The organism is Bremerella cremea, from assembly GCF_039541315.1.
GTDB classification, from domain to species: domain Bacteria; phylum Planctomycetota; class Planctomycetia; order Pirellulales; family Pirellulaceae; genus Bremerella; species Bremerella cremea.
Genome location: NZ_BAABFZ010000003.1, coordinates 863,326 through 920,996 on the forward strand (window position 1 = coordinate 863,326; position 57,671 = coordinate 920,996).

46 protein-coding genes (2 of these 46 only partly in view) are annotated in these 57,671 nt (G+C 56.4%); 22 read left to right on the forward strand and 24 right to left on the reverse strand.

Features of this window, described 5'->3' with window-relative positions:
* Together ABD890_RS05770 and ABD890_RS05775 are read left to right on the forward strand one after the other, a co-directional pair.
* Positions 1-627: the 3' portion of a hypothetical protein gene (locus ABD890_RS05770; RefSeq protein WP_345086773.1), read on the forward strand. 138 nt of this gene lie to the left of the window's left edge; the window shows 627 of its 765 coding nt (coding positions 139-765); the start codon falls outside the window, past its left edge; its stop codon occupies positions 625-627.
* A 21-nt stretch (positions 628-648) separates the two neighbouring features.
* A complete protein-coding gene (locus ABD890_RS05775) occupies positions 649-1,674 on the forward strand; it encodes a DUF4272 domain-containing protein (RefSeq protein ID WP_345086775.1) in 1,026 nt (341 codons plus the stop codon).
* 19 nt (positions 1,675-1,693) lie between these two features.
* Here ABD890_RS05775 and recG read toward each other — a convergent pair whose 3' ends face one another.
* The 4 genes from recG to priA all read right to left on the reverse strand — a co-directional run bounded on the left by recG (position 1,694) and on the right by priA (position 8,617).
* The gene (gene recG, locus ABD890_RS05780) at positions 1,694-3,790 is read right to left on the reverse strand and encodes an ATP-dependent DNA helicase RecG (RefSeq protein ID WP_345086777.1); all 2,097 of its coding nucleotides are present in this window, start codon (positions 3,788-3,790) and stop codon (positions 1,694-1,696) included.
* A 30-nt stretch (positions 3,791-3,820) separates the two neighbouring features.
* Entirely contained in the window at positions 3,821-4,288 is a 468-nt protein-coding gene (gene rnhA / locus ABD890_RS05785; protein ID WP_345086780.1) for a ribonuclease HI, read from the reverse strand.
* Between the two features lie 150 nt (positions 4,289-4,438).
* Positions 4,439-6,331, reverse strand: coding sequence for a sensor histidine kinase (locus tag ABD890_RS05790; protein ID WP_345086782.1), 1,893 nt, complete (start codon positions 6,329-6,331; stop codon positions 4,439-4,441).
* 87 nt (positions 6,332-6,418) lie between these two features.
* The gene (gene priA / locus ABD890_RS05795) at positions 6,419-8,617 is read right to left on the reverse strand and encodes a replication restart helicase PriA (RefSeq protein WP_345086784.1); all 2,199 of its coding nucleotides are present in this window, start codon (positions 8,615-8,617) and stop codon (positions 6,419-6,421) included.
* Between the two features lie 214 nt (positions 8,618-8,831).
* Between priA and nadD the strand changes: the two genes are divergently transcribed.
* The gene (nadD, locus tag ABD890_RS05800; protein WP_345086786.1) at positions 8,832-9,455 is read left to right on the forward strand and encodes a nicotinate-nucleotide adenylyltransferase; all 624 of its coding nucleotides are present in this window, start codon (positions 8,832-8,834) and stop codon (positions 9,453-9,455) included.
* A gap of 25 nt (positions 9,456-9,480) precedes the next feature.
* Here the strand turns inward: nadD and ABD890_RS05805 are convergent, their stop codons facing one another.
* A complete protein-coding gene (locus tag ABD890_RS05805) occupies positions 9,481-9,741 on the reverse strand; it encodes a hypothetical protein (RefSeq protein WP_345086789.1) in 261 nt (86 codons plus the stop codon).
* Between the two features lie 224 nt (positions 9,742-9,965).
* Here ABD890_RS05805 and ABD890_RS05810 point away from each other — a divergent pair, with 224 nt between their 5' ends.
* Both ABD890_RS05810 and aroF read left to right on the forward strand, forming a co-directional pair.
* Positions 9,966-10,820, forward strand: a complete 855-nt coding sequence (locus ABD890_RS05810) for a sensor histidine kinase (protein WP_345086791.1) — start codon at positions 9,966-9,968, stop codon at positions 10,818-10,820.
* Between the two features lie 281 nt (positions 10,821-11,101).
* Positions 11,102-12,127 (forward strand): 3-deoxy-7-phosphoheptulonate synthase, encoded by a 1,026-nt coding sequence (gene aroF, locus ABD890_RS05815; RefSeq protein ID WP_345086793.1) that lies wholly within the window; start codon positions 11,102-11,104, stop codon positions 12,125-12,127.
* Positions 12,128-12,227: 100 nt separating this feature from the next.
* On the opposite strand, the gene ABD890_RS05820 is transcribed toward aroF, so the two are convergent.
* The 4 genes from ABD890_RS05820 to ABD890_RS05835 all read right to left on the reverse strand — a co-directional run bounded on the left by ABD890_RS05820 (position 12,228) and on the right by ABD890_RS05835 (position 20,552).
* Positions 12,228-14,360, reverse strand: a complete 2,133-nt coding sequence (locus ABD890_RS05820; protein ID WP_345086795.1) for a hypothetical protein — start codon at positions 14,358-14,360, stop codon at positions 12,228-12,230.
* A gap of 25 nt (positions 14,361-14,385) precedes the next feature.
* Entirely contained in the window at positions 14,386-17,394 is a 3,009-nt protein-coding gene (locus ABD890_RS05825) for a protein kinase domain-containing protein (RefSeq protein ID WP_345086797.1), read from the reverse strand.
* Between the two features lie 275 nt (positions 17,395-17,669).
* Positions 17,670-18,716 carry a threonine aldolase family protein gene (locus ABD890_RS05830; RefSeq protein ID WP_345086799.1) on the reverse strand — a complete coding sequence of 349 codons (1,047 nt, stop codon included), beginning with the start codon at positions 18,714-18,716 and terminating at the stop codon, positions 17,670-17,672.
* A 108-nt stretch (positions 18,717-18,824) separates the two neighbouring features.
* Positions 18,825-20,552: a DUF1559 domain-containing protein gene (locus tag ABD890_RS05835; protein ID WP_345086801.1), complete on the reverse strand. Its 1,728-nt coding sequence runs from the start codon at positions 20,550-20,552 to the stop codon at positions 18,825-18,827.
* Positions 20,553-20,787: 235 nt separating this feature from the next.
* Between ABD890_RS05835 and rlmKL the strand changes: the two genes are divergently transcribed.
* The 6 genes from rlmKL (at position 20,788) to hisB (ending at position 28,135) form a co-directional block, all read left to right on the forward strand.
* Positions 20,788-22,965 carry a bifunctional 23S rRNA (guanine(2069)-N(7))-methyltransferase RlmK/23S rRNA (guanine(2445)-N(2))-methyltransferase RlmL gene (gene rlmKL / locus ABD890_RS05840; protein WP_345086803.1) on the forward strand — a complete coding sequence of 726 codons (2,178 nt, stop codon included), beginning with the start codon at positions 20,788-20,790 and terminating at the stop codon, positions 22,963-22,965.
* Between the two features lie 171 nt (positions 22,966-23,136).
* Complete coding sequence (locus ABD890_RS05845; RefSeq protein WP_345086805.1) at positions 23,137-23,601, forward strand: carboxypeptidase-like regulatory domain-containing protein; 465 nt, start codon at positions 23,137-23,139, stop codon at positions 23,599-23,601.
* A 152-nt stretch (positions 23,602-23,753) separates the two neighbouring features.
* Entirely contained in the window at positions 23,754-24,824 is a 1,071-nt protein-coding gene (locus ABD890_RS05850) for a DUF1559 domain-containing protein (protein WP_345086807.1), read from the forward strand.
* A gap of 257 nt (positions 24,825-25,081) precedes the next feature.
* Complete coding sequence (gene hisD / locus ABD890_RS05855) at positions 25,082-26,446, forward strand: histidinol dehydrogenase (protein WP_345086810.1); 1,365 nt, start codon at positions 25,082-25,084, stop codon at positions 26,444-26,446.
* 16 nt (positions 26,447-26,462) lie between these two features.
* Positions 26,463-27,521, forward strand: coding sequence for a histidinol-phosphate transaminase (gene hisC, locus ABD890_RS05860; protein ID WP_345086812.1), 1,059 nt, complete (start codon positions 26,463-26,465; stop codon positions 27,519-27,521).
* Positions 27,522-27,541: 20 nt separating this feature from the next.
* On the forward strand, positions 27,542-28,135 hold the full coding sequence (gene hisB / locus ABD890_RS05865) for an imidazoleglycerol-phosphate dehydratase HisB (protein WP_345086814.1): 594 nt from the start codon (positions 27,542-27,544) through the stop codon (positions 28,133-28,135).
* Positions 28,136-28,162: 27 nt separating this feature from the next.
* On the opposite strand, the gene ABD890_RS05870 is transcribed toward hisB, so the two are convergent.
* Positions 28,163-29,797: a M60 family metallopeptidase gene (locus tag ABD890_RS05870; protein ID WP_345086816.1), complete on the reverse strand. Its 1,635-nt coding sequence runs from the start codon at positions 29,795-29,797 to the stop codon at positions 28,163-28,165.
* Positions 29,798-30,108: 311 nt separating this feature from the next.
* Here ABD890_RS05870 and ABD890_RS05875 point away from each other — a divergent pair, with 311 nt between their 5' ends.
* Together ABD890_RS05875 and ABD890_RS05880 are read left to right on the forward strand one after the other, a co-directional pair.
* Positions 30,109-31,791 carry a hypothetical protein gene (locus tag ABD890_RS05875; protein ID WP_345086817.1) on the forward strand — a complete coding sequence of 561 codons (1,683 nt, stop codon included), beginning with the start codon at positions 30,109-30,111 and terminating at the stop codon, positions 31,789-31,791.
* 57 nt (positions 31,792-31,848) lie between these two features.
* Positions 31,849-33,513, forward strand: a complete 1,665-nt coding sequence (locus ABD890_RS05880) for a hypothetical protein (RefSeq protein WP_345086818.1) — start codon at positions 31,849-31,851, stop codon at positions 33,511-33,513.
* A 46-nt stretch (positions 33,514-33,559) separates the two neighbouring features.
* Here ABD890_RS05880 and ABD890_RS05885 read toward each other — a convergent pair whose 3' ends face one another.
* Positions 33,560-34,870 (reverse strand): hypothetical protein, encoded by a 1,311-nt coding sequence (locus ABD890_RS05885; RefSeq protein ID WP_345086820.1) that lies wholly within the window; start codon positions 34,868-34,870, stop codon positions 33,560-33,562.
* A gap of 792 nt (positions 34,871-35,662) precedes the next feature.
* Between ABD890_RS05885 and ABD890_RS05890 the strand changes: the two genes are divergently transcribed.
* Both ABD890_RS05890 and ABD890_RS05895 read left to right on the forward strand, forming a co-directional pair.
* Positions 35,663-36,673, forward strand: coding sequence for a DUF1559 domain-containing protein (locus ABD890_RS05890; RefSeq protein ID WP_345086822.1), 1,011 nt, complete (start codon positions 35,663-35,665; stop codon positions 36,671-36,673).
* 99 nt (positions 36,674-36,772) lie between these two features.
* Complete coding sequence (locus tag ABD890_RS05895; protein ID WP_345086824.1) at positions 36,773-36,940, forward strand: hypothetical protein; 168 nt, start codon at positions 36,773-36,775, stop codon at positions 36,938-36,940.
* A gap of 74 nt (positions 36,941-37,014) precedes the next feature.
* On the opposite strand, the gene ABD890_RS05900 is transcribed toward ABD890_RS05895, so the two are convergent.
* Entirely contained in the window at positions 37,015-37,461 is a 447-nt protein-coding gene (locus ABD890_RS05900; protein WP_345086825.1) for an RrF2 family transcriptional regulator, read from the reverse strand.
* A 150-nt stretch (positions 37,462-37,611) separates the two neighbouring features.
* On the opposite strand from ABD890_RS05900, the gene ABD890_RS05905 reads away from it, so the two are divergent.
* Positions 37,612-38,202: a protoglobin family protein gene (locus tag ABD890_RS05905; protein ID WP_345086827.1), complete on the forward strand. Its 591-nt coding sequence runs from the start codon at positions 37,612-37,614 to the stop codon at positions 38,200-38,202.
* Between the two features lie 114 nt (positions 38,203-38,316).
* Here ABD890_RS05905 and ABD890_RS05910 read toward each other — a convergent pair whose 3' ends face one another.
* Positions 38,317-39,210, reverse strand: coding sequence for a mechanosensitive ion channel family protein (locus ABD890_RS05910; protein ID WP_345086828.1), 894 nt, complete (start codon positions 39,208-39,210; stop codon positions 38,317-38,319).
* 163 nt (positions 39,211-39,373) lie between these two features.
* The gene (locus tag ABD890_RS05915) at positions 39,374-40,945 is read right to left on the reverse strand and encodes a sialate O-acetylesterase (RefSeq protein WP_345086830.1); all 1,572 of its coding nucleotides are present in this window, start codon (positions 40,943-40,945) and stop codon (positions 39,374-39,376) included.
* A gap of 165 nt (positions 40,946-41,110) precedes the next feature.
* Here ABD890_RS05915 and nhaA point away from each other — a divergent pair, with 165 nt between their 5' ends.
* From nhaA to ABD890_RS05940, 5 genes are all read left to right on the forward strand, one after another.
* Positions 41,111-42,535 (forward strand): Na+/H+ antiporter NhaA, encoded by a 1,425-nt coding sequence (nhaA, locus tag ABD890_RS05920; RefSeq protein WP_345086832.1) that lies wholly within the window; start codon positions 41,111-41,113, stop codon positions 42,533-42,535.
* A 100-nt stretch (positions 42,536-42,635) separates the two neighbouring features.
* On the forward strand, positions 42,636-43,331 hold the full coding sequence (locus tag ABD890_RS05925) for a 3-keto-disaccharide hydrolase (protein WP_345086834.1): 696 nt from the start codon (positions 42,636-42,638) through the stop codon (positions 43,329-43,331).
* A 258-nt stretch (positions 43,332-43,589) separates the two neighbouring features.
* Positions 43,590-44,381: a site-2 protease family protein gene (locus tag ABD890_RS05930; protein WP_345086836.1), complete on the forward strand. Its 792-nt coding sequence runs from the start codon at positions 43,590-43,592 to the stop codon at positions 44,379-44,381.
* Positions 44,378-45,172 (forward strand): SGNH/GDSL hydrolase family protein, encoded by a 795-nt coding sequence (locus tag ABD890_RS05935; protein WP_345086838.1) that lies wholly within the window; start codon positions 44,378-44,380, stop codon positions 45,170-45,172. Before ABD890_RS05930 ends, ABD890_RS05935 begins: the two co-directional genes overlap by 4 nt.
* A gap of 334 nt (positions 45,173-45,506) precedes the next feature.
* Positions 45,507-45,797 (forward strand): hypothetical protein, encoded by a 291-nt coding sequence (locus tag ABD890_RS05940; protein ID WP_345086840.1) that lies wholly within the window; start codon positions 45,507-45,509, stop codon positions 45,795-45,797.
* Positions 45,798-45,930: 133 nt separating this feature from the next.
* Here ABD890_RS05940 and ABD890_RS05945 read toward each other — a convergent pair whose 3' ends face one another.
* The 3 genes from ABD890_RS05945 to ABD890_RS05955 form a co-directional block, all read right to left on the reverse strand.
* Positions 45,931-46,998 (reverse strand): Mrp/NBP35 family ATP-binding protein, encoded by a 1,068-nt coding sequence (locus tag ABD890_RS05945; RefSeq protein WP_345086842.1) that lies wholly within the window; start codon positions 46,996-46,998, stop codon positions 45,931-45,933.
* Positions 46,999-47,079: 81 nt separating this feature from the next.
* The gene (locus ABD890_RS05950; protein ID WP_345086844.1) at positions 47,080-47,523 is read right to left on the reverse strand and encodes a hypothetical protein; all 444 of its coding nucleotides are present in this window, start codon (positions 47,521-47,523) and stop codon (positions 47,080-47,082) included.
* Between the two features lie 67 nt (positions 47,524-47,590).
* The gene (locus ABD890_RS05955; RefSeq protein ID WP_345086846.1) at positions 47,591-48,964 is read right to left on the reverse strand and encodes an AAA-type ATPase lid domain-containing protein; all 1,374 of its coding nucleotides are present in this window, start codon (positions 48,962-48,964) and stop codon (positions 47,591-47,593) included.
* 243 nt (positions 48,965-49,207) lie between these two features.
* Here ABD890_RS05955 and ABD890_RS05960 point away from each other — a divergent pair, with 243 nt between their 5' ends.
* Positions 49,208-50,392 carry a M20 family metallopeptidase gene (locus ABD890_RS05960; protein ID WP_345086848.1) on the forward strand — a complete coding sequence of 395 codons (1,185 nt, stop codon included), beginning with the start codon at positions 49,208-49,210 and terminating at the stop codon, positions 50,390-50,392.
* A gap of 130 nt (positions 50,393-50,522) precedes the next feature.
* Here ABD890_RS05960 and ABD890_RS05965 read toward each other — a convergent pair whose 3' ends face one another.
* The 7 genes from ABD890_RS05965 to polA all read right to left on the reverse strand — a co-directional run.
* Positions 50,523-50,846 (reverse strand): calmodulin-binding protein, encoded by a 324-nt coding sequence (locus ABD890_RS05965; RefSeq protein ID WP_345086850.1) that lies wholly within the window; start codon positions 50,844-50,846, stop codon positions 50,523-50,525.
* 247 nt (positions 50,847-51,093) lie between these two features.
* Positions 51,094-52,083 (reverse strand): signal recognition particle-docking protein FtsY, encoded by a 990-nt coding sequence (gene ftsY, locus ABD890_RS05970; RefSeq protein WP_345086852.1) that lies wholly within the window; start codon positions 52,081-52,083, stop codon positions 51,094-51,096.
* A 175-nt stretch (positions 52,084-52,258) separates the two neighbouring features.
* Complete coding sequence (nusB, locus tag ABD890_RS05975) at positions 52,259-52,678, reverse strand: transcription antitermination factor NusB (RefSeq protein ID WP_345086853.1); 420 nt, start codon at positions 52,676-52,678, stop codon at positions 52,259-52,261.
* 101 nt (positions 52,679-52,779) lie between these two features.
* Positions 52,780-53,262, reverse strand: a complete 483-nt coding sequence (gene ribH, locus ABD890_RS05980) for a 6,7-dimethyl-8-ribityllumazine synthase (protein WP_345086855.1) — start codon at positions 53,260-53,262, stop codon at positions 52,780-52,782.
* Between the two features lie 116 nt (positions 53,263-53,378).
* Positions 53,379-54,845 carry a transcription termination factor Rho gene (gene rho / locus ABD890_RS05985; RefSeq protein ID WP_425548477.1) on the reverse strand — a complete coding sequence of 489 codons (1,467 nt, stop codon included), beginning with the start codon at positions 54,843-54,845 and terminating at the stop codon, positions 53,379-53,381.
* Between the two features lie 543 nt (positions 54,846-55,388).
* Positions 55,389-56,018, reverse strand: coding sequence for a dephospho-CoA kinase (coaE, locus tag ABD890_RS05990; RefSeq protein ID WP_345086857.1), 630 nt, complete (start codon positions 56,016-56,018; stop codon positions 55,389-55,391).
* A 104-nt stretch (positions 56,019-56,122) separates the two neighbouring features.
* Positions 56,123-57,671: the 3' portion of a DNA polymerase I gene (gene polA / locus ABD890_RS05995; protein WP_345086859.1), read on the reverse strand. 1,310 nt of this gene lie beyond the right edge of the window; 1,549 of the gene's 2,859 nt are visible here — the last part of the coding sequence; its start codon lies beyond the right edge, outside the window — the gene reads right to left on this strand; the stop codon is at positions 56,123-56,125.

Below are 57,671 nucleotides of genomic sequence, written 5' to 3' on the forward strand. Positions count from 1 at the left end.
AAAGCAGAACTTCGTTATCGTCAGTCGCTGCAGGAAGCATTCCAGCGTCCATGGAATGATTCGACTCGGGCCGTTCGACGATCTCCAATTTTCTTTCTCGTCCCGCTGGTCCTCATCCTGACGTTCGCCACGATCTTTATCGGTTGGCGCATTGCCGATGATTGGCAGAAGAGCAAGATCGCCGACACGAGGGCGCAGATCGAACGGATCGCGGACGAAGCGTTGGCTGATGTGGTTGCTGAAGGCGAAGAGATCCAGGCTGGGAAACTACCGGAGATCGATGCCTGGAAACATCACCTCGTATTGCAACGATCGGATGTGCTCAACGGAACCAAGTTAGTCGTGCTTTCATTCGGCCCAGATGGCAAACCAGGAAGTCACGACGATCTAACGACAACGCGGTTCCATAAGAAGGAACTGAAAGAAATCGCCGGCGATCTGGCAGGCCGCAGCAAAGATGCCATCAAATCGAAGTGGAACAAACTGCTGGGCAAGGAAGAAGAGCCAGTCGAACCAGAAGAATCGCCGGCCGAGAACGCCGTGATTTTGAATCTGGGGGAAGACGACTCGAAACCGACAATCAGCTTGAAGCTGAAATTTGGTAGTTCCCCAACCAAAGATGATTAACCTTACTTCATTCAAACGCCCATGCTTCTGATCAACGCTTACTGCACCCATCGCAATCCACCAGAACCCAACTTTCCCCACGAGTTGCACTCGCGACGCGATCGCAGCGATGCGGAACTCGCCGAGCACCTGAACGGCTTCGTCGGCTACGTGATGCAGAACGGCCAGCGTGAAATGACACAGGTTCTCTATCACGTCTATCGCCATATCGAGCGTGTCCAGCATCAGTTCAGCCTGACGATCGATCAGGACGACTTCGAGAAGTTCGCTTACTGGGCCGAAGAGGCGAACGCGATCTTGTTCATGCCAGATGGTTCGGTTTGCGATGCGATGGGATACACGCTTGTCGATCCGGCCGATGGAAGTTGCGACGAGGAAGCTCAACTCCCCTTCCCTGCGGATGCTCGCAAGCGGAAGGAAGCTACGGAACAACAATTGGCCACACTCGGTATTCCGACGCTGCCGTCGCTGCCTCCGGTTGTGGGTGAGTGTGAAGTCCAATTGCGATCGGCCGAAGAGGTTGCCCAGCGAACGCTCAGCTTATTGGTAGTTGCCAGCCGGGCCGAAATGCTTGCCGAGCATCAGCCGGTCCCGCAAGAGGAAATGCGGCGACGCCTGCCGCTCGCCTTCGAATCGCTGACGCCGAACGAAATAACGTTCATGCAGACCGACATGCCGGACCAGCAATCGGTGATGAACTTCGTGTGGCGTTACGAAGCGTTGTTTTTGCTGCGGTGGGCGTTAGGGCACTTCGATACGCTCCCCTTCCCGGAAGAGATCTGCGATGTTCCGGCTGTCGTTCGCGATATTCTCGATCGCGATGCGGCCGAGATGATCGCCACCGCGAAGCTGCGTTCCGCTGCGGAAATCCTGGAAGCAGTCGATCTTCATTTACGACTGCACTGGGCGACGACCGAAATCCGGCAGCGTAAGCAGAAGCCACCATCCAATATCAACACCAGCGTTTTGATCGAGCGGCGACATGCCCTGAACTGGCTGATCTGCTTCGAGGATGCCGCCTGGGACGACGTTTCGATCCCCACGTAAAAGCGTACCGTCTTGGCGTCTAGCCAAGGTCGCCGATGTCGAGCGACTTTCCGTAGCGGGTCAGCACCATCCGCTGCAGCTTTTCCCATTTGGCACCTGCCAGGTTCGGATCGGTGTCGGTGATCGAGAACGCGTCGGCTCGGGCCTTCGCCAACAGTTCGCCATCACGCTGCAGATCAGCGATCCGTAGCGGAGGCATGCCATGCTGTTTCCAGCCGAAAAGATCGCCCGGCCCGCGAAGCTTGAAGTCGACTTCCGCCAACTCGAATCCATCGGTCGTGCCGGCAAACGCTTCGAGCCGTTCACGCGAAGCATCGGTCGTCGGATTGGCGAACACGCATAAGTAGCCAGGATGCTTACCTCGGCTGATTCGACCACGAAGCTGATGCAATTGTGCCAGACCAAATCGTTCGCCACTTTCAATCGTCATCATCACAGCGTTCGGAACGTCGACGCCGACTTCCACCACGGTCGTGGCGATCAGCACGTCGATCTCGTGGTTGGCGAACCGCTGCATGACGGCATCTTTCTCGGCCGGCGGCATACGACCATGCAGCATCTCTAGGCGAAATTCTTCGAGCTCGCCGTTGGCCAGATGCTCCAGTAACTGCTCGACGCCACCGATCGTATCTTCGCGCTGTGTTTCATCAACCAGCGGAGCAATGACGTAGCCTTGGCGGCCTTCGCGTAGCTTCTTGCGATAAAAGTGCCACCACTTCTCGCGCTGCTCGTCGTCGCCGATGTAGGTGTTGATCGCCTGTCGACCGGGCGGAGCTTTGCGAATTGTCGAGATGTCGAGGTCGCCGAACATTCCCAGGGCGACCGTTCGCGGAATAGGCGTCGCGGTCATCACCAGGTAATGCGGATCGTTGCCGGCACTTCGCAGGGCGGCACGCTGACGCACGCCAAACTTGTGCTGCTCGTCGATGATCACGAGGCCTAGCTTTTGAAAGTTGATTTCCGTAGCGATGATGGCCTGGGTGCCGATCAGCAGATCGATCTCTCCCTGGGCGACTTCCTGCAGAACCTCTTCCCGCTGCTTGTCGGTCAACGAACCGGTCAGCACACCAATCCGCACCTTGGCATGGCTTAGCAGTTTTGTCAGCGTTCGCGCATGCTGCCGAGCCAACACTTCCGTCGGCGCCATCAGTGCTGCTTGCGACTTCGCCGCGACCGCTGCCAACATCGCATAGACCGAGACCATCGTCTTTCCGGTACCGACGTCCCCTTGCAGCAGGCGATTCATCGGAATCGTTCGCCCGAGATCGTGGCAGATTTCGTGAATTGCCTGGTTCTGATCTTCGGTCAATTCAAACGGAAGCAACCGGCGAATTCGTTCGTCGATCCTGAAGTCGACCGGGATCGGAATGGCACTCTTGCGTTCGTTCAATTGATGCTTGCGAAGCGACATCGCCAACTGCAACACCAGAAGTTCCTGATAGATGAACCGCTTGCGAGCCGCCTCCATGTCTTCGCGGGTCTCAGGGCGATGGATCTTGTTGAGGGCGTCGTGAATTGTCAGCAAGCCATGCTGCTGCAGAAATGATTCCGGGAGGACTTCTTCCAGATCTTCCCCGTGCGAATCGAGGGCGGCATGCACCATCTTTCGCATCATTCCTTGACGCACTCCTTCGGTCAACGGATAGACCGGCAGCAGTTTGCCACCTTCCGGCCGCTCGCCTGGTTCGATGATATCGACCACCGGGTGGGCCATCTCCCAGCGGTTACCTTGATGGCGTGGCTTGCCCGAGACAATCACATGCTGGCCGGCGTTGAAACGCTTTCGCATGAACGGCTGGTTGAACCAAACGCCTCGCAAATAAGCCTGGTTGTCGCGAACGAGAATCCCCAGGATCGATCGACCTGGGCCGGTGCCCCGGAAGTCGACGTCTTCGATCACGCCGGCAATCGACGCAGGCTCGTCCTCGATCAGGTCGTCAATCGAGACCAACTCGCGCAGGTCTTGGTAGTCGCGAGGAAAGAAGAAGATCAGATCGAGCGCCGTGTAGAGCTGAAGCTTGGCCAGCTTCTCGGCACGCTGCGGCCCAACACCTTTCAGAAACTGCACCGGCGTTCGCAAACGCTGCAGCGGTGTCGAATCGCGGCGATCGGACATGGCGACCTCTGTCTGGTGGGACGGCACTTCTTATCGATAAGGCTGATAGGCCGCGACCGCCAACTCGTCGCAGCGTTCGTTTTCAGGGTGCCCGCTATGCCCTGGCACACGCGTATATTTGACGCGATGCAGTTGCAGTTGTTCGTCAAGCTGCTTCCACAAGTCGTCGTTTTTGATCGGCTTCCACGACTTGCCTTCCTTGCGGCGCCAATTGTTCTTCTTCCAATTGGGCATCCACTCCGAAATCCCTTTGCCAACGTACACGCTGTCGGTAAAGAGCTCGATGTTGCAGGGGCGGCTGAGGGTTTTCAGCCCTTCAATCACCGCCATCAACTCCATACGGTTGTTGGTCGCTTCTCGCTCGCCGCCTGACTTCTCCATCTCTTTGCCCGTTTTGGGATGCTTCAAGATGAATGCCCAGCCGCCAGGGCCAGGGTTTCCGCTACACGCTCCGTCGGTGTAAAGGAGAACTTCAGGTTCAAATGGGGAAGCCGCCATGCTCTGCTCCGTTGGGTCGGGGTTCAAACGACCAATTATGCCGCTTTGCTGCACAAGGAAAAAGGCTATGGACGGGCGGAAAATGCGATCCGCGGGTGATCCGTCGCCAAACTTTTCCCACGCGTAAGAAGAAACGTCCAGCCAGCGGCGTTACTTCGACGAAGAATCCATCGTTTCAGGCGTCTCGACCGTGCGAGAACCATGGATCTTCACGAAATCTCCTTGCTTGCTCTTGGTGATTTCGTCGATCCGGGCCGTGAACGAGTTTTCGATGACATCGGGGCGATCTTCGATTTCCCACGGGATGTCCACGTAGAAGGTACTCCCCTTCCCCAACTCGCTTTCCACGCGAACCGTTCCGCCGAGAAGTTGACACAGTTCGCGGACGATTGAAAGCCCCAGTCCGGTGCCAGAGTACTCGCGAGTCAGCGTATCCCCTTGAGGTGTCGTTCCCTGGCGGAACTTTTCGAAGATGATTTCGCGATCTTCTTCGGCGATCCCGACGCCCGTGTCCCCTACGCCAAGGCAAAGCCGGCCATCGATTCGTTGGGCTTTCACACCGATGCGTCCACCTTCGGGCGTGAACTTGATCGCGTTGGAGAGCAGGTTCGTCAAGATCTGCTGGAACTTCGATTGATCCTGCAACGCAGGCTTTTCATTCGGGTCGACCTGGCAGGTAAGATCGATATTCTTTTCTTCCGTCAACGAGCGGACCATGTCGCAGGCCCCACTCACGACGGCCGATACCGAGAACCGCGACGGACGAACTTCCATCCGGCCACTCTCGATCTTCGCCAGGTCAAGAATATCGTTGATCATGTCGAGCAGCAGTCGGCCTGACTTCTGAATGTTTTCGACATAACGCTTCTGCTTGTCGTTCAAGCTGTCGATCCCGCGCAGTACGTCGGAGAAGCCGAGAATACTGTTGAGCGGAGTTCGCAGTTCGTGACTCATGCTGGCGAGGAAGTCGCTCTTCAGGCAGTTCATTTCATACAACTGCATATTGGCCTGGGCCAACTGGTCGACTTTGCCGTCCAGGTCGCGGTTGACGTAGGTCAGCTTGTTCTGGGCATCGATCAAGTGCGCCAACATGCGATTGAACGACGTGGCCAGATCTTCGAATTCGTCGCCGGTGTAGATCTCGGCACGCACGTCGAGATGTCCCTGGCTGACCTCGTCGCTCACATCACGCAAGTGCGTCAGCGGCTTCACGATGATGTATCGCACGATCAAGTACAACGCGATCATCGACAGCGCGACCGTGATAATGGCCGTGGCCAACAGGTAAGCCCGGTTCTTGGTCAGGGCAAACTGGGTGATCTCGTCGTCTTTCACGATTTTGATCACGTTGAACGGCAGTTCGTTCTCAACCAGGGCACCGGTCGGAAAGGCAGGCGCCAGGTTCGTGTTGTGGCAAGCGATCGTGCAAGACCGCTTCCAGTAGATCGGCTGGTAATAGATGTACTCTTGGTTCTCGGCATCGTAGAACGCCTCGGAGGCAGGCGAGTACGGGATTGAGTCATCGTCGTTCTCGTGACCGACCTGCATGAACTCGTCGGTCGTTTCCTGCGTGTCGAGATCTGGCGTTCGCAAGAACTTTTCCAGGATCTCTTTGTCACGAGTCTGCTGAATCTCTTTCAGCCGCCGCAAGATATCGGCTTCTTCTTCGTTGGCCGGCAGATGGATCCGTTCCGCCGCTCGGCCAGTGGCTGCCAAAGCTCGGTCGGCCGGATCGAGGGTCATGACCTGCCAGCGATACTTGACGTACTCGAGATCGAGCCCGGTATCTTGCACCAGCTTTTCCCAGCCATCCAGATTCTTTTGGGCCTGGGCGTCATGCTTCCAATGGATCTTCATCAGAACAGCGTCTACCAGGTGCCGGCCGGTGCTCAAGTTGTTGTTGTGCACCAACTGCTCGGTCGACTGCCCATACCACCAGAAACTACCGGTAATCAGCAGCAAAAGGCACGTTCCGTACAGAAAACGACATTTTCGCTCGAGATTGGTCTCGCCGAGAACTCGCTTGATGGAACGATACGACATACGGATTAGCTTACTTGAAGGGAGTCAGTTACCCTTGAATTCTAGCGCTTTCGGCCATCTGAAACTACCCAGATTTCCCAGGCAAGCTCACATCATGTCGATCGGGTCGACATCGGCAATCCACACGACATCCTCGGGAACAGCAATTTTCTCGCGACATCGCAGTACCGCGTTACGCATCAACTGCCGATCGAAGCTGTGTAGCAGCAAGTGATAGCGGTAATTTCCCCGTAGTTTCTCGATCGGTGCCGGAGCTGGCCCTTGCTGCGAGATCTCACCTCGATTTTCCTCGGCGAAGCGTGCCATCTCTTCCGAGACCCGTTGCATGAACAGTTCGACCGACGGCTGTGTCGGCCCACGAGCAATAATGCGAACCATGTGCGCGAAAGGTGTCATCTGGAAATCGCGACGGAAAGGAAGCTCACGTTCGGCAAACAGGGCGTAATCGTGCCGCGTGGCGGCTTCGATCGCAGGATGATCGGGGCTGAGCGTTTGCACCAGCACTTCCCCCCCCAGATCGCCACGCCCTGTCCGCCCGGCAACCTGGGTAATCAATTGAAAGGTCCGCTCCCCAGCGCGTACGTCTGGAAAGTGAAGTGCCGTGTCGGCATTGATCACGCCGACCAATGTCACGTTTGGAAAGTCGAGTCCCTTGGCGATCATCTGCGTACCGACCAGGATCTTCACTTCGCGATTTCGAAACCGCTCTAACGCCGCTTCGTGCGAGCCAGGCTTCTTCATCGTGTCCGAGTCCATCCGGATGATCGGGTACGAGCCGAACTTTGACTTCACCTCTTGCTCCAGCTTTTGCGTCCCGATCCCTGAGAAACGTATCCCAGAGTAACGGCACGTCGGCACCGGACAGACGCGCGGGGCGGTGCTGCGGTAATCGCAGTAATGGCAAACCGTGCTGCCATCGGTTATGTGATGCGTCAGCGGGATCTCGCAGTGAGGGCATTCGACCAGGTGACCGCACGCAGGACACTGTATGTGCGTGCTATGGCCGCGGCGATTGAGCAGCAAAATAATCTGCCCGTCCTGTTCCAGCGTTCGCTTCATTGAATGATAAAGCTGCCGACTGATTGCTCCGCGAAAGCTGGTCGTTTTGTCGTAGCGCATGTCGACCGTACGTACGGCCGGAAGCGGTCGGTTGCCGATGCGATTAGGCATCGCGATCAGTTCGTATTCCCCCTTCTGCGCCCGGTAGAATGTTTCGAGCGAAGGAGTCGCAGTCCCCAGAATCAGCGGCACTTTTTCGTATTCGGCCCGCTTGGCGGCGACTTCGCGTGCATGGTATCGCGGAACGGAATCTTGCTTGAACGACGTGTCATGCTCTTCGTCCAGAATGATCATGCCCAACTGCGGCGTGGGTGCGAAGACTGCGCTTCGAGCACCAACGACCACATTGACGATCCCTGAAGCAATACGCTTCCACTGCCAGTGCCGCTCGACGTCGCTCATGTGGCTATGCAGCACGGCGATCCGATCGAACCGTGAGGCGAAGCGTTGTTTGGTTTGCGGCGTGAGGCTGATTTCGGGCACCAGGACAATTGCCTGCTTGCCTTGATCGATCACATGCTGAATCGCCTGGATATAGACTTCCGTCTTCCCACTGCCAGTCACGCCATGCAGCAAGATTGGCTTCGGCTGGGGCGATTTCACTTGGTTCAAAATGACTTGTAGTGCCGAGGCCTGCATCTCGCTAAGCGTCTTGGCAGGCTCGCGTTCCATGTCGATTTCGTCGAAATGGGCATGGCTCACTCGGCGAACTTCCGACGCGATCAGCTTCTTTTTTCGCAGCCCGGTGATGGGGGCTTGGGTGCAACCACATTTCTCAGCCAGATCGCCCGGCGTCATGGGCTTGCTGGCAGCGGCCAAGGTTGCCAGAACCTTGTGCTGCTTTTCCGGAAGCTTGATAGTCGACAGCCGCATGACCACTTCGGACGGAACGCTCAGCAGCGTGACTTCACGCGTGCCGGCATTTCCACGCACGGCGGCCGGAATGACCGCGTCGAGCACCTGGCCCCAACTGGCCAGATAATAGTCCGCCATCCACTGCGTCATCTGCAGCATGTGGGAAGATAACAGCGTTTGCTGATCCAAGGTTCCTAGAACGTATTTCAGCTTCCGCGTGCCGTATTCCTTCCGTTCAACCGCAACGCAGTACGCCATCACGCGTCGATTGGAACGCCCCAGCGGAACATAAACCCTTCGTCCCGGCAAGACTTCGCCGACCAGTTCGTCGGGAACCAGATAGTCGAAAGTCTTCTCAGGGCCCGTAGACATCACGATCGACGCCACTAACCCAGTCTGGGCATCGTCCTGTTCCCAGGGAGTGGAATCGTCGCCGAAAAGTCCTTTTTGGTTCTTCACCGAGATCTGAGATGCTAGGGTTTAGTTGGGTCGTTCTAGAAATGACTGCCGGGGACCGATACGATAGCAGTTTGAGGGCAAGCTTCCCACCCACAGCGACTTCGACCTTATCTCGAGGGGGTGTACCATGCGTCTGGGAATCTATGGGGGATCATTCTCCCCAATTCACAACGGTCACTTGCTTTTGGCAGAATCGTGTCGGGAACAGTGCGGACTGAACGAAGTCTGGTTCCTACCGGCTGCCTCGAACCCCTTGAAGCAGGATGTCGAGCTGGCGTCCGATGCTCATCGTACGGCAATGGTAGAACTGGCAATTGCTGGCAACCATGCCTTCAAAGTCAGCCCGATCGAGCTGGAACGTGGCGGTCTCAGCTATACCGTCGATACGCTGCGAGAAGTCCGACAGATCGTTCCGCATGCCGAGCTATTTCTGTTGATCGGCGGCGATTCGTTCGCTTCGCTCTTTCACTGGCACAAGATCGAAGAGATCTGCGAGCTGGCAACCATCTGCACCGTCGGTCGCCCTGGCTTCGATCTGAATGACTGGGGTCGATTGCCGGAAGTTCTCAACGAAGATCAAATGACGCAGATCAAGCAGCACTTCGTCGAGATGCCGCTGATCGATCTTTCCAGTACCGAGATCCGCCGCCGCGTTACCGAAGGACGTTCGATCCGTTACATGGTGCCCCGCAGCGTCGAGAAGTACATCGAAACGCAGCATGTTTTCCGCAATCAGCCGACACACGTCTAAGCATCGGCTGTAATGCCAGCACCGATTAAGCTGCGCGACGGCGTCCGAGCACCTGGCCCAGTTGCGGTGTAAGAGGTGTCTGTTCGAGGGCAGGATCCGACTTTAAAGCATCGAGAACTTGCTCGAGTTGTTCCATCGACGAAAGGCTGAGATCGAGGAAGATCCAGCGTTTGCCGGCCATTTCGCAAACACCGCCTCCCTGACCGTTGAGCCATTCGCGGCGGATCTGATAGCCAAGGTCTTTCGCCGTAGCGATCGCCTGGTCAAGTAGATCGAGGGTGTGCATCCTTGCTAACTCCGATGATCTAGGCAATTTGCATGAGCAGCCACAAAGACTGCGGATTATTCCGTCACGAATTGTAGCGGTCACCTAGGGATCGACGATAGACATATTACGGGACGTGCTGCCCCCTGCATTCGAATTGCCAGCAAGGAAGCTGTCGATTCGCAGATTGCCAGCTGCTAGCTCGTCACCGGTCAATCGCGGAACTAACGCAAGCAGGCTCAAGGATGACCCACTCGCAAGCCCCCTCCGAAACTTCCATCATCGAGCGTCAGGCCAAAGAAATTGAAATCCTGAAGCGACGCTTGCTCGAAGCGCAGAAGCTGACGGCCCTCGGTGAACTGGTCAGCACGACCACGCACGAATTCAACAACGTGCTGATGTCGGTGATCAACTATGCCCGCATGGGGCTTCGTCATACCGACGACCAGACACGTAACAACTGTTTCGAAAAGATCGCCGCCGCTGGCGAACGCGCCGCCAAGATCACGACCGGTGTTCTGGCCCTGGCCAAGAATCGTGGCGACCGCATGGAACCGACCGACATCGCCAAGATTGTCGACGACTCGATTGTGCTGCTGGAACGGGAACTGCGAAAGTATCGCATCGCCATCGATTTCCAGCGTGGCGAAGTCCCCCAGGCCCTGGCCAATGGCAACCAGGTGCAGCAGGTCTTGTTGAACCTGATGATCAATGCCCGCCAGGCAATGCCTCAAGGTGGTCAACTGATTCTGAAACTGTCGTTCGACCCTCAGTCGAACATGGTCGATCTGTTGGTTCGTGACCATGGCTGTGGCATTCCAGCTGATCAACTGCCGCATATCTTCGATGCGTTCTTCACCACCAAGAGTGGACCTGATGAAACCGGCAAGGGGGGAACCGGCATCGGTCTTGCGGCATGCCGTGACATTGTCGAAGCCCACAAAGGTAAGATCCGCGTGCAAAGCACGGTGGGTGTTGGCACCGCGTTCACGATTCGAATTCCGGCGGCGACTGCGAACCAGGCTGCCCCGGCACCTGTCTCTCGCGGAGTGCCGATTGCCGGAAACGAAATGCTTCCCGCGTCGCCGGTGCGGCAATAGGCGAAACTTGGCCACTTCATGGCAAGTTCACGGAATACGGACTTGTCACAAACGAAATCGCGCACATAATAACGCTTATGAACAACAGCTGGCAGTTTTATTTTGGTTTCTTCTTTACCTACTTTCCGAGTAGGGCCGAGGATTCTGTGTAAAGCTGCCAAGCCATAAACGCGAGAACACCAAAGCCCTGAATCGGAAAACGGTTCAGGGCTTTTTTTGTTTCCCGACTCAACCTTAACGATCCCACACCTCACCAAACCAAGCCAGGGAAGAGAAAGCAAATGATCATTGTCATGAAACGCGAAGCGACCGAAGCCATGGTCCAGCATGCCGCCGAAAAAGTCGAGAAACTCGGCCTGAAAGCCCACGTGATTGTCGGCACCGAACGTACCGTGATCGCCGCCATCGGCGACAAACGAGAAGAGATGCGTGAATCGCTCGAGACCGTTGCTGGCGTCTCGAAGGTGGTTCCGATCCTGGCGCCTTATAAGGTGGCCAGTCGCGAAGTCAAACCGGAACCAACGCTTGTCAAAGCAGGCAGCCTGGAAGTTGGCAACGGCATGTGTGGCGTTATCGCCGGCCCATGTAGCGTTGAAGACGAAGAGCAAATCGTCAAATCGGCCAAAGCGGTCAAAGCCGCCGGTGCCACGGCCCTGCGAGGTGGCGCTTTCAAGCCACGCACAAGCCCTTACTCGTTCCAGGGTCTGAAGGAAGATGGCCTCAAAATGCTGGCCACGGCCCGGGAAGAAACTGGCCTCGCCGTCGTCACCGAAGTGGTTGCTTCGGAAGATGTTGAGCTGGTCGCTAAGTACGCTGACGTCCTGCAAATTGGTGCTCGCAACATGCAGAACTACCGCCTGCTGGAAGCGGTCGGACGCGTGGACCGCGCTGTGCTGCTGAAGCGTGGCCCTTCCGCTTCGATCGACGAGCTGCTGCTCGCCGCAGAGTACATTCTGAACGAAGGCAACAGCCGCGTGATGCTATGCGAGCGAGGTATCCGCACCTTCGAATCGCACACCCGCTTCACCCTGCCCTTGGCCACGGTGACCTACTTGCATCAAAAGACTCACCTGCCGGTCGTTATCGATCCGAGCCACGGTACCGGTCATGCCTCGCTGGTGCCAGACATGTGTGTTGCCGCCGTTGCCATTGGCGCCGATGGCATCATCGTCGAAGTGCATCCAGAGCCAGATGAAGCGATGAGCGACGGTTACCAGTCGCTCGACCTGCCAACCTTCGCCGCCACGATGCAGCGCTGCCGTGCGGTCGCCAATGCCGTTGGCCTGAAGTGTGGTGCGGACGTCTAGTCGCATCCGCTGAGCATGGTTGAGGTGAGAGCTCAAAAAGAACGCCGCGTGATCCAGACGATCATGCGGCGTTCGATGGCTCGCACTAGAAAGCGTTCGATTACGAAGACCGTTTTCGTTCCAACGCAAACTTCAATCGACGATGATCGTCGTTCGACAGCAGCGCGAACAGTTTCTTCGAGATCGGATCATATAGCACTTCGCCGTAGGTCGTTTTGCGAAGGTCGCTCAGCTCTCGTTTAGTATCGTTAATCATCGCCGCAGCCGACGACTTGCTCAGGTTCAAATGACTGACGTCATACGCTTCCAACCAAGGCATGATCGGTACGGTCTGTTCGGCGACTAACTGAACGGTCGTCGCATTGATCGGCAAGGCTTCCAGTTTCCAGGCCTTGCAGAACTGATCGAGTGCTTGACCTGCGGTGACACCTGGGGCCGACAAGGTGACCGGCGTCGCCGGGCCAATCTTGTTGAGGGCAAGCGAATCCCAGTCGCACAAGATCGTGAGCCCCGTTTTCTTTTCGAGCTGGTCGACTACTTTAAACATCGGCGTTGGCACAACGATCTGGATCTTCACATCTTTTTGCAACGCGGGTGCCAACTGCTGTTCGCGCGAGGTCAGACTGAATAGTCCCGGATTGTATTTGCTGCGCGGCATCAGCCCGCGAGCGACCCGCAACTTCTCGAGAAAGACCAACGCTTTGAACTGGGCAACTTCGGACTGGGTGACCATGATCGCGTCGGGATCGATGCGATAAAGCCCTTCGCCGCGGGATTGCTTCCACGAAAGAGGCTCGACCAAGTGGGTCAGCATGTAGGCGATGTCGGCCACTTGCTGCTGGTTTTCTACCAGGTCGTCGACCAACAGACGCTGCGTGCGACGATGTCCGTCGAGCGGCTGCGTGATGCTGATCCGGGCACTCTTATCGGTAACGTGCGTTTCCAGACCGAACGGCCGGATGGCACTGTCCAGAATACCTTGGACCGAAGTCTGCGTTTGATTGATCGTGATCGGCGTGGTCGCCGTGATATCGGCAGCGGCTAACGCCAACGGATCGATCGTGACCGGGACCGTGCTCATCTGGGTGACGAACGAAGCGAAGTCGTTCAGCGGCATTCCTTGAAATTCAATCCGCACGATCGGATCGCCCAGTCGCTGAGCAACATCGACGACCGGGATCGGTGGCACCAGTTCTGGTTGAACGGAAACGACCGGCTCAGGAGTAGTGGTCGCGGCGGCCGGGGCATTCGGAGCACTTCCGCCTGCGTTCTCAAAAGCGGAAGGATCGAGAATCGGGAACGATTCGCCGAAAACCTCGTACAGCGGGTCATCCTTCAGTTCGAGAATCGAAGGAGAACGATCCGCGACAACCGGATTGCCAGCGTCCGTTGATGGATCGGCTGGCTTGTCAGGCATTGCCGCCGGCGGATTCGCGGCGTCGGGATTATCGAACAGGAACGGATTGTCGTCCGTCGGCATCATCGGATCGGCTGGCTTAGCAGTCGGCTCTGGCTTCGGCTGGTCGGTTGTCTCTGTCTCGGCCGGCGTCTCTTCGTCCGCTGGAATCTCGGCTGCGGGCACTCCCTCAGGTGGCGTTTCCGGCAAGGCAGCTTCGACAGGTTCTTTGGCTTCCGGCTCTTCGGTGGTGACTGGTTCTTCTTCGACCGGTGGGTCGGCCTGGGCGACTTCGACCGGCTGGTTTTCGTTTGGATCGACCGGCGGAGGTGTGGCTTTGCCTGAAAAGACCGAGTAACCAATCACCGCGAAGGTGGTCAGGGCCATCACCGACGTACCACCAATCAAGGCAACATTCCGCCACTTGCCAACCGAAGCGGTGTCGCTGAACCGATGGACTTCCGGCGGCGTTTCCGGAGGGGCAGCATCCGAGGCACCGGCAGCCACAGGGGCGGCCTCGGGCTTGTGATCGAGCATCTCGTCGAGGTTATCAAACATCGCCTCGGAATCCGAGACTTCGACATTCGCCGTTTCAGGCTCCGGTGGTTCGACCGGTGCTGGCGGCGCGACCGGAGGCGTTGCGGCGACCTTGGGCTTCTCTTCCGTCTGCTTCTTGGCCGGCTTGGCTGCTTCCGGCTTTCCACCAGCAGGCGCAGGCTCGGCGATCTCGATCATGCTGCCACATTTGGGGCAGTTCACGATCTGACCGATCAACGAGCGGCTGGTCACCTTCAGGCGAGCGGCACAGGTCGGGCATTGAACACGGAATGGAGTCACGCAACTTCTCTGGGCAAAGACAAGACTATTTGATTTTGAATACTTCCGGCAGCGTGTATTTGTTCGTTTCGGCTGCCTTGCGGGTGGTGACAATCACCTTCTTTTCCGATTCGGGACCATCCACCGGATGCACCACGTAAATCAGCTTTTGAACCTCGGTCCCGGCACCCGGAGAAGCTTCCGGATTGGCTCTTACCAGTAGCTGAGCCAGGATCTCGCCGACTGGCTTGTTGTCATGATGGAAATCTTTGATCTCTTTGTTGCGGGTGATGCCGTCCAATTGGAGGTCGCCACCTTTGATCTCGATTTCAAGGCCCGCTTCGTCACCGATGTCGCGGATGGCGAATTCGAGGGAATTCTGCGGGAATGAGATACTCATTTTGCTGGCTAGTTTCTCGGCGATTGTCTCCGGTTTCTTCTGGGCCGGCATCCCCCCCCCTGCCGCTGGAGCACTTGCCCCCGACATGTTGGCGGCCAGCATCAGTTCCGTGCCGGCGACAAGGTTTTGCCCTGCGGAAGCAGGCAGCATGATATTCACTACGGCTTGATTGGCTTCGACACCAGTTCGTGTGTGCTGATAGGCAAAGCGAACCATGTTCGGAAACTGCAAAGCGAGACGACGCCAGTAAGGCGTTGGATTCAAGGCAGGAATCGCATCTTCCAACCGACGCGAAACACCATTGATCTTTTCCTTCATCGAACTGGCCAGGCCTGGCGGATCGAGACTCAGCGAACCGATGCATCGCATTTCGACGTAAAGGTTCTTCCCGAGATGTCCACTCACCAGCACGCCACGCAGCCCTTCCCCCAGAAAGTCTTTCAGGGGTGCCGTCGCGACCGATAATTCGCCACGCATTGCCTGAGCGGCATTCGTATTAAGGAACTGTGGCTCGACCAACAAGTTAACCGTTTGCAGATTGTCCGATTCGCGGCGAAGTTGTTCCAGTTCGCGGGTAAGCTGCGGAGCGGAAACGCCGGCCTGGGCAATGGCTTGCACGACCGCCTTGTTCCCTGCGACGAACTCCTGGCTTTCTTTGCCAGGCATCGGCATCACGGTCCAACCTTTGACGTCGTACATCGGAACTGCAGCCCCTGAAACGGGCGTCGGGTTCCCCCAAGCCGAAATCAAGTCGGTGCTTCCTTTCATGCGAGCGACCAGGCACGGAGGTCCGTTGGCCGTGGATGCTCCCATACCAATGGTCAGCGAATCGAGCTGTTCGAGGCGAACTCCGAGGCTGCTTTCCAACTGCTGGCGAATCTCGGTGAACTGCGGGCCAAGGGCTCGCAAGATTCGATCCCCTTCCGGACTGCCGGTCAATTCGCTCGGGCGAACGACCAGGGCGAGTCGAGTGTCTTTCGGCAGGCCGGTCAGATCGATCGGTTCGCCTGAGGTAGGCGAGGCCCACAACGTTTGACCATCGTCGGCCACCAACTGCGGACCGGTCGGCGTGACAGGCTCGGGATTGGTGTCGACCGGCGTGTCAGGCGTTTGCGGATCTTCTTCAACCGGCGTTTCCACAACTGAGGTGTTGTCGGCGATTTCTTCGGATGGGAACAAGATGCCCATGCCGTAATAGCCACCAACGATCGCTGCGATCGCCATCACGCTCAAGACCACCAGGCTGGTGATCTTGCGCTGGAACTTTCGCTTGCGGATGCGTTCTGCCAACGCCGATGCCCGGCCTGGGGTCGCTTCGCCGACGGGCTGAGCCGCTGGGACCGCGGTCGCCACCATCGGCTGAGCCACCATGCCTGGGGCAACCGGCTGTGCCATCGGAGGCTGCGGAATGCCTGCTTGCGGTGCGACGGGCTGTGGCATGCCACCACCTGGGAACGGCGCGGCGGCCGGCGGTGCTGGCTGCGGAACCGGAGTCGCCGCAGGAGGTGCTGCTCCGGGAAATGGCATCGCGGCTGGTGGAGCGGCGGCGGCTGGCGGAGCAGCAACTGGTTCTGCTGACTGCGCGGCGAGCTTTTGCAAATAGGTTCCCAGCGTTGGCGGTGTCTCGCCAATGGCCGGAGCCAACTGCGAAGCTTCGATGAACGGACGCAGCGCTTCGGCAACGTCCTGGGCGTTCTGGTATCGGCCGCCAGGGTTCTTGGCCAACAGATACTGGACGACCTGCATCAGTTCGCCGGGGATGTACGGAGGTGTCGGCACGTTGGCCGTGAGATGCTGCTGCAAACGTTCGGCAACCGAGCCAGCGACCATCGGCTTGCCGGTCAGCAGATCGAACAAGATCGAGCCAAGGGCATAGATGTCGGTCAGCTTGGACGGTGCCGCGCCAGCTTGTTGTAGTTCTGGTGCAGCCACGTTCGCTAACGCATCGAGGCGAGCCTTTTGTTCTTCATCGTTCCAGGCAATGGCCTCGACTGGACGAACCGGCAGATGCAGCAGCTTCAAGTTGCCAGTCGGCTCGAGCCAAAGCTGATCCATCGTTAGATCGCCCAGGACCATCCCCTGGCTGTGGATCTGCGTGGCGCCGAGGGCTGCCTGACGGGTAAGCCGGGCACAGTCGGGCGCAGGAATCGGAACGCCATCCCCTGGCCGGCTTTCGGCCAACGGGTTGCCGTCGAGCTGTTCGGTCACCAGATAGCTGCGTTTAGGCCCCTGGCGCAGGTGAAAGCAGCGGATCAGATGCGGATGCGGAACCGACGAGCGAAGACGACACATCTGCTGCACAATCGGAAATCGCACCGGATCGGCTTGGATCTCCGGGGCGATCGGATGCATCCAGACGGGATGGCCGCTGGAAAGGTGCTTGGCGACGAAGGTTCCCTGCAGGACGCCGGAATCGATCCGATCGACGATCTGGTATTCGCCAATCGTGAGCGCCTTGGCCCGACCTGCGAGCAGAACACGAGCCTGATAGGCGGTCAGATGGCCACCTTTGACCAGCCAGGTCGCTAATACCCGAGCATCGCCATTGTTAGCGGTCTGCTGATACTGATCGTGTAGTGGTTTACAGGCCTCTTTCGTCATCAGGCCTGATTCCAGGATCAGCTTCCAGAAATCGTTCGTCTTGGTTACTTGCATGCTTATCTATGTTGAGCGGTGGCGATTTCCGCTTGGAACACGGAAAACGAAAGACCGAAGGCTTCCCGTTGCAGGGCGTAAAGCTTGTTTTATCAACGTATTAGTGTACCGCGCAGGTTCGATCGAGAGCAAAAGATCCGTCATGTTTTGACGATCGTTACTGCCGGGATGGGGGTGCTTCGGCAAAACCGGAACGATCCGTACCTGCTTCGTCGACAGCCCCCTCCCCGAGACGAGGGAGCCCAAATGGTCGATTTTAAAGAATCTGCCCGAGATTAGGCAGTCAGGGCCGGAACTGTTTGTTTGATAACTTCAATCGCACCATTGACTTGCGCCATCGAGATATCCAAGTGGGTCACCATCCGGATCTTTTGTGGGGCGACAGCCAGCGTGCGAACGCCTCTTTCTTCCAGAGCTTTCTGCAGTTGGGCGGCGGTGCCCAGTTGCTCGTCGAGGGCGAAAATCACGATGTTCGTTTCGACCGGATCGACATCCAGCATCAGGCCTTCAGTTTGCCGGATTCCCTCGGCCAGTTTGGCGGCCATCTGGTGATCTTCCACCAGGCGGCTGACGTTGTTCTGCAGGGCATAAAGCGCTCCGGCGGCGATGATGCCCGACTGTCGCATGCCGCCACCAAACAGCTTCCGGGCACGCTTGGCCTGCTGGATGAACTCGGCAGGACCAGCCAAGGCACTTCCGACCGGAGCCCCCAGTCCCTTACTGAAGCAAACGCTGACGGTATCGAACAACTGGCTCCACTGGGCCACCGAGATATCGGTCGCAGCGGCGGCGTTGAAGAGTCGAGCCCCGTCGAGGTGCGTCTTCAAACCGTTCTCATGGGCCCACGAAGTAATCTGCTGGACCGTGTCGAAAGGCTGAACTTTCCCAGAGCCGCGATTGTGCGTGTTCTCTAGACAAACCAAGCGTGTCCGCACCAGGTGATCGTTGATCGGGCGAATCGTCCCTTCAAATTGTTCCGGCGAAAGCACGCCATGGACGCCAGGCAACGTGCGAGCCACCACACCGCTTAGCTGGGCGAAAGCGGCTTGTTCGTAGTTGTAGACGTGGCAGTTTTCTTCACACAGAAATTCGTCGCCTGGCTGGCAGTGAAGACGGATGGCAATCTGATTGGTCATGCTGCCGGAAGGCATGAAGATCGCGGCCTCTTTTCCCAACATATCGGCGGTGAGACGTTCCAGGCGTTCGGTGGTTGGATCGATATCGATCACGGCGTCGCCAACTTCGGCCTGGGCCATAAACTGACGCATGGCAGTGCTGGGCTGGGTGACCGTGTCGCTGCGAAGATCAATCGGAAAACTCATGAACCACCGAAGGGGATCGAGGATGGTTGATAAACAAAAAAGGCCTCCCATCATTTTGACGGGAGGCCTTCCAAGTGCCAAGGAGGCGGCAAAGATCGCCCGCCTGCTTTAGAAATTACCGGGAATTTCCTGTCCGTCGTTTCGCTGCAAGAGCCACTTCAGCACGTTGGCATCGACGTTCTCGGAAATGAATCGCACCGATCCATCCACAAACGCTGCCTGAAAACCACCTGGCTGCGACTTGCCAATGCCATTCCAAATATGCAGCAGATTGACTTCCAAGTCGCTGGGCTTCGTCCAGATAACGGCGGCTTCGTCGTTGGCTTCGACCGCAAAGATCGTGTTCGACATGCCATCGGGGAAGTCGGCAAACCTTGGCCCCGTCGCTCTGCCATTCGCGTCCAGCTTCGGCTCTTCAAAGGCCATGTCCTTACCCAGTGGCACCAGGTAAGTCGTATAGCCTTCAGGAGCGGTGCTATTGGGGTTCCGATAAACTTCCGGCATGAACTGAATGAGCTGCTTGTTGTGTTCGCTGTCCCAAGGCTCGTCCAATTTGAACTGTTCGTAAAGGGTGTTTTGTTCGAGGAACGGCAAGATCAACACTCGCCACGACAGCAACTTCTTGCCATCCTTATCGAGGTTCGCCTCAGGCGGAAACGTTCGATAGGTATCGTGATAGTTGTGCATCGCCAGGATAATCTGCTTCAAATTATTCATCGATTGCATGCGACGTGCCGCGGATCGTGCTTGTTGAACGGCAGGTAGCAGAAGCGCCACGAGAATACCAACCACGGCGACGTTGGTGGCAGCCGCGTTGTTGCCATCTTGCTCGAACTTGAGCACCAGCGAGTTGCCTTCCTTGACCGGCTTCAAGCCATTGAGCATTTCGTCGGCGATACGCGTCTGATACTTGCCCATCGCAACTTCGATTTCGTCGTCGCTCTTCAGCATTTGATTGGCCTGGAGGACCATGGCTTGCTTGCCGAGATCAAGCGTGAACTGAACCATGTCTTCCAAACGACCGGTGGCTGTTTTATCGACGCCGTTCACCTTGAGCACGGCACCCATCTTCTCGGTGCAGTAGCAACTGAGCGTGATCGATTCGGTGTAGTTCGGAATCTGCTTATACATCGCGAATGGTGGCACCAGCGGTGCTTGAGCCAGCATGCCATTAAGCTGTTCACGAACCGGTCCGACGTTGATCCCGATGAAACCATCGGCGTCGTTGTTGTTGGCCTGCAGCATCTTGGCAGGTTCGGTCAGTTCAGCGCCTGGGCCGGTTTCGACGGCGTTCTGCACCGCCCCGGCGGTTCCGAACAGGAAGGAGTGCTCGTCCAACAGATGCCCGGCCAGGTAATCCATCTCGAAGCTATCCAGCAGAAACACTTTGCCGTTGATCGCAGAGTAGAACTCTTTGATTTCCTCTTCTTCTGGCATGCCATCGGCCAGTTCTTCGATATTGGCGAGGAAGGTTTCCTGGCTCAAGGTTTCCGAAGTACGGACGATCGAGAACATGTCCGGGTAAGGATAGTCCGGAGTCGGCGGCGTAATGCAGAATGTAATCGAGGTGAACTTCATCGGATCAAAACCGAGATACTTCTTGCCGAAGGCCTCGACCACTTCCACCGGATAGGCTCGAGTAATGTCGCTCCCCAGAAAGCGGTTCGCTTTCACAAAGCCCACACCCACCGAATTGGCCGGCACATAGCCCAGGCCTGGCAAGTCGTCGGCGGCTGGTGCCGGTGCGGCTGCCTCTTGGGCCAGCAGCATTTGGGGTGGAAAGGCCATCGTGGCCGAAAGAAAACCGATCAGAATCGCACTGAAAAGATGTCTCATGGAAAAGTCGCCTCCGCGGAGTCCATGCAAGGAAAGAAACAGATCTGCTCCACAACTGGCAAGTTATAGACGGTATGGAGCCCCCCATCGACTATTTTATGGAAAGTTTGTGTTCAACTGACCTCGATCTTCCCACTTCCCCTGCCTGTTCGGGGCAGGCGGCCCGGGATTGGTAAAGTAGAATTCGCAGCGTACCATGAGGGATTCCATTCCAACCTCGGGAGCGGCTATACGCGTGAACGATTCGTCAGCAATTCCATTTTTGGCCACGACTGCCTTCGGGATCGAAGCGGTCACCGCGCGCGAACTGCAACTGCTCGGCTATCAGACCGAGATCGTCGGCTCTGGCCGTGTCCGATTCACCGGCGACTATCGTGATGCCATGCGGACCAATCTGCATCTGCGAACCGCCGATCGCATTCTGATTGAAGTCGCCCAGATCCCGGCCGGCGACTTCGATGCACTCTTCGAAGGGGTGAAGGCCCTACCCTGGGAAACCTGGATCGATGCCAAAGGGGCTTTCCCGGTTAAAGGTCGCAGTTACCAGTCGCAGCTCACCAGTGTTCCGGCGGTGCAGCGAGCCACCAAGCGTGCGATCGTCGAGCGTCTGCAGTCGGTGCATGGCAACCTCCCGGAAACCGGGGCGAACTACACCATCGAAGTCGCGATCGCCAAAGACATCGCCACTCTGACCATCGATACCTCAGGCGCCGGCCTGGCCCGACGTGGTTACCTCGATCCCGATCGCCATTCGCCGATGAAGTCGACCTTGGCGGCGGCGCTCGTGCAACTGAGTTACTGGGACAAAGATCGCCCCCTGGTCGACCCGTTCTGTGGCAGTGGCATTCTGTTGATCGAAGCGGCGATGATCGCCCGCAAACTCGCGCCAGGTTTACTGCGAGACTTCGCGCTAATCGAATGGCCTGCCGTCGATCAGGAACAATGGCTCGACCTGCAGGAAGAGGCCCGGGCAGAGGAACTGGAGTCGCTGCCAGAGTCGATCATCGGCTACGACGAAGATCCTTCCGCCTTGCGACTGGCCCGTCGCCAGGCGATGTCAGCCGGTGTCGACAAAGACATCCACTTCCAGGAGCAAGCCTTCGCGCAGATGACCAGCAAGCGAAAGTATGGCTGCGTCATCACCAGTCCGCCGTACGACGATCATTCCCGATCACGCCGCACGATGTGGGATTTCTATCGCAGTTTTCCCGATATTTTCCGCCAGTTGCCGACCTGGTCGCACTTCATCCTGACGGCGTTCCCCGAGTTCGAGCGAGCAATGGGGCAAGAGGCGAATCGTCGTCGCAAGATGTACAACGGTCGCGTCGAGTGCCACTACTATCAATTTCATGGGCCACCGCCGCCGAAGGCTGACGACCCCAAACAGGAAGTCGAAGAAGAAGTCGTCCCCAAGCCACGTCCGGTCATTCAACCGGCGTTTGGTGGCTTGGACGACAAGGCTCGCGAACAAGCTCAGTTGCTCAAGAGTCGTCTATCGAAACGAGCCCGTCATTTTCGTCGCTGGCCGAAGCGAGGCATCTATTGCTATCGGCTGTACGATCGCGACATCCCCGAGATTCCGCTGGTGATCGATCTGTATCACGATTACCTGCACATCACCGATTACGAACGTCCGCACGACCGGACACCGGCTCAATATGCCGACTGGCTCGATCACATGTGCGAGGCGGCTCGCGAGGTGCTGGAGATTCCAGAAGGGCAGATGTACGTGAAGCATCGGGCTCGGCAGATCGGAACGACCCAGCACGAAAAAGTGGCCGACGATTCCCACATCATTACGGTCGAAGAAGGTGGCTTGAAGTTCGAGGTCAACCTGTCGGACTACGTCGACACTGGCTTGTTCCTCGATCACCGTAACCTACGCAGTCAGTTTCGGGATGAAGCTTCCGGCAAGCGTGTGCTGAACCTGTTTTGTTACACCGGGGCTTTCAGTGTTTATGCCGCAGCCGGCGGTGCGACCTCGACCACGAGTGTGGACCTGAATGCGAACTATCTGGACTGGGCAGGCCGCAATTTCCAGCTCAATCGGCTCTCGATCGCCAAGCATCACTTTGTGAATAGCGACGTGATGCAGTACCTGCGTAAACAAATCGCCGGCGCGAAGTTCGATCTGGCGATCGTCGACGTGCCGACGTTCTCGAACAGCAAGAAGACGGACGATGTCTTTGACGTCCAGCACGACCATGTCGAACTGATCTTACGAACGCTCGACCTGATGAGCCCAGGGGCGGTGCTCTATTTCTCGAACAACTTCCGCCGCTTCAAGCTGGACGAAGAAGCGCTCGCAGGCCTGTCGATTCGAGAGATCTCGAAGCACACCGTGCCTGAGGACTTTCGTAATCAGCGCATCCATCGCTGTTGGCGAATCGCGAAACCGGGTGGAGATAGCTAAGGTGAATTGCGGTCGTCTTGCCGTTTGACCGCAGTTTCACCCTAAAACGGGGGTGCTCCAGCAATTACAATCTGACTGGTGCCATTTATTAAGATTTGCTAACTTAATCTTACCCCCGCTTCCCTCACCGGAAGTTCCATCCCACCTCGATCCCTGCTGGACGCCCCCACCATGCCAACGCGCGGTACTTTATTTCTATTGCTATGGGCATTGCCTTGCCTGATCTTCACAGGCTGTGCTGAATCCAACCAAGCGGAATCGCTCGGAGCGACCGCGGAAGGTACGGTTCTTCTGAATGGCTCTCCAGTTGAAGGAGCCATGGTCACGCTCCGGTCGGCCGATCGCGGTCTGCCGAGTGCCTTTGGACGCACCGATGCCGACGGCAAATTTCAATTGGCCACATCGACCGCTAAGTCAGGTGTCGCCCCTGGCGAATACCGCGTGGTGATTACCAAGTTCGAAACTACGGCCGCCGACATCCCTTCCGAAGACGACCCTAATTACGCTGGCGGAATGAACTCGCAATCCCAAGCGGTGAGCGTGCTGCCCAAGAAGTATGCCGACGCGGCGCCTTCCCCATTCAAGGTCACGATTAGCGAAGGGGACAACACCTTCGATTTCCCCTTGGAAAACTAGACGGAAGCTCATTTCGCTCGTTCAATATTTCTCATTCAACAGATTTCATCGTGGCGGATCGATTCCCCTCGGTGCCTACCTTTCTGTTGAGAGTTCCTTCGATCATTTGATTCGATCCTTCCTGAACCCCACCTCCCTACAGGTCTCCCCTCATGCTCAACCGACGTCTTCCTGCGCGCGGATTTACGCTCGTCGAACTGCTTGTGGTGATCGCCATCATTGGCGTGTTGATCGCGTTGCTTCTACCGGCAGTGCAACAAGCCCGTGAAGCGGCTCGTCGCATGGAGTGCTCGAACAACATGAAACAGCTCGGACTGGCACTGCACAATTATCACGATATCCACAAAACCTTCGTGCCACGTCGCCAAGGCACCAACTTACCTTCGGGCTCGGACATGAGTGGCACCGAGAACCAGCACAACTGGGGTCGGGCCAGCGGCTATATCGGTTTGCTGCCTTACCTGGAACAAGGCGCGATGTACGATCGCATCACTGCCGGCGATGGCACCGTGGCTCCTTACGGTCCATGGGCCTGGCGTGCCTGGAGTGTTTGGGATACGCCCCCCTCGATGCTGAAATGCCCTTCGGCAACGGCTCGTAACGAACAAGCCAACTCGACCAACTACATGTTCAGCGCCGGCGACCAGATCACCAACAACCGCAGCGGTTATACCCTTCGCGGCGTGTTCGCTTCGGTGAAGGGCGTTGGCCTGCGTGACATCACCGACGGTTCGAGCAACACCATCGCCATGAGCGAGCGTTTGGTCACCAACTTCAGTCTTGGTTCCGGCGGAACTTCGATTCCGGTCAAGCATGGCACCGCGACCGGCTTTTCGGGCCTGGCCACCAACCCGGCGCAGTGCGTTACTGCCGCAAGCGGCCAGTTCTACATCGATCCTTCCAGCATCAAGGGCCGCACCGGCTGGCGTTGGACCGACGGTCAGATCGAAAAGGTCGGCTTCACGACCGTCTTGCCGCCGAACGCCCCTTCTTGCATCGATGGTGCCGATACCAATGGCGACGGTGCCAACACGATCATGCCCCCCACCAGCAATCATCCAGGCGGCGTGATGGGTCTGTTCTGCGATGGCTCGGTGTCGTTCGTCTCGGAAACGATCGATACCGGCGACCTGACCAACCCGACGGTGAACTCGGGCCGCAGCCCTTATGGCGTCTGGGGTGCCATGGGATCGAAGTCGGGCGGCGAAGTCGTCTCCCGCTAATTTGGGCCTCTCAGCGACGATATTGGAAACGCAGCAATACCCATCGCATGCTAGTGCGGTGGGTATTTTTATGCTGATCCCTTCGGTTTAGGCCTAATTTGCCTCGTCTGACAACAATTCCGCGAACCTGGAAAGGGCAATTGGGCCTTTTCTGCAGGGGCCAGGCAGACCAAAATGTTAGGTTTGGTTCAGACCGAGGGAATCCAACAGTGATTTCCTCTTCGCCCCAACACCCGTGTGCCAACCTAAGGGTCGCAATGGATTTGAAGTCGCAAATCGCTCGGATCGATACCCGACACGATGACGTCGATACCCAACTGCAACAGGTCCGTGACAAGCTAAGTCCCAAAGGGGATGTCGTCAGCGAAGCGGGACGTCGTCGGACGATCGAAGTCTTTGGCGAGCCGCTGAGTCCTCAGCAGGTCGTCCAGCGGATCTGCGCCGATGTCGAAAGCCGCGGCCTGGCAGCCGTACTCGAGTACGGCCAGAAGCTCGACGGCAAGCAGCTTTATGCCACCACCATTCGAGTCTCGGAAGAAGAACTGCGGCTCGCTCATGAAGCGGCCGATCCTGAGTTCCTGGCCACGATCCGCAGCATTCGCGAAAACATCCTTCGCTTCCAGTCGGCCATTCTGCACAAAGACGTGGAAGTGCCCATTGAACATGGCGGTCGGTTGCGACATCGCTATGCTCCGCTCAAGCGAGTGGGCATCTGCGTTCCTGGCGGTGCGGCTGCGTATCCTTCGACGGTCTTGATGACCGCGGTGCCAGCGATGGCGGCCGGTGTCGAAGAACTCGCCGTGATCGCTCCTCCGACTCCGTTCGGTTCGTACAATCTTGATCTGCTGGCGACCTGCGTCGAAATCGGCGTGAAGGAAGTTTACCGCGTCGGTGGTGCCCATGGCGTCGCCGCGTTGGCCTACGGCGTCGAAGGCATCCCGAAGGTTCAAAAGATCGTCGGTCCTGGCAATCTGTTTGTCGCCTTGGCCAAGAAGCATGTCTTCGGCGAGGTCGACATCGACTCGATCGCCGGTCCAAGCGAAGTGGTCGTTGTCGCGGACTCGACTGCCAAGCCAGAGTATATTGCCGCCGACATGTTGGCTCAGGCCGAACATTCCCCTGGCAGCAGCGTCTTGATTAGCTGGGACGAACAACTGATCGACGCCGCGTTGACCGAACTGGAAAAACAGGTCGCCGTTTTGGAACGCTGCGATCTGACGGTTCAAAGCCTGATCGACTTTGGCGCCGTGATTCTGACCAAGAACGAAGACGAAGCTTGTCGCATCGCCACCGACCTGGCGCCAGAGCATTTGCACATCGCCACGCAAGACAGCGAAGCGACCGCTGAAAAAATCCTCACCGCCGGAGCGACCTTCCTGGGTAACTTCACCCCGGTCGCTTTGGGTGACTATGCCGCAGGGCCATCGCACGTGCTTCCGACGGGAGCAACCGCTCACTGGGCCAGCGGCCTATCGGCGAACGATTTTCTTCGTTCGCGCAGCGTGATCCACTTCACCGAAGATGGCCTGAAGGCGATCGCCCCACTGGTTACGACTTTGGCCGATAAAGAAGGCCTGACCGCGCACAAACGCAGCGTGACCATTCGCACCGAAACCGAATAAACATCGCAGGAACACCATGGGCTATTTTCGTCCTGAAATCGAAGCCATCGCCGGTTATAAGCCTGGGGAACAACCGCAAGGCGGCAAGTTCATCAAGCTGAACACCAACGAGAACCCTTACCCTGCGTCGCCGAAAGTTGCCGATGCGATTCGTGCTCGACTCGACCAGGGACTCGAAAAGTATCCCGACCCAATCGGCACCGCGTTTCGCATTCGTGCGGCCGAAGTGCTAGGTGTCGAGCCTGACTGGATTTTGTGCGGCAACGGTAGCGACGATATCCTGACCATCCTGACGCGAGGCTTCGTCGGCGATGGCGAGTGGCTTCGCTTGCCAACGCCCAGTTACATCCTCTACAAGACGCTCGCCGACATTCAGGGAGCCGACAGCGAAGAGATCCAGTTCAACGATGACTGGACACTGCCGGAATCGTTTGGCACGGCCAGCAATCATTTGAAGTTGGCATTTCTGCCGAACCCCAACAGTCCGAGCGGAACGGTCGTTCCCAAAGATCAATTGCGAGCGATCGCGAACTCACTCCCCTGCCCTTTGTTGATCGACGAAGCGTACGCCGATTTCGCCGACGACAACTGCATCGACCTGGTTCGTGAAAACGAAAAGATCATGGTCTCGCGAACGCTCAGCAAGTCGTACGCATTGGCCGGTCTGCGGTTTGGTTTCGTGGTGGCTCAGCCTCATATGATCGAACAACTGATGAAGGTCAAAGACAGCTACAACTGCGATGCCCTCTCACTCGCCGGTGCAATCGCCGCGATCGACGATCAGAAGTGGGTTGCCGAGAACAAAGCGAAGGTGGTCGCCACACGTGCCCGGATGACCGGTCGGCTCCGTTCACTTGGCTTCACGGTGCCTGATTCCCAGGCCAACTTCATCTGGGCGACGCGACCAGGCGTCAAACTCAAACCGATTTACGAATTCCTCAAGGCGAACCATGTGCTGATCAGATACATGCAGTACCCCGGTATCACCGAAGGAATTCGCATCTCGGTCGGTACCGACGGCCAATCCGACGTATGCTTGGACTTGATCGAGCAATATCTCCAGCAGAATCCATAACCTCCGCATAATTGCCTGCCATGACCCGCATTGCCAAAATCGAACGCGACACGACCGAAACCCAGATCAAGCTCGAGATGAATCTCGACGGCACCGGCAACTTCTCGGGCTCGACCGGCGTTGGCTTCTTCGACCACATGCTGCAGTTGTTCACGCGGCACGGTTGTTTCGACTTAAAGGTCGAAGTGAACGGTGACCTGCACATCGACCAACATCACACGGTAGAAGACACCGGCATTTGCATCGGTCAGGCCATTCGTCAGGCGATTGGCGATAAGAAGGGGATTCGGCGATACGGTCACTTCACGCTGCCGATGGAAGAAACGCTGTGCAGCACGGTGTGGGACCTAAGTGGACGTTATTACCTGGTGTTCAACGCACCATTCACGACCGCCAAGATTGGTGACTTCGATACCGAACTGGTGGAAGACTTCTGGCAAGCGTTGGCCGCCAACGCGTTGTGCAACTTTCACGTCAACATCCACTACGGCCGCAACAATCACCACATCTCCGAAGCGATCTTCAAGTGTGCGGCTCGCAGCTTGCGGATGGCAGTCGAACACGATCCACGTTCCCCTGGCGTGCCCAGCACCAAGGGAACGTTGAATTCGTAAGCCGACCAGCAAGGGTCCCTCGGGGCGTTACTTGCCCCGAGCTTCTTTCATCATCTCCGACTCCCATGCCGGAAGCGACTTTACTTCGTCCAATGCCGTCTGGTTGACCTGCACGCCCCACTCGACAAAATAAGGCCCCAGGTTGCGATTCGTTGCCCGCGACATCCGCACCAGGAAGTCGCTGGCCCGATCAACGTCGGACTTCGGATGCTGATCCAACGGCAGCTCGCGGTACTCGCGGAAGACCTGCTTGTAGGGTTCCCAGCCGAGTTCGTGCGACAGAATCAGATAGAACGCCAGACGCTCGAACAACGCGCCTTTGACCGTCATCCAGTTGCGTTCTTCCAAAGGCCGCTCGAGGTACTTCGCCGCGTTGGCAACGACCGACTCACGGGTCGAGCGTTCGTGCGGGTGCCCTAATACTTGCTCGAGGGCGTACGCTGCAAACACGTTCACGGTCACCTCGCCGGTCCCCTGATACGTGAACACACGATGCTGATGCAAATGCCCCAGTTCATGGGCATGTCCCCAGCCCGGCTCGCCTCGAATGATCTCATTCGACCAGGAAATCGGTGCATTGATTGGGTAACTGGCGAAGGCCGCTCCCCAGTTCACATGGGCATCGATCAAAAAGCGATGCGGAAACGGCTTCGTTTTCGGACGTCCCGAAAGCTCGCTCTGCGCATCGATCAATTGATTCCACTTCTCCATGGCCAAGTCCGGTGTATCGAACCGACGGATCAAATGCGACGGCATCATGAAGATCACCTTGTCGCTACCGATCTCGGCATACGGAGCCGGATAGTTGCGGATCTCGGTTCGCCATTGATGAATGTCGGTCTCGCCATGCACATAACGGGGTGCCTTCAGCACATTGGTGAAACGAACCGAGACAGGCTTCTTGGGCGGTGGATCGTAGTGATCGACCAGGTCATAGATATCGCTGTCTTTCGCCAGGAAGGTCTTTGCCTTGGGCGTTGGCAATTCGATATAGACCAGCCCGCCAAACGAACATGCGGCGGCGGTCGTTCGTTTTTTCATGTCGTAAACGCGATCGATCCGCGGGAAGCGATTCAGCTTCGAGTGTCGCGGCGTATCGATGTACGTGCTGTTCGCCCCGATTCGCAGTTTCCAACCGGCGTCGACATACTCTTCGGGAATCGTAACGTGGATCACTTCCCCCGGTGGCGCGTACAGCCCAGTGCTTTGCCAGCGATAAGAGTTCCCATCGATCTCGACGACCTGCATCTCTGGCTTGGCATGCTTCGGAATCATGCCCGGGAACTTGTCGGACGAAGGATGTTTTTGAAGCTGATCCGGCGGCAAGACTTTGCCAGCCAGTTCTGCTTCGACAATCATTCGCAGAGCAATCAGGGTATGCTCGCGAACCCGGAACTGGTTTTCCTTTTCAGGACCAATTTCCACCGCAGGCACTTCCTTGAGCTTGCCCATCAACTCCTTCATTAAGCCATCAGAAGTGAAGCCAGATCGGGCCTCTTTCTCGACCGCTTTGCGAAGCGACGAGTACTCTTCTTCGCTCAGCTTCTCGCCTTGAATCGCCCTTTGCATTTCTGCATCGGTAGCCGCATCGACCGATGCCGCCCCCATACCTATCCACAGACATGCGATCAACGCACGCCCCAAAATTTGTCTCAGTTCCATCAGACTTTGGTTCCTGTCTAATAACACTTCGCCTCAAGATGTCCCGGGATATCACCAGCTGCACAAAAAAACATCGGCAGGCGATGATGATTTCAGTATGCCCCAATGCCCGTGGACTGACAAGCAAATCGCGCGAATCCCTTGGCGATGTGGCTCGTTGGGGCTCATCTCCTTGCTAGTTCGCCGCAAACCTACCTCCTGCGAGGTTTCCAAAGGCGATTCCACCAATTCGTTGCCACGACACCCCCTCCCCGATTAGGCTACATAACGCCACTCTTCCTGTCTTACGATCTCGTCGAAAGGATTATGTCATGCGAGCATTGGCAACGGCCTGCCTGGTGCTGTTTCTGGGTGCCAACCTGGCGTTTGCTCAAGCCACTCCCCGCGCTGACTTCGAGCGGATTGTGACCATCGATTCCCCAGCCGCGACCGTTGATTTCGAGAAGATAGAACAGCTGGCGAGCGAACTCGTCACCGCCCAGGTCGAACTCGACTTCGCGAAGCCCCCCTTGTCGCAAGCGATTGACGAAGTCGCACGGCAAACCAAGATTCCGATCGAGATCCATGAGCAAAGCCTGACGGACCACGGGCTCTCACTCGATACGCCGGTTACGCTGAAGCAGCCCAAGCTTTCGGCGGCATCCGCATTGAGACTGCTTCTGCGACCGGAGCATCTTTCGTACACGATCACGCCTGATCACGTCAAAGTATTCGGCATCGAGGTCGAAGGGCATCATCGGTTGATCCCGAAGTTCTACAATCTTTCGTCGTTGGTACCCGATCCGAAACGTGACTTCAATTCGCTGCGGCATGTGATTGTCGACACGATACAGCCAGAACGATGGAGCGATTTGGGTGGGCCCCAAACGATTGATCAACATCCAGGCGGAATGTTCGTCTATGCCCCTGTTGCCGAGCAGCAGCTGGTAGCAGCACTGCTCGATGTCCTTCGCCAAGTGAAATCACTGAAAGACGACGCCTACGCGACCGCTTCGTTGCCTGTCTCCCCTTCTTCGCAGCAGCAAACCGAATTGGAAAAGCGACTCGAGAGCACTCGCATTTCAATCAATGCCGAACGCCTGCCGCTGGCAGAAGTGGTCCAGCAGATCTCGGCCGAGAGCCAGATCCCGATTGAGATCGATACGCTTGAACTGCAGAACATGGGGCTGACTCGGAACGTCGCTGTCAATTTGCAACTGAAGAATTTCAGCGTCCGTCACATCTTAAACATGCTGACGCGACAACATCACTTAGAATGGACCTGCGATCGAGACGTCGTGATCATTTCCAGTCCGGAAGATATCGAGGCGAACCTGCAAACCCGCGTCTATCCGATTCGTGATTTGATCTGGCATGGCCTCGCCCCACGCGATATCGAATTGCTGACACTGATTACCACCGCAGCGGCCAAGCAAGAAGACAATCCTTTGGCCATTCTTGCTTGCCCCAGCATGCCGTTCATTCCCGACACCGAATATGTTGTCGACGCGATCCACAAGTTTGTTGCTCCCGAGTCATGGGATGAACTCGGAGGCCCTGGTAGCCTGAGGATCTATGCCGAAGCCGATTGTCTGGTCGTGAGCCAGACGGCGGAAGTCCATGCCGAAGTCGCGTCGTTTCTGCAGTACCTTCGCCGGCAACAGAAGCCGGAAGACCGCGAAGCTCTGCGAGCCCGTCTGCAAGCCGAACTCGACGAGATGATCACTGTCGTATTTGATCTATCGTTTGGCGACGATAAAGAGCCCCGACTATCGAAGATGGAAATCGACTTGATCGGTCAACGCGCGACGCGTCGTGTCGAGCCAGAGAGTTGGAAGCGAAACGGGGCGTATGTCGACGTGACCTCGCGCGGACTCATTGTGTACAACAAACGCTCGGTCGTTCAAGAACTTTACCGCTATCTGGTCACGCAGCGAGTCTTGCGGGCGGCGATGAAGGCAGAGCAAGTCGAGCCAGAGATCTCTGGCGAACGCTTACCGGGTGGGATCTACTAACTGCATCCCAATCATCTCGTCCTCAAAGTCACCTCCCATCCATCAAGGATTTTGAACGTGCGAATCTTCTTGTCTCTTTGCTTATTGTTGATCACCGGCGTATCCGTTGCGGAAGAGAATTCGCTCGACCAAGTGAAACCGATCACGGTCCAGCTTCCTGACAATTCCGATTCCGAGCTCGCGGCGATTGACGCTCTGCGAGACCAACTGCAAACGCAAAAATTGGCCGTGCACTTCGACGAACTTCCCCTGGTCGATGCGGTGCGATTCATCGAAAGCAAGACCGAGATTCCGATTCGTATCGACTTCAAAGCGTTGCAGGATGTCAACTTCTCCCCCGATATGCCGATCACGCTGGATGCTGAAGAACTGTCGGGCACGACGATCCTCTCGTTGATCGCTCACGAGCACGCTCTGGCCTATTACTTCCAGTCCGATGCCGTGGTGATTTCGACGCCACAACATTCGGAGGAACGCTACTTGACGCGTTGCTACGACCTCTCGCGATTCCCTTCCGAGTTGTACTACAACGATCTCTACGACGTGATCACCACAACCTTGGAACCGGAAAACTGGGATGTACTCGGTGGCACCGGGACGGTCCAGGTATTCCAAAACAGCATGCTGGTTTCCGCCTCGCCGCGGGTACATGCCAAGCTGCAAACGCTATTGGATCAACTCACAAAGGCGATCGATCTTCCTTCGGAAAACTACCCGGTCGAGCCCCTGCATATTTGGCCAACTGCCAAACTGATGGCGATCGCGGAAGCAAAGCTCGACAGCACGACCATCACCGCCAACTTCAACAATGCAACGCGGGAGGAGGTGTTTGGATTTCTACAGAACACGAACCAATTGCCGATCATTCTCGATCACAACGAGCTCTCGTACAGAGACCCCGAACTACCGAAGACGATTAACTTGAAGCTCGAAAAAATCCCGGCTCGCAAAGCACTCGATGCCATCTGCCAGCAGTTCGGCATTGGCTGGGAGATCTTCAACGAAACGATTCTGATCACGTCCGAGTTGAACGTTACCAGCAATTTGGAGATCCGAATCTATCCGGTGCGAGACTTGCTCTGGCGAGGGCTCGATATCCGAGATGCTCGCCTTCGACACGAACTCGAACAGTTCTACAAACAGTCTGCGATGGCCAGTGTGGCTTTGACGGCGCCACTCCTTCCAGACACCGATAACCTGATCGCTTCGCTGGTTTTTCCCAACCAAGCCGAGAGTTGGGAGATGCAGGGTGGACCATGTACGGTTATTGAATATCTGCCCGGCGATTGCCTGGTGGTAATGCAATCGACGAAAGTCCATCGGCAAATCGAGGCGCAGCTCAACCAGATCCGTAAGCTGCAAAAGCCGCTCGATCTCGACCAGTGGAAACAGCAGATTCAAGCTTATCGCCAGGAAGTGGTTGCTGTTTCCTTTGTGGCGTTACCACCGGTGGATGGTAATCCACCACTGACCAAGGGCGACCTGCTAGAGATCGCCTCGCTGATCAAGGCCACCCAAGATAAGGCGAGCTGGGGGCTTCCCGGCCACGCCATCTTCGCAACTTCCAACGGTCTGATCGTTCGCAATCAACGCAGTGTGGTTTCACGCGTTGAAGAATATCTGAAGTCGCTTGCGATTTATTCGGCAGCCGACGTCAACGTCGCCCCCAAGACCTCGCCAGGGGTTGGAGCTGCCGACGAAGCCGTTTCCGCATTCGAGTAGTGCAGTTCGCGACTCGCAGCCGTCCGCACGGCCAAGATGTCTTTTGTTAAAACATCTTGGTCAGCAGGATCGCGAATTCGCTATCGAAAAGCTTGTCAGGCCCATCTTTCAGCGGAGCAACTGCGGCGGCCGTCAGAATGTAGTCTTGGCCCAACTGAAACCGCAAACCAGCCGTCGCGTTCAAGACATCGAGACGGTTGTAAGGGTTGGTCACGATGTCCCCACTCGAAGGCCCTGCCGCCGCCAGGTCGGTATCGTTGATCGTGGTCGAGTAATGAAGCTCGCCGATCACGGCGGCTCGTTGGATCCAATGTCCGCAGTGCTGCGACTGATAGAACCAATGCCCCAACGTGTAGTCGAGGTATAAGAAGTTCTGCTGCTGGTATCGCGAGATCGCAAATCGATTGCCCCCATCGCCACGGCTAAATGTATCGCCATTCAAATCGAAGTCGAGCTGGGCGATCGCGGTCGACCAGTTACGGTCGGTGTGACGACGATAGTACGCCACAAACGGTAACAGATGGACCGACTGGTTCTGGATGTAGCAGATGGTGCTGCCGAGCGAACTGTTAGTCAGGCGAGCGTCAGGACCGGTTGGCAAGCTGACGGTCAGACCAGCCGATAACGCCGAGTCGTTCCCTTGCTGTAGCAAGATGCTCTTGAACACAACGCTCATGTTGCCGAACTCGACGTCAGTCTGGCTGCCGCTTCCGTTCACGTCTTGCACGTTATCGAGACCGCCCACCAATGGCATGCGGACTTCGATCGAGGACGAGCCCTCGAGGAACGTCTTTTCTAGACCAAGCGTGACGCGATTCACGTCTTGCCCGGAAAGGTCGATGTTGCGGACCGGCTGGCTGAAGTGGTTATAGTTCACGAACCAACGATTCACCGGAATCGGGCTGACGTTTTCAGCGATCTTGAAACGACGATCACCACCAGCGATCGGGACGTTGAAACCGTTGTTGATGTCGGTGTTACCGTAGCTTGGACCGGCGATCAGCGCGGTCGAACCAAAGAAGTCACCGATCGTGGCATCGCGGAAGCCAATGTTCTCGTTCGCCGAAGCGAACTGGGCCGAAGTGGCGAAGGTAGTCGACGGCAGCGGCATCGCCGGAAGGTCGTCGGCGGGCTGCATCAAGTCGTCGGTCATCGGCACTTCGCCCATTGGCGAAGTGGAAGGCGTCGGCTGGCCAGCCATGGTCTGAGTTGCCCCAGGTTGGCAGGGAACTGGAGGGCAAGGATTGACGCACAGGCACTTCTTGGGAGCACAGTTGCAGTCGGCCCAGACCGAAGTCGCCGAGACCGCGTGTGCTACCAGAGTCGCGAGTGCCACCATCCATAAGCGGCCTTGCATGGGCATTCCCTCGTTCAATCCTACAGTTTCCGACACCAGGTCGGCCGAATCGCAAAATGCAGCCGTTGTTGTTCACTACTCGGCATCCCCTGGAAGGACTCTCCATGCTTGCACAGGTCGAATTCAAGGAGAAATCGGAAAAACTGCAATGGCTGTCACCATCACCCCGCAAAGTCTTTCCAAAGCCCTCATTTTAAAATGAACTCTGAACGAGAGCCCCGGTTCACTCATCCTGGCTAACTGATGTTTGCCTGAAAGTGGCAGCCGCGGCATCGTAGATTCTTGGAAATTTGTTCGCGCATTACCGGGGGACAAAGCACCCGCCCACATTGACCACCCATTCATCGCCGATCGTAGACCAAAGCGCAGCCAAAACGGGTCTGCCCTGACGCAGGGAACAAGAGGTTTCGATTTCAGGAATGGCAATGGGAAAGTCGGTACCTCAATACGCGAGTTGCTGGCAGCTAGTGTTCGTCTGCGCGAAAACGAGATTGCAATCACGTTTTTGCGATAAACGACTGACCGGTCCCACCCTCATGCAGGGAAACTTTTTTTCTTCGGAATCAGCAGAAATCGCTTCATCTCTCCCCCACAATTCCCTTCGCTTTTTCTTCATACGCGACCACTAGCTTCCTTGCTTCGCGAGCCCGTTCCCGCCGGTGTGGCCAGAGAGAACGTGATGGTTCGCGCATCGAGTTTTTCGGCGACGCCCATTCGTTGTCTGGCCTTCCCCTCGGCAGCAACTTCACTCCGACCCGTCGCCAAACACGAACCCATAGGACCTTTCGTTTTATGAACCGCATCTTCCCGCCCCATGCTTCGCGTCGTTCTGCGTTCACGCTCGTGGAACTGCTGGTGGTCATCGCAATCATCGGGATCTTGATCGCCCTGCTCTTGCCGGCCGTGCAGCAAGCACGAGAATCGGCCCGTCGTACCCAGTGCACCAATCACCTGAAGCAGATTGGTCTCGCCTTCCATAACTTCCAAGATACATACGGTCACCTGCCATACGGTGGTAGCGATACGACCGCCGCCGTTCCGATGGGTTCGTCGAGCCCGAGCGACTGCTGCAATGCAGACCAACTCGACTACTTCAACTGGACCTACCAGATCCTCCCCTTCCTGGAACAGACGGCCCTTTATGACCTGGGCGATCCGAACAACGCCACCGGTACCGAAGGCTCGATCGCTCGCAATGGTGTCGCTGGCTACTTCTGTCCATCACGTCGAGTTGCCACGCCTTACGGCGGTAGCAAGGTCTATCGTGCCGACTACGCTGGTAACGCCGGCGAACGTCACAGCAGCGGCATGCGTGCGGGCACCAGCACCGGTAAGCATGGTGTCGTTCGCAACAACAAGACGAAGTTCCCAGCCATGATCGAACACATCCGTGATGGTTCGTCGAACACGATCATGGTTGGCGAAAAGGCTCTCCACGATTCGGCCTACGGGATCGAAGGTGGCGATAACGAAATGTGGAACAACGCCGGTTGGGACGAAGACGTCATCCGCTTCGGTTCGTACTACGACTCGGGCAGCGGCGACTCGACTCCCCTGGTCCCAATCCCAGACTGGGCCGCTCCGAAGTTCGACGACAGCGGGGCCTTTGAATCGTTCGACGCCAAGTACAGCTTGAATGGCGTGTTCAAGGGCTGGCATCCATACTTCGGTTCGTCGCACAACGGTGGCACGAACTTCTGCCTCGGCGATGGTTCGGTTCGCTTCATTCCTTACACCGTCGATGGCCTGGTCTTCACCTACGCTGCCCTGGCCGACGATCGCAAGACGTTCGATTGGCCGTAACTTGCCGTTGGTTTGAAGTCTGAATTCAACTTGCCACTTCGTCCCCTACCCTGTCGAAGTGGCAATGCTCCCTCTCACCCCTCGAAAGAGAATCCTCCGATGAAGTATGTATCGATTGCGATGTTGTTTCTGGCTCTCGGGCTAACCACCGGCTGTGGTGGCGGCACGACCGACAATGGTGAGCTCCAGCAGATGACCGCTGACGAAGAAGAAAACCTCAAGGCTGAAATCCAAGCGGTTGAAGATGCGGAACGAGCCAACCACTAAGCGTGGTTGTCGATTCCGGAATGAAGCCCAGGTTCCCTGCCTCGTTGGTACCTGGGCTTTTTCGTGCGCCGCAACTATTTCTTCTGCGGGCGTTCACTCGGAAACTCGCACAGCGGAATGCTGGTGGTCGGTTCAGCGATCACTTCCGCCAAGGTCGTGCTGCGAAATGCCTCTTCCACGCTGGCCATCGCGTTGTCGAGCCGACGATGGAGCGGGCAAAGATTCTTGCCATGCGCCGAGAGACCTAGTGGACAGGTCGAGATCCGCTCGATCGGATCGACCGCGTTGACCACTTCCAGAATGGTCAGCTCGGCTGGAGACTTCACCAGCGAGATCCCGCCGCCAACGCCCCGCTGCGACTTCACGACCCCGGTTCGAGCCAGTCCTTGGAGGACCTTGGAAAGATAGGCAATCGGAACCTTAGTGCTGTTCGCGATTTCTTCGGTAGTCGAGCTATCCGGAGCGGTGTAGGCCAGGTGGCATACCGCTCGCAGAGCATATTCAACAGTCTGCGAAAACATGCTTTTCCCACAAGTGTGGCTAAATTGGACATTGACATCCAATTATTCGTGTCGTAGATTGCAAAAAACAAAACAGGACTCCTTTGTCCGTTTTGCCTCCCGCCTCATCCAGTTTAGCGTAAGTTCCTCTCTTACTCGATTGGGAAAGCCATGAAACATATCGACGAAGCACGTTTGGAATCGGACCTGGGCTACCGTTTCGGTTATCTGCTCGAGTTCGTAGGTTTTGGCGGAGAGGATATCGAGGCAGTCCATGGTGCCGCGGAAGCGTTGGCCCCCTTGGTCCCAGGGCTGGTCGATGCGGTCTACGACAAGCTTCACGGCTACGATGCCACCTGGCGTCATTTCGTGCCGCGTCAGCACGGCTACGAAGGAGACGTTCCGACTTCGGTCGAAGCGTTGTCGCTCGATCACGAACAGATCCAGTTCCGCAAACAGCACCTGGCACGCTACCTGGTCACGCTGGTCACCAAACCGTACGACGAAAAAATGCTGAGCTATCTCGACATGGTCGGCAAGATTCATACGCCGGCCGCCGGTAGCCGCGACCTCGATGTCCCGCTGGTACAGATGAATGCGTTGATGGGCTTTGTTGCCGACGCTTTGATTGTCACCATTACCGGGCTGGGGTTGGATCGCGAAACGGAAGTAAAGACGCTTCGTGCATTCAATAAGCTGTTGTGGCTTCAGAACGACTTGATCAACAAGCACTACGTGCCTGCCAGTTCAACCGTGGCTTAAGGATATCGCTGCCGCGCAAGCAAGAGACCTCAGGCACGTGTCTTGGCCCCACACAGAAACGAAGGTTACTGTCATGAAAGGCAGTAACCGGCTTCAACTTTTGCGGCCCGTCTTTTACGCAGGCTGCTTTTCTGTTTCTTGATAGAAGTGGACGTCGCGTTGCGGGAACGGAATGTGGAATCCCCGTTCATCCATGCCGACTTTGATCTCTTCGACAATATCGCAGCGTGTCGCCCACCAATCAGGCGTCTTCACCCAACCACGCACTTTGAAGATGATTGCGCTGTCACCTAGTTCAAACACGCGAACTTCGACCGCAGGATCTTTCTGAATTCGCTCGTCGGCCTCGAGTGTCTCGATCAAGAACTGCTTCACCGCCCGAATGTCGTCGTTGTAGCCGCAGCCGATTTCCAGATCGACCATGCGGGTCGCATGCCCGGTGAAGTTGGTGATGACCGCTTTGGTGATCTCGCCATTAGGGACGATCACCCGCTTGTTGTCGATCGTCCGCATCACCGTGTGGAAGATATGGACTTCCTGCACGATCCCAGTCGCACCGGCCGCTTCGACAAAGTCCCCGACGCCGAACGGACGGAACATGATCAGCATGATGCCCGAGGCAAAGTTCGAGAGCGAATTTTGTAAGGCTAAGCCAACTGCCAAACCGGCCGCCCCAACGACGGCCGCCAGCGAGGTGGTATTAATCCCAAGTTGATTCAGCGCGGCGATGATTACCAGACCAACGACCAAGGCATAGGCAATGTTCGACAGGAAACCAGATAGCGTGTTATCGAGATGACTTCGCTGGAGCGCCCGATTGAACAAATTCCGAAAGATGCGCGCTGCCACCCATCCCAAAAATAGCACCACGATCGCGGCGATCACATTGGTCACCCAGATCGGACCTTGCTCGATGAGAAAATCGGAAGCGGTTTTGTAGAACTCGGACAGACGCGTGATGGCATCTTGGGGTGCTTCTTCTTTCCCGGCTTGAGCGAACAGCAGCATAGGACGATCTCCTGAGGTTGGTCTATGAAATCAAGGCTTCGACTTGAAGGATGATTATTTGCCATCGCTAACTGAAGGCCAAGTCGAATCAAGAAACGAAATCGGACCGCGAATCCAATTCGACTCGCGGCCCGATCGTTGAGGTTCAGCAAGTCAAGCGAGCTTACTTGTTGTTCTTGGTCGTTCCATCCCAGTCGTCGGTCCGGAATGGTGTGGCAGGCATGGCCTGAGCGTTCTGCAGGTTCGCCACGGGGTTGTCACCCCAAGCATAGCGAACGGCCACAGGCTCTTTCACTTCAGGGCTCGAAACTCGAACCTTGTTGCTGCCGATCAGTTCAGCCTTGGCATTCACGAACTTTTTATCGGCACCAGCGATAGTGAAACCCTGCAAAGCGCGGGTATCGAACGAATCGAGTTGGCTACCGTAGGTATCCATTTCGATCACGATCGCATTGCCTTCGACGCTCATCGACTTGTAACGCGGGCTTTGGCTAACGATCTTGTAGCCATATTCGTTGGCCAGCGCGAGTCGAGCCAGACGCTTGGCGACGTCTTGCTTATTACGTGGGTGAATGTCTTCCGCTTCGCCCAGATCGATGATGACGGCCTGACCGGTATTCGGCAGGCGATCGAGGGTCATCGTTTGAGCTTCACGAAGTTCGGCCCAAGCACTGTCGCCTGGTTCGGTACGCTCTTGCAGGAAGTCGGCCAACTGAACCCAATAGAATGGAAAGTCCCCCTGACCCCAGCGATCACGCCAGTTCTGGATCATCAGAGGGAACAAGTCGCGGTACTGATAAGCACGACCAGCGTTCGATTCGCCCTGGTACCAGATCACGCCACGGATGCCGTAACCGATGATTGGGTTCAGCACGCCTTGGTACAAGTTCGCTGGACGGTGCTGGTTGGTGAGCGGATTGCGTGGTGGGCCTGGCTTTCCGCCTGGCTCTGGCTTGCCGTCCGCTTTGGCCTGCTTGGCCTTTTCTTCCCAAGCTTTCAGGTTTTCTTTGTACTGGGCAACGGCTTGTTCGTGGTTGTAGGTCGCTTCGGTCTGTTCCCAGCGAGCCATCAGTTCGTTGAACTTGCCACTGTTCTTCAGCACGTCACGTTCCACCCAAGCTTCGGCGGACGAACCACCCCAGGCGTTGTCGATCAGACCGACCGGCACGTCCAAGGTTTGATAGATCTGGCGACCGAAGAAATAGCCAACACCGGAGAAGCTGCCAACCGTATCAGGCGTGCAGAGTTCCCATTTGCCGTTGAACGACTCTTGAGCTTCCTGGGTACCGACCTGAGGCACGCTGATCAGTCGAATCTTGGGGAAGTTCGCCGTCAGACGTTCGAGGTCCGCATCGTTCGAAGCGTTCACGTCCCACTGCATGTTCGACTGGCCGCTGCAAACCCAGACTTCGCCAACCAGAACATCGGTGATGACCTTTTCAGCATCGCCACTTCGGACGACGACCTGGTGAGGCCCGCCGGCTGGCAGAGGCTTCAGCTCCGCTTTCCATTTGCCGTTGTCGTTGGCAGTGACCGTGACTTTCTGGTCACCAAGTGTCACGTTTACCTCGGCACCTTTATCGGAACTTCCCCAGATAAAGATCGGCATGTCGCGCTGTAGCACCATGTGATCGGTGAAGAGCGCCGGCATGGTGAGTTCAGCTTGCAATGAACCAACCAACAGAAAAGTAAAGAGAGCGGCGAACGTACCGCTTTGCATCCAACGGGAGTTCATGAGGGTGTCTCCGGGAAGGTGGTGAAAGGAATAGAAACTCCGGCAAGACCGGTCACTATAGCATAGCGCCAAGCGAGAAACAGCTAGTTGCTACGCCCGTTCCCTGCTCCTAATCTTCCGTTAATCCCCCACCAAACCGGCACCCACCTGAAATCAGGTCAGCGGATGAACGATAATACGCAAGATCAAGACTATTACTTGATGTGGAAGACGCGGGGACCGATCCGTCGGTTGATCTCGCCACTGGAAGGCTTGATCTCAGATGCCGCGTGGGGGGGCGTGCTGCTGATGATCAGTACGATCGGTGCTCTCTACCTCGCCAATAGCCATTGGGCTGAAGCGTATCACGAGATTCTTTCGGCGCCGGTCGATGTTGGACTGGGCAACTCGCATCTCGTGCTCGACGTCCATCACTTCATCAACGATGCCTTGATGGCGATCTTCTTCTTTGTCGTTGGCCTGGAAATCAAACGCGAGATATTAGTCGGCGAGCTCTCGTCCGTTCGTGAAGCAGTCTTACCGGCCGTCGCTGCCTTGGGTGGCATGATCTTTCCGGCAGCGATCTTCCTGCTGATCAATTTGCACTCAACCGCTGGCCAGGAAGGCTGGGGGGTTCCCATGGCGACCGACATTGCGTTCAGCCTGGGTATCCTTTCTCTGTTGGGTTCGCGTGTGCCTCTTGCAGCGAAAGTCTTTCTGACGGCGTTCGCGATTGTCGACGACATTGGCGCGTCGATGGTGATTGCCTTCTTCTATACCGAAGACATCGTCTGGCCGATGGTTGGGTTGGCGTCCCTCTTCTTTGTCTGCCTGGCGCTGTGCAATGCGTTCGGTGTCCGTCGATCGGCACCTTATGTGTTTCTATCGCTCGCCCTTTGGTTTTGTTTTTTGAAGTCCGGCATTCATCCGACCATCGCTGGAATCTTGGCAGCGCTAACGATTCCTGCACGACCGAGACTTCAGTCGGATGAATTCTTGATCTCGACACGCATGCTGCTCGATCGAATCGAAGCACGTCACGAAGAAGAAACGAGCGTGCTTAAAGACAAACAAAGTCACGCGATGATTTCGGATGTCGAAACGGCCAGTCGCTTGACGCAGACTCCACTGAAGCGGTTCGAGAACGCCCTTCACTTGTGGATCACCTTCTTCATCATGCCTGTCTTCGCGTTGGCCAACGCCGGGATCGAACTAAATGGCAACCTGGGTGAGAAGCTGAGTCACCCGGTCACCATTGGCGTGATCGTCGGCTTATTGGTCGGCAAGCAGCTTGGCATCACGCTGTTGGCCTGGGGTGCGGTCAAGATGGGACTGGCTCGACTGCCGCGCGGCGTTTCGTGGGGGATGCTTTATGGCCTGTCGTGGCTAGGGGGCATCGGCTTCACGATGTCGCTGTTCATCACCAATCTTGCCTATGGAAGGATGTCGGAACATCGCGACGATGCGAAGCTGGGTATTCTGATCGCCTCGGCCATCGCCGGTATCGGTGGCTGCGCGATCGTTTGGTGGTGTCTTCCCTCAGAAAAAACAGAAGAAAACGAGGAACATGACTCGACAAACGCCGGGCGAAACTCACCGGAACATGCCTAGCCGCAGGGATGGACATTGCACAGAAACTCAACTATTCTGAATTTCGTTTTCACGATACCCCCTCCGCAATTCACCGGAACACCTCAAGGAAAATATCCCCATGAATCGCTCTTGGATCGCTCCTGCCTGCCTCACCGCCGTCCTGCTGTCGGCCAGCTTCGTTTGTGCTGAAGATGAAAAGTTCACCCCGCTGTTCGATGGCGAAACGCTGAACGGTTGGGTTCAGAAAGGTGGCACGGCAAAGTACACCGTGGAAGATGGCATGATCATTGGGACTTCGGTTCCCAAGACTGGCAACAGTTTTCTGTGCACCGACAAGCCTTACGACAACTTCATTCTGGAAGTTGAGTACATGGTCGACCCGCTGCTCAACTCGGGCATCCAGGTTCGCAGCAACGTTTACGACGAACCGAAGACCTACAAGACGAGCGATGGCAAAGAAGTGAAGGTCGGTGCCGGTCGCGTGCATGGTTACCAGGTCGAAATCGATCCTTCGGATCGTGCCTGGAGCGGTGGCATCTACGACGAAGGTCGTCGTGGTTGGTTGTTCAACCTGAAGGACAAGCCAGAAGCCCAGAAGGCCTTCAAGCAGAACGAATGGAACAAGTACCGCATCGAATGCCGCGGCAACTCGATCAAGACTTGGGTCAACGGCGTTCCTGCGGCCGATCTGAAAGATGACATGACCTCGAGTGGCTTCATCGCCCTGCAGGTTCACGGCATCGGTGGCGACGAAAAGAAAGTCGGCAAGCAGATCAAATGGCGTAACGTGCAGATCATCGAACTGGAAGACTAAGCCTTACGTTTTCCCACGCACTTGATTCACGAAGAGAGGCCGCAACATGTTTGCGGCCTCTCTTTTTTTGCGCCCCTGGATTCATGCGGCCACAAAATAAACGTTAAGATGCCAACTGAATTGCCCTGTTTGCTTTTGTTTTTCGCCTAGTCCTTAAGAGCCTGCTGTCTTGGTTTTGTTCGTTGGCAAACGAACGAATCAAGGCGACACGTTCCAAGGAGCATGGCATCGACCATATTCCTTACGAAATCACCACGCATGTTTCTTACCGAACCGCGCCAGACTCCGTACGACCTCCACTTCAATCTGCTCAACATCCCGGTTCGTATCCATCCCATGTTCTGGTTGGTGTCGGCCTTGATGGGCTTCGCGGCAGATCGAACTCCACAGATGGTATTGCTGTGGATCGTGGCGGTGTTCATTTCGATCCTGGTGCACGAGATGGGACATGCGATTGTGATTCGCTACTTCGGTTGGCAGCCGAGCGTTGTTTTGTATTCGTTCGGCGGATTGGCCATCCATAACCCATACGTTCAATCGCAATACGGCCCTGGCCGTGCAAGGCGGAGCAAATGGACCCAAATCATCATCAGCGCTGCCGGCCCTGCCGCCGGCTTCCTGTTGGCTGGCTTGATGTTAGCGTTCCTGGCAGGCACGCGAGTTGCTTCCATAGAACTGGAATGGTTCGAAGGCACCAACATCCCGCGCTGGTACACGTTAGTCCCCAGCATGGGTCTGATGTCGAAACCAAACGTGTTTGTTTTCATCCTCGACATGTTGTTCATCAACATTTGGTGGGGGCTGATCAATTTACTGCCAATATGGCCGCTCGACGGTGGCAAGATCTCGCGCGAACTTTTTCAGATGGTCGACGGCGGCCAGGCCATTCGTAACTCGTTAATGCTTTCGCTGATTTGTGCAATCGCCGTGGCGATCTGGGCATTTCAAGCAGAACAGCGCTTCATGCCGATCTTTTTCGGCTTCATGGCGATTCAAAACTATCAGGAACTAAGTGGTTCCAATCGATACGGAGGGAACAACCTTTGGTGACCAGTCCACAAAACGAAACAGTGCGTCAACGCTTGATCGTGCTTGGCGCTAGTAACGTGGCCAAGAGCCTGGAAGTTCTTCTGCACGTTGCCCCGGAGATGATTCCACAACCGCTGGAAGTCTATGCCGCGATTGGTCGCGGTCGTTCTTATGGGACCCAGTCGAAGTTTCTCTGCCGACGTCTTCCAGGCATTTTAGAGAGCGAACTTTGGCCTTCGCTGGAAAAAGTTTCTGGTCCAGTAAAAACCACTTCGGTGATCACCGATATCGGTAACGACCTTCTCTACGATCGCACCGTTGATCAAATCATTGACTGGATCGAGCAGTGCATCATTCGCTTGCGGACAACCGAAGGGCCCATCGCGATCACAGGCATTCCACTTGCCGGCGTGCGAAGTTTAGCACCATACAAGTTTCGTGCGCTCCGCGCGATGATGTTTCCTTCTTCGAACCTTCAGTTGGTTACGGTGCAGCAGCGCGCGGAAGAACTCGACGCACGCTTACAAGCGTTCGGCAAAGAAGACGACATCACGTTTATCCCGCAAAAACCCGAGTGGTATGGCTTCGATCCGATTCATTGGCGACAAGCAAAGCGACCGGAAGTGTGGCACACAATTCTTTCTTCGTTAGGCCACACGATGTTCGATTACTCGCGCGTTCGCTCTAACTTTTTTCATTCGATGAAGCATTGGATGACGCGTCCTTACTCGCGCACGATGTTTGGTATCGAACAATCGCAAGCGCAACCATCGATCAAGCGCGGCGAACATCTAACGGTCGCGTTGTACTAAAGCGCGCTGCACGAGCGCGCTTCCAACAACCACGAAGCGCGCGTTTCTCTTCTCTACGCGACCCCGATTTTTTCTCAAAGAAGTTTGCAGTTGTGCATCGTGAGATGTGGAAAACGTGTTGCAAAAAAAACGAATATACGTACAACTTACCTCAGCTTCTTTTGTGAATGCCTGAAGGAAGGCACCGGGTAGCATCGGAAGCTGCACTGCCCTCAGGGCGCCCGGCAAGTTTTTATGTTTGTCGCAACGTAGTGGAACACTGAAAGCGATCGATCGGTTCGATACACTTTCGTTGTCAACCAAGTCGCGACGTGATCTTACGGAGGACGTTTAAGTGGCCACAAAGAAGAAGACTGTTAAGAAGGCTGCACCGAAAAAGGCAACCACCAAGAAGGCTGCCGCCAAAAAGGCTGCTCCAAAGAAGGCTGCCGCCAAGAAGGCTCCTAAGAAAGCCGTGAAGAAGGCCGCCACCAAGAAGGCTGCCCCAAAGAAGACCGCAAAGAAGAAGGTCGTCAAGAAGGCTGCTCCTAAGAAGGCCGCCACCAAGAAGACCACCACGGTTAAAAAGACCGTGAAGAAGGCTGCCAAGAAGTCGGCAAAGAAGACCTCCAAGAAGAAGGCCTAAGTAAGCCCGCTTCGCTGAAGAGACGCACCCACAACGTGCGTCTTTTCCCTCAGCAAGATCACAACGAGACAGAGCCGTTTTTCCTGCGAAAAACGGCTCTAACTTTTTCTTGTCGCTGTGCTGGAAGTGCTGACTACAGAACAGTTAACGTCGGCATCGGTGGCTTCTCTGCGGCCGAGTCGGCCAACTGCTTCACCAGCTTGTAAGCGATCTGCTCGAACCGTGGTGCGGTCACTTCATTCTGCAGAACATCGCTGGTCTTTCCGGCGTCACCCTGTTCTCGAATCGAGATCGTAATCGGCACGTCGCCCAGGAACGGAACGTCCATTTCCTCGGCCTTCTTTTGAGCGCCACCCCGTCCGAAGATGTCCCATTCCTTACCGGTGTCTGGGCATACGAAACCGCTCATGTTCTCGACCAATCCGAGCACCGGAATCTTCACCTTGCGGAACATCACGATCGCCTTGATCGCGTCGAGCAAAGCCACTTGCTGTGGTGTGCAAACGACGACGCTGCCGGTCAGTGGCAACAATTGACTCAGGGTCAAAGCAATATCCCCGGTGCCTGGTGGCATGTCGATGATCAGATAGTCGAGCGGTCCCCAATCGGTATCGCGAAGGAACTGCGTCACCGCACCATGCAGCATGGGGCCACGCCAGATGACCGCTTCGTTCGGATCGACAATCAATCCCATCGAGATGATCTTCATGCCGTCGACTTCCTTCGGCTGAATCCGTTTCTCGATGACTTCCGGGCGACCACTCACACCAAGCAGGTGAGGAATGCTGGGGCCATAGATATCGGCGTCCATCAAACCAACCTTGGCACCCGACTTCTTCAAGGCATAGGCGAGGCACGAAGCAACCGTGCTTTTACCAACGCCACCTTTGCCGGAGCCAACCGCAATGACGCTGCGGGCAGTCAAACCAATCTGGCCGATCGGTTCGATCTTGCGTTGATGTTCGCGGACCTGGATGGTGACCTCGGTCAGATCAGGCATCGCCTTTTGAACGGCCGCTTTGGCCAGCTCTTTGGTTTCTTCCCACAGCGGCGCGCTATGCGTGGTCAGTTCCAGGATGAACGATGCCTTCGATTCATGGACGTCGACTTCCTTGACCTGATCGGTCGTGGTAATCGGACGACCACTAAGCGGGTCTTTGACACTTTCAAGGGCTTTGATGACTTGTTGCACATCAGCCATGGAGAACTCTCCTTCGAGCGGAAGCAGCTTCGCGAAACGTGTGAGGTACGTGCCGCGTGGTTTGTGAGTTGAGGGTGGCGTCTACCAGGGGAGCCAATCCAAGGGGTCTCGTTCCGTTTCTGGAACTTCGGTTTCGTCAGGAAGGTCGGCCAGAAAATGATCGATGGTTCGACCAATGATCGGAAGTGACTTCGTTCCAATCAGAACCAATCCACTTCCCATTTCCCAGCAGGCCCGATGCCAGGCATCCATCTGCTCATCCAGCAACAGCAGAACGTGACATGCCGGCCAGCGACTTCGGACTTCGGCGACTTGCCGGATGCGAGCCGCGACTTGCGGGGCCGTCATCGAGTCTCGCAGAGCCACCATCAGCAGTCGGTGACTATCCTCTTGCAGCAGCTTGGCAACCTCAGAGGCAATTCGAACCTCGACAAAACCAACCGACGACGTCGGCGTCAGCCCCCGCAAGCGGGGAGCCCAGCAAGGCTGAGGTTCGTACAGTACACACCGATCCGATAGATCCATGACAACCTCTACTCATCGTAAAAAGCGTGGTCCGAAGTGACAACCACGCTCAGCCCCTTCCTACCACTCATTCGAGCCCCCATTGCTCGATTCGACGGTGCAATCGGGCTCGAGAAATCCCTAACATATTGGCAGCCTGGGTTTTGTTTCCCTTTGCCGCCTTCAACGTCCGTATCAAGATCTCGCGTTCGTACGCTTCCAAAGCAGCATCCAAGTCGATCGACTCGGCCTGCTTCGCTTCCACCTTCTTGGCCGGCGTCCGAGCGACATCGACCGGGAAGTCGGTCACGTCCAAGGTAAATCCGGTGGCGACCTCATGGGCCGTGGTCAGTATCTCGGTCAGTTGATCGATATTGCCAGGCCACTCTTGCTGCTGAAGTCGATCGATCGCGTCGGCCGAGATCGATTGCAGTTGCCGATCAGAAGGGACGTTCAATTCTTCCACAATGGCTTGGGCAAGATACGGAATGTCTTCAGGCCGATCGCAAAGAGGCGGCAGTTCAATTTCCAATGTCGAAATCCGAAACGCCAGGTCTTCACGAAACTGGCCGCGGCGCGCAAGCGCCAAAAGCGACTCGGAAGACGTCGACAAGATTCGCAGGTCGATGTCGATCAGATCCAACAGATGCAGCAGCTCGCTTTGAGCGCCAAGATCCATCTTCTCGGCGTTCAATAGAATGAGTGAAGCATGCTTGGTTTCGTCTTCATCTAAGCAGCGCCGCACGAACGCTCGGATGGTTGTCTGCATGATTTCGGCATCCATCAGTTCCCCTTGGATCGAAATCACCGGCCCTGCCTGACCATGGTTCGATGCGTAACAGATCGTGCGGGCAACTTGCTCACGCCCTGTGCCTGGCTGTCCGATCACCAAGACTGGAACGCGAGACTGCGATGCCAGGTCGACCAATCGCCGCACGCGGATCATCGCCGTGCTGATCCCCACCAGGTGGCTTACCGCATATCGTCCACGATATTCGTGCCGCAAGGCTTGAAGTGTTGCGTGAATCTCTTCTTGCGGTTGCAATGGCCCAGAATTAGGAATGCGTTCCGGCGGGGCGAGCATTACCATCACGTTACGAACCAACGCTACCGCATCGGTGTCTGGTTGATCGGTGATCGGGTAGAAGATCCCTTGCCAGCGAATTTCTTCGGTGGTCTCGTCAGCGACCAGGGTAATCTCGCGAGTTCCGACTTCGCCAAGCCAGACATTCGAGGCAGGGCAAAGATCAGAGACCAATTGCAAAGCTTTGGGTAACTGCCCGAGCCCGTGATACTTGGCCGCGAGATCGAACAGTTCGTCACGCGAAACGCCTAAGGCTTTCTCGGCGGCGGCGTTCAAGTAGCGAACCGCGTTTCCTTCGCCGAACAACACCACCGGCCAGGCCGCCAGATCGAAGGCCTGGATTAAGAATGTCGTCGGTTTGCGTGGAGGAGAAGGCACTCCGCAGGCTCCCTGGGTGACGCGAAAGAGGCAGAATTACGATTTTGGCCAAACTTCGTATTATAAACCAACCCTTCCAGAGACGCGGGACGCTTGTTAGAAATCGCCTAAGCGCGAACAATGGAAAGAGGGCGAATTAGCAAGGCATTGCGGCCGCCATTTCACTTCAACAACCAACTTTCTGGGATCGACCGAGGATTCTCAGAATAAGCGTTACGGATACGTAACAACCAGGACTCACTTATGCCGATGGATGTGGTGCAATTGACGCAACGACTGGTCCAAGTTCCCAGCGTCAATCCGATGGGGCACAAAGTCGATCAGCCCGAGATTCAACTCGAATACCGTTTGGGCGACTTGCTGGAAAAGATCTTCCAGGAAATCGGGGTCAAGTACGAACGGATGGAAGTCTCGCCGCAGCGCGACAATGTCGTCGCTTGCCTGCCCGGCAGCTCCGATAAGATCATCGTGCTGGAAGCCCACCAGGATACCGTTCCGGTCGATGGCATGACGGTCGCTCCGTTCGGGGCCAACCTGGTCGAGAACCGGATCTATGGTCGCGGCGCTTGCGACGTGAAAGGTGGCATGGCGATGTGCCTGGCGGTGCTGTCGCGTCTGAAAGAACAGCCAAGCGAAGACATGCCGACCGTGCTGGTCGCTTGCACCGTCAACGAAGAATGCGGCTTCACCGGCGCTCGGCACCTGGCGAGTGTCTGGAAGAGTGGCGAATCCCAATTGATCTCGAAACTGCCGGACGCGGTCATCGTCGCGGAACCTACCTTGATGAACGTGGTGGTCTCGCACAAAGGGGTCGTCCGTTGGCGCTGCCACGCCAAGGGGCAGGCCGCCCATAGCAGCAGACCTTCGGTCGGCGACAACGCGATCTATCGCATGGGAGATGTTTTACGGGCGATTCGCGAATACGAACAAACCGTCTTGAACACCGCCGAAGAGCAAGGCGTGCTCGGACTTCCCACCATCAGCGTCGGAACCGTGCATGGTGGCGTCAGCGTGAACACGGTACCAGATCGCTGCACGATTGAAATCGATCGACGCGTGTTGCCAGGCGAATCGCAAGAGGCAGTCCGCCAAGAGGTGATCGACTTCATTGCTTCGCGGATCGATGCCCCTGAGAAAGTTGAGCACGATCCCCCATACATGAGCTCGCCAGGCCTGCCATTGGCTGACTCGAACCAGGAACTGGCCCGACGCATTGCCGACGTCGCTTCGGAATTCGGCGTGACCAGCGAGTCGATGCAGGTCGCCTATGGCACCGATTCGCCGGCATACTTTGCGATTGGCGTCCCGTCGGTGGTCTTCGGCCCAGGCTCCTTGGCCCAGGCACACACCAAGGACGAGTTCATCGAGATCGAACAGCTTTACACGGCTACCGATGTTCTGGAAAAGCTCTGCCGCGGCTTCGGCTAAGAGGGCAAAGCGTTTCGAACCGTTTATCTTCACGCGTTGCCTTCTTTCGAGCAGCGCGCAGCAAAAAGCGAGAGCCGGCTTAGCAGACTCTCGCTTTGTTGATTTGCTTCAGGCAGCTTCCGCGATGTGATTAAAACACGTCCAGCAGGAAGTGGTGACCCGAGTGGTACAGACGACCGTTTGGGTATGGGTTCTGCCACTGTTCGTTGTAGACAGGAATTCGCATTTCGGCCGGATAGCGATAGTACAGGCTTTCGCGGCTGCGATAGTAATCAGCACCCTGGAAGTTCTGGGGATAGTAGACGTAGGGATAGTGGTAGAACCGCTCCCAGTCATAGCTGCCGTAAGTTCCGCCCCAGACGCGGCTGAATGCTTGGTCCCCAGCTTCGGCGCTGGATAATGAGACCGACATCATCGCGGCAATAACTAGACCAAACACGATGCGTTGAAACATCGATGATCCCCCCAAATAACTTCTGGTTTATTTCATTGGAAGCTGTGGCCAATCACCCACGCTTCCCACGGACACGGAGACATGCCGCACCATAAGCATCGGCCTGACCGGAACCTGGAATTAAACGAAAATCCCGCAGAACCGGTACGAGACGCAAATTGAGGAGAATAGAACCGGTGATAACGATCGCCAGCGCAGGCAATGCCACGCCGCTAGCAATCGCTCGCATTCAGAACCTTACCGACGATTACTCGGCGAACAAGGCGTCGCAGAAGGTATTGGTATCGAAGCGCGTCAGGTCTTCTGGCTTCTCACCCACACCAATGAATTTGACCGGCAGCTCGAAGGCCTTGCGAATCGGCACAACGACACCCCCCTTGGCGGTCCCGTCCAGCTTGGTCAGCACGATCCCGGTACACTGAGCCGCTTCCGAGAACCCCTTGGCCTGGCTGATCCCGTTTTGGCCGGCGGTCGCATCCAGGACCAGCAGCACCTCGTGCGGGCCGTCTTCGATCTTCTTACCGATGACGCGACGCATCTTTTCGAGCTCGGTCATCAGGTTCTTTTGCGTTTGCAGACGACCGGCCGTATCGATGATGATCACGTCGGCATTCGCCTTCAGGCCTTCGTCCACCGCCCGGAAGACGACACTGGCGGGGTCGGTCCCCTGCTCTCCCTTGATGATCGTGGCCCCTAGACGTTCGGCCCAGATGGTTAACTGCTCGGTCGCCGCGGCACGGAAGGTATCGCCGGCCCCCAGGACCACCGAGTTGCCTTGATCGATAAACCAGCGGGTGAGCTTGGCGATGGTGGTTGTCTTGCCGGCGCCGTTCACGCCGACTACCAGGATCACCGTGGGGCCTTCGGCCGCCATCTTGATCGGTTCGTCATCCTGCTGCATCAGGCTGGCGAGCTCTTCCCGAATGTCTTTCAGGATGTCTTCGGTATGGACGATACGGCCACGGAAGTCACGGGCGATGCGATCTTTGATCTGCGTCGCTGGGCCGGCTCCCATGTCGGTTTGAATGAGGATGGCGAAGATCTCGTCGAGAAGCTCTTCGTCGACCAGGCGTCCTTCCGCTTTGAAGAGATCGCGGATGTCGGTATTCAGCAGGCGACGCGTTCGCGTCATGCCTTGCGCCAAGCGGCCAAAGAAACCTGGCTGCTTTTCGGCTCCTGCTTCGGACGAGGTGCCTTCAGCGTCTTCTTTCTTCTTACCGAATCCGAAAATTCCCATCGTTACGACTCTCGCCTTATGCCTATTTAATTGGGCAAACATGAAAGGGGGTCCGCACGCCAATGTACCCCATTCGAGGCAATTTGTCTGCCGAGGGTTTCATGTAGCTGCCTTTGCCGACAGAACTGGGCCGGCGGAAATGTTGCGGATGCCTGAGATTTAGAAGGATGCGTGCTTACGCATCCCCCAGGGCTTGCTTGCTCTTCAGAATACGATCCAGCAGACCGTTCACGAACTGCGGGCTGTGCTTGCCGCCGAAACGCTTGGCCAACTCGACCGCTTCGTTGATGGCAACGCGTGCCGGCGTGTCCGAATAAAGAATCTCGAAAGCCCCCAACCGCAACAAGTTGCGATCGGTCGCAGCCATACGCCGCAAGCTCCAGTTGTCGGCGAACCGTTCCAACTGCATATCGATTCTCTTGCGATGTTCGCGGGTACCGACCAGGAGGTATCGCCCGAACTCGACCAGGTTCTCATCATTCTTCAAGCGTGCGCGAAGGAACTGATCTGCCAGACCGGGATCGGCATCGGGATTAAGGTCCTCTTGATAGAGGATCTGAAGAACAACTTCGCGCGCTCGACTGCGTCTTGCCATGGGAATCTAAGAGAGTGCCTCGTCTCGAGAAACGTACAACCGGCCTGAATTCGGTGGGGCTGGCCGGTTGCGTCTGTTGAATTATAGCGAGCGAGCCAGGGTCATGGTTTCGCGACTGGCAGTTTTCGGAGAAGTCCCATCATTTCGAGGGCCGCTTCTGCCGCTTCCACACCTTTGTTTCCGACAGCCCCCCCGGACCGGCTGATCGCCTGCTCGACGGTGTTGCAGGTCAGAACTCCAAACGCCACCGGGATTTCGCATTCCATCGCCAGGTTGCCCAAGGTCTGGCTCACCTGGGTGTTGATGTGCACGTCGTGGGTCGTTTCGCCTCGGATCACACAGCCCAGACAGATTACCGCGGCATACTTCTTGGTGCGAGCCATCACCGCGGCGGCCAGGGGGATTTCCCAGGCACCTGGCACCTTGGCAACGTCGATCTTGTCGGTGCTGATTCCGCGGCTTTCCAGAGTTTGCAGCGAACCGGTCAGCAGCTTGTCGGTAATCGAGTGGTTGTAGGTCGAAACGACAATGGCGACCTGAAGATCTTCCGGCTGGAAGTCAGTTCCGGTGTAAGTATTTGGCACGGAAGGGCCTCGGCAAGGATGCAGATAAATGGGGAGAGAGCCTCGACTATCCCCCGCCAACGATCAGTCGACGGGGGAACGAGACAAAACTGAGCCTGGTTGGCCAGTACGCTTGATTACTGGACGTTCATGCTCATGAGAAATTCGGCGTTGGTTTTGTTCTTGCTCATGTGACCCAGCAAAAACTCCATCGCATCGGTCGGACTCATGTCGTTCAAGACACGACGCAAGATACACACGCGGCGGTATTCGTCCGGGTCCATCAGCATTTCTTCGCGACGCGTACCACTAGCGTTGATGTCGATGGCAGGCCAGATGCGGCGATCGACCATGCGGCGATCGAGCACGATTTCCTGGTTACCGGTCCCTTTGAACTCTTCAAAGATGACGTCGTCCATGCGGCTACCGGTATCGACCAGGGCGGTGGCGATGATCGTCAGCGAGCCCCCTTCTTCGACCTTGCGTGCCGAACCGAGGAATCGCTTCGGTCGCTGCAGTGCGTTGGCATCCAAACCGCCCGACAGAAGCTTGCCGGATGGTGGGCATTCGCTGTTCCACGCACGCGCCAAACGGGTAATCGAGTCGAGGAAGATCACCACGTCGGTGCCGAACTCGACCATTCGCTTCGCCTTTTCGATCACCATTTCGGCGACCTGAACATGGCGGGACGGCGGTTCGTCGAACGTCGAGCTGATGACCTCGCAGTTAGGGCCTTTGACTTGGCGTTCCATGTCGGTGACTTCTTCCGGCCGTTCGTCGATCAACAGCATGATGACGTACGCGTCGGGATAATTCGCCAACACAGCCTTCGCCATGTTCTGCATCATGATTGTCTTACCGGCACGAGGCGGGCTGACAATCAGACCACGCTGACCGAAACCGATCGGCACGATCAGATCGATGATGCGGCCACTGACTTCTTCCGTCGCCGTTTCCATGCGGATCCGATCGTCGGGATGCAGTGGCGTCAGGTCATCGAAGAAGACCTTCTGGGCGGCGACGTTCGGGTCTTGGTAGTTGACCGCTTCGACTCGCAGTAATGCGAAGTAACGTTCGTTTTCTTTGGGCGGACGGATCTGGCCGGTGACGATGTTACCGGTCTTCAAGCCGAACCGACGAATCTGGCTCGGCGAGACGTAGATATCGTCTGGGCACGAAAGATAGTGATAGTCCGGGCTACGCAGGAAGCCGAAGCCATCGGGAAGGATTTCGAGCGTCCCTTCGCCGTACATCAGGCCCGACATCTTCACGCGTTCCTTCAGGATGCGGAAGATCAGGTCCTGGCGGCGCGAGCCCGATACGTCTTCAAGGTTTTCTTTGCGAGCTTCTTCGATCAGCTCGGTCATCGACATCTTCTGAAGTTCGGCGATATGCACTTCGCTGTGCTTGAGCTGCTCGAACTGCTCGTCCTCTTCAACCGTTTCTCCGCGCTGTTTGCCTCGGGCGATCTGCTCTGCCAGCGACATCGGTTCGGGACCGTCGTCGTAGTGATTGTTGTTCCGCTTAGAAGGTCCGCGCGAATGGCGATGACCATCAGAACTATGGTTTGAATTGGAATCAGAAGATTGGGGCGAATTGGGCATTGGCTGAGTGGGTTGTTCCGAAGCGTTGCCGTCGGTTTCGGGCAAGATGCCAGCACCGAACGAGTTCCCGTCCTTCGAGACGCGGGAAGTTAGTTTGTTGCTCGTGGAATTCGAACTGTTATTGGAATTTCGGTTTGTCGTCGAGTTTCTGTGTGGCATAGGAGATCGTTCTCCGAGAGAAGTTTCCTGGGCCGGAACTGATAAAAGGAGCTCTCTTCAACCAACGAACCTGGACCGGTTTCCAAGGGAATCGGTTCATGAATTGGCTTGGATGGCGTGTACGAAGGACGCCGGCTGTTCCAGGAATGAGGAGGAGACTCTTTCGTTGTAGCAAATGGCCGGAAAGTTCGCGAGGCGATATTCGAAGGAATACCAGTCTTCGTAAATGGTTGTAATTTAAAGGGGTAACGATAATTCAGGCATCTTTTCCCGGAGGAAGGTTCTCGACCCCCACCTTTGTTTTAAGGTGGGTTTGATCGCCACTAAAAGATCGCCCTCATTCCTAGCTCAATATGAGATGGAAAGGAAAATCTTTGGGGGAAGCTATCGCGGATTCCCGCGATGACCTGGCGGGGGGGCGACTTGCCGTTTCCAAAAGGCTTCGATCGCGGCTCGTAGCTGGGATAAGTCGTCGTTGTTCGGAATGACGATGTCGGCGAGATTCCGTTTGACCTCTAATTCTTCCTGCGCTGCCTCGCGAATGTCAAACTCATTTTCAGTCCACTTTCGCGCAAGGGCACGTTCCAGCCGATGGGCGCGAGAGGAATCGATGAACAGGACATAGTCGCAGTGGCGAATCCAGCCCGCCTTAATCATTACCGGGGCGTCTAACACGAACGCAGGGGCATCTTCTGCCATTGCTTGCGAGCGGGCTGCTTCCAACAACGCCCCAATGCGGGGATGCGAAATCTTCTCGAGGTCGGCCAGTGCTTGCCGATGGTCGTCGGTATTACCAAACACCAGCCGGGCTAATTTGGGCCTCGAAACGTTTCCTTCTTCGTCAAAAACGTCGTTCGAAAACCGATCCTGAATCTGCTCTTTCACCTCGGGCATTTCGAGAACCTGATGCCCAGCTTTGTCGGCATCGAAGATCACCGCACCAAGTTGCCGCAACGCCTCGGTCGCGGCACTCTTGCCTGAGGCAATTCCACCCAGGATACCGATTGTCTTCATCGCAGCATGCTTGCAGCTTCGTGGCAGAGAAGCTGCCCTTAAGGGATTGAATCCCAAGAAGACATCTGGCCTTTTTTCCCTGCCAAAGTTTCTTGGGTGGACACTTACCCGCTGAAATCGACTGCCTCGCACTCGGCCCAGTTTTGGCCTGCCTCTACATCGACGACCAGCGGTACATCCAGCTCGACGGCTCCGGTCATTTCAGGGAGCATCAGCTTCACCAACGGTTCCACTTCTTCCGGGGGCGCCTCGAACACCAGTTCGTCGTGAATCTGCAGTAGTAAACGTGATTGCAGGTCGGATGCGGCCAGTGCTCGATGGACCCGAATCATTGCCAGCTTGATGATATCCGCAGCCGAACCTTGGATTACCGAATTGACGGCGGTCCGTTCCGGCATCAGAAGCTGCCGGGCCATGCGATCTCGTTTCTGTGGCGAACGGACCCCTTCGATCTTACGCCGTCGTCCCAGGATCGTCTTCACGAAGCCATCGACGAAGCACTGCTTCAAGGTGTTCTCCATGAAGTCGTCGACGCCTGGGTATTTGCGGAAGTAAGCATCAATGAAACCAAATGCTTCATCCTTCTCGATATCAAGGCTTTTCGCCAGGCCGAACGCACTTTGCCCGTAGACGATCCCAAAGTTGATCGCCTTGGCGCTGCGGCGTTCGTTGGAAGTGACTTCCTCTAAAGGAATGCCGTAGACCTCCGACGCGACCTTGGCGTGAATGTCTTGATCGTTCTGATACGCCTCGCGGAGGGCCTCGTCTTTGCTGTAGTGAGCCAGCACACGCAGTTCGATCTGCGAGTAGTCGGCACACACCAACACCCAGCCATCTCGGCTCGCTTTAAACGCCGAACGAATTTCCTTGCCTTCTTCCGTACGGATCGGAATGTTCTGCAGGTTCGGTTCGTTCGAGCTCAAGCGACCGGTCGCGGCGACCACTTGATTGAACGACGTGTGCACCAGATTCGTCTTCGGACAAATCATGTTCGGCAACGCGTCGATGTAGGTGTTCTTCAGCTTCGCGTACTGACGGAAGTCGACGATCTTCTTCGGCAGCGGATCTTGCTTGGCGAGCTGTTCGAGCACTTCCGCATCGGTGGAAGCCCCTGTCTTGGTCTTCTTAATGACTGGCAGGCCCCGTTTCTCGAACAAGATCTCGGCAAGCTGCTTGGGGGAAGCAATGTTGAAGGGCTGCTCGGCGATCTTATAGATTTCCTGTTCGACCTCAGCCAGGCGTTCTCCGTACGAATCGCTCAAGCCTTTCAAGCGATCGGTATCGACTCGAATGCCGTTGAATTCCATCTCGGCCAGCACATCAACCAGCGGAACTTCGACATCGTCGAACAGATCGTTCAGCCCTTCTTCGTCGAGACGACCACCCAGGATTTCATACAGTCGCAAAGGAATATCGGCATCTTCACAGGCATAGTACGAGATCTTTTCGAGCGGCACTTCGCTCATCAAGATCTGCTTCTTGCCGGTGCCGATCAGTTCGCTGATTTTGACCGTTTCGTGCTGTAAATAGCGACGCGCCAGCTCGTCGAGTCCATGCGATCGTGCGCCGGCTTCCAGCAAGTAATGAGCGATCATTGTGTCGAAGTCGACGCCAGCCAGATCGATCCCCGCACCTCGGAAGACGATCTGATCG

Coding starts and splice junctions, on each gene's coding strand:
- ABD890_RS05775 (WP_345086775.1), top strand. CDS start 649: ATGCTTCTGATCAACGCTTACTGCACCCATCGCAATCCACCAGAACCC.
- recG (WP_345086777.1), bottom strand. CDS start 3,790: ATGTCCGATCGCCGCGATTCGACACCGCTGCAGCGTTTGCGAACGCCG.
- rnhA (WP_345086780.1), bottom strand. CDS start 4,288: ATGGCGGCTTCCCCATTTGAACCTGAAGTTCTCCTTTACACCGACGGA.
- ABD890_RS05790 (WP_345086782.1), bottom strand. CDS start 6,331: ATGTCGTATCGTTCCATCAAGCGAGTTCTCGGCGAGACCAATCTCGAG.
- priA (WP_345086784.1), bottom strand. CDS start 8,617: ATGTCTACGGGCCCTGAGAAGACTTTCGACTATCTGGTTCCCGACGAA.
- nadD (WP_345086786.1), top strand. CDS start 8,832: ATGCGTCTGGGAATCTATGGGGGATCATTCTCCCCAATTCACAACGGT.
- ABD890_RS05805 (WP_345086789.1), bottom strand. CDS start 9,741: ATGCACACCCTCGATCTACTTGACCAGGCGATCGCTACGGCGAAAGAC.
- ABD890_RS05810 (WP_345086791.1), top strand. CDS start 9,966: ATGACCCACTCGCAAGCCCCCTCCGAAACTTCCATCATCGAGCGTCAG.
- aroF (WP_345086793.1), top strand. CDS start 11,102: ATGATCATTGTCATGAAACGCGAAGCGACCGAAGCCATGGTCCAGCAT.
- ABD890_RS05825 (WP_345086797.1), bottom strand. CDS start 17,394: ATGCAAGTAACCAAGACGAACGATTTCTGGAAGCTGATCCTGGAATCA.
- ABD890_RS05830 (WP_345086799.1), bottom strand. CDS start 18,716: ATGAGTTTTCCGATTGATCTTCGCAGCGACACGGTCACCCAGCCCAGC.
- ABD890_RS05835 (WP_345086801.1), bottom strand. CDS start 20,552: ATGAGACATCTTTTCAGTGCGATTCTGATCGGTTTTCTTTCGGCCACG.
- ABD890_RS05845 (WP_345086805.1), top strand. CDS start 23,137: ATGCCAACGCGCGGTACTTTATTTCTATTGCTATGGGCATTGCCTTGC.
- ABD890_RS05850 (WP_345086807.1), top strand. CDS start 23,754: ATGCTCAACCGACGTCTTCCTGCGCGCGGATTTACGCTCGTCGAACTG.
- hisD (WP_345086810.1), top strand. CDS start 25,082: ATGGATTTGAAGTCGCAAATCGCTCGGATCGATACCCGACACGATGAC.
- hisC (WP_345086812.1), top strand. CDS start 26,463: ATGGGCTATTTTCGTCCTGAAATCGAAGCCATCGCCGGTTATAAGCCT.
- hisB (WP_345086814.1), top strand. CDS start 27,542: ATGACCCGCATTGCCAAAATCGAACGCGACACGACCGAAACCCAGATC.
- ABD890_RS05870 (WP_345086816.1), bottom strand. CDS start 29,797: ATGGAACTGAGACAAATTTTGGGGCGTGCGTTGATCGCATGTCTGTGG.
- ABD890_RS05875 (WP_345086817.1), top strand. CDS start 30,109: ATGCGAGCATTGGCAACGGCCTGCCTGGTGCTGTTTCTGGGTGCCAAC.
- ABD890_RS05885 (WP_345086820.1), bottom strand. CDS start 34,870: ATGCAAGGCCGCTTATGGATGGTGGCACTCGCGACTCTGGTAGCACAC.
- ABD890_RS05890 (WP_345086822.1), top strand. CDS start 35,663: ATGAACCGCATCTTCCCGCCCCATGCTTCGCGTCGTTCTGCGTTCACG.
- ABD890_RS05895 (WP_345086824.1), top strand. CDS start 36,773: ATGAAGTATGTATCGATTGCGATGTTGTTTCTGGCTCTCGGGCTAACC.
- ABD890_RS05900 (WP_345086825.1), bottom strand. CDS start 37,461: ATGTTTTCGCAGACTGTTGAATATGCTCTGCGAGCGGTATGCCACCTG.
- ABD890_RS05905 (WP_345086827.1), top strand. CDS start 37,612: ATGAAACATATCGACGAAGCACGTTTGGAATCGGACCTGGGCTACCGT.
- ABD890_RS05910 (WP_345086828.1), bottom strand. CDS start 39,210: ATGCTGCTGTTCGCTCAAGCCGGGAAAGAAGAAGCACCCCAAGATGCC.
- ABD890_RS05915 (WP_345086830.1), bottom strand. CDS start 40,945: ATGAACTCCCGTTGGATGCAAAGCGGTACGTTCGCCGCTCTCTTTACT.
- nhaA (WP_345086832.1), top strand. CDS start 41,111: ATGAACGATAATACGCAAGATCAAGACTATTACTTGATGTGGAAGACG.
- ABD890_RS05925 (WP_345086834.1), top strand. CDS start 42,636: ATGAATCGCTCTTGGATCGCTCCTGCCTGCCTCACCGCCGTCCTGCTG.
- ABD890_RS05930 (WP_345086836.1), top strand. CDS start 43,590: ATGTTTCTTACCGAACCGCGCCAGACTCCGTACGACCTCCACTTCAAT.
- ABD890_RS05945 (WP_345086842.1), bottom strand. CDS start 46,998: ATGGCTGATGTGCAACAAGTCATCAAAGCCCTTGAAAGTGTCAAAGAC.
- ABD890_RS05950 (WP_345086844.1), bottom strand. CDS start 47,523: ATGGATCTATCGGATCGGTGTGTACTGTACGAACCTCAGCCTTGCTGG.
- ABD890_RS05960 (WP_345086848.1), top strand. CDS start 49,208: ATGCCGATGGATGTGGTGCAATTGACGCAACGACTGGTCCAAGTTCCC.
- ABD890_RS05965 (WP_345086850.1), bottom strand. CDS start 50,846: ATGTTTCAACGCATCGTGTTTGGTCTAGTTATTGCCGCGATGATGTCG.
- ftsY (WP_345086852.1), bottom strand. CDS start 52,083: ATGGGAATTTTCGGATTCGGTAAGAAGAAAGAAGACGCTGAAGGCACC.
- nusB (WP_345086853.1), bottom strand. CDS start 52,678: ATGGCAAGACGCAGTCGAGCGCGCGAAGTTGTTCTTCAGATCCTCTAT.
- rho (WP_425548477.1), bottom strand. CDS start 54,845: ATGCCCAATTCGCCCCAATCTTCTGATTCCAATTCAAACCATAGTTCT.
- coaE (WP_345086857.1), bottom strand. CDS start 56,018: ATGAAGACAATCGGTATCCTGGGTGGAATTGCCTCAGGCAAGAGTGCC.